Origin of the sequence: Pseudomonas sp. GCM10022186 (genome assembly GCF_042656385.1) — a bacterium.
In the GTDB taxonomy this organism is placed as follows: domain Bacteria; phylum Pseudomonadota; class Gammaproteobacteria; order Pseudomonadales; family Pseudomonadaceae; genus Metapseudomonas.
The window spans coordinates 1-57,671 of sequence record NZ_JBHSOU010000025.1 but is presented as its reverse complement, the minus strand read 5'-3'; the positions used below and the strand labels follow the sequence as shown (position 1 = coordinate 57,671).

The window sequence follows — 57,671 nt, the reverse complement described above, 5'->3', positions numbered from 1 at the left end:
TCACCCCTAGCACTGAGACATGCCCAGACATATTTAAAGCGCTACTTGATCACCGACTAAAATCTCATTTCTCTGGACGTATCTATGATGTCCAGAACACGGAAAGCATAACCCCACCTTGATGTGTGTGGATTTTTTATTGGCCCGAAACAGACTGCCACATGGCACATATTCGTTTCGGATGATTGCCAGGAAAATCCAAGCCGGTTAGAAGGAGTGGGGGAGGGCTTACTTGCAACATTGCTAGCAATTTCAGCCCTCATCCCTGCATCCAAGCGATCTTGATTATACGGCCTTGAGGGCGGATCGAGAGCGTGGCACGCAGCAGTCGACGCGTAGACAGCTATTCGCCATGCTGTCACGGTAACATCGCCGGGTGATAAGCACGATTTGACTATACCTGGCAGCAGGAGCGGCCCCGCACCGTAGTCGAGGATGCAAGGCGTCGGGGCAATAGAGATGGAACCGTGCGGCTTGACGTTATTGGTGTGCTTCGTCAGTCCTTCGGATCGGCTGGGAGTAGCCTACGTGAACGAATCACTATTCTTTGAGGCTGACCGCGGAAGATTTTTCCGGCCCCTGAACTCGTCGCGCCGCGAACTCTTCGCGACCTGCCTTCGGCTGCTCTATGACCGATTGCACGGTCCTGCGGCGGATTATGCGCACAACCTCGGACGGGACGATTTGACCGAACTGGTGCTGCCTGTGGTCAAGGAGCATCTGACTAGGCCCGTCGAGGCGGCGGACCAGGATGAGTTTTCTTCCGCCGATGCCGACGACCCCCTCCAGATGACAGGATTAGTCATCCGCGCTCTGCTGAAAGACGGCTGGCTCGAAAAGGGGATCGAGCGAGAAGGCCTGGTCACCACCTTCAGGTTCTCCCGGACGGGCAAGCTTTTTGCTGAAGCTTTCTGGTCATTGCAGCGGCCCAGCCGCAGCCGGCAGCGCAACATGCGGAGCTGCCGAAACGCGCTGGAAGCGGCGCTGACCAGGAATGATGCCCATGATCTGGTGGATGCTTACGAATTTGCCGAGAAGGTCATCGAGGACCTGACTGAGGGCATCGACCTCTTTAGGGATCTTGCGCGAAGCTTGATGCGCGAGGCATCGCTGGTAGTCCGCTGGGACGACTTCGTGGAGTTCTTGCAGCGTTTCCGCCGCGATTACTCCAAGCAGCTAACGGCGGACAGTGCCACGCTGAACCGTCAATCGATCCGGCAGAACCTGGAGAAACTGCGCACCCAAGTCACCGTCGCCCAGCAGCGGCGATTCGAGAGTGACCTTCGGGATATCGCCAGTTGGGCGGTGAGCGAGCACATGGGCGACTCAGTGTTCGACTGGATGCTCGAGCGTATTGAGGAAATGGTGGACGCTGCCTGCGACACGAAACAGCCCATGTTTGTGAAATCCATGGAGGCCTACGTCCGCCGCGTTACCGGATTGGTCCAGCAATCGATGATGCTGCGAACCGGACACAACCGCCACAGCTTTATGGCGGTGATCCAGCGCCTGGCAAATTCACCACAGGATATTCAGGACTCAATCCTGTCCAGCATCGCCGCCGACATGGCGGCAGTCGATATTCGGCTTCTCGATCCCTCTGCATTCAAGCTCCGCTCCGCGACCCAGCGGCGCAAATCTCTCACGGTGACCATCAGACCGCGCCCCACCCGGGAGGCCCGATTGGAGGCCGCGATGGTTCGAGCCGAAGCCGAAGCCTTCTCCATTCCCAACGAGGACGTTGCGGCCGTGCTCCGCCAAGAGCTCCGCCTAGTCGGCAGGGGAATACGGCTGTCCTCACTGCCCCGCGAAACCGCACGGCAAGCCATTCACTTGTTCCAGGCGGTCGAGGCAGTGCGGAGCGCGAAAGGCAATGACCTGGTTGCCTCCAAGCTTGAGTTCCGCTTCGACACCGACTTCTACAGCGGCTGCGACTACCTCATCGACTTCAGGGAGTGAAGGAATGAACCTGATTTCCACCGTCAACTCGCAATTGAATTTGCACAACCTGAGCCTCGATCGTTTTCGGCAGATCATCACTCGCCTGCTGGCCCATGGAGTGATCGTCCGCGATGACGATCGGAACGAGCAGTTTCTCTACGACGATGCCCGGAGAGTGGAGCCGCTGCTCCTCGACTATTTCGACATTGCGGGCCTCCGGCTCCACCATGACAGCAACGCCTGTTTCTTTCGGCTCTATGCGCCAGGTGCGCGCGTGGATGGGCTGCCGGATGACGACCTTGATCCTGTGCCCGCGTTGAGGGCGAAGCTATCACCCGACTTTGTCGCCGCGGCACTGGCGCTGCGGTTCATTTATCAGGAGCACCTCAATGCGGGGAGCATCGAGCTGAATGGCGAAGCGATGATCTCACTCGAGGACCTCGCTGCGACAATGCAGACGCAACTGCGCCGAAGCCTGCCGTCGACAGCAGGGGAGAAAATGGACCTGCTGGGGCAGCTGCGACGGCACAAGATCCTGCGATTCAACTCCAGCTTCGGCATCACTGACGAGGATGCATTCCTTGCGATCCGGCCGATGATCCTGGGGGTCGTCACGAATGACGCCCTCTTATCGGCATTGGATGCGGATGGGGTGATCGAAGTACAAGCCACCGCCGAGGAGCAGGACCGTGAAGATTGATCACCTGATTCTTGGCAACTGGGGGCAAATCGAGCCAGGGGACTACCAGCTCGGCGACATGAGCTTGCTGACTGGGGGGAGTGGCGCCGGCAAATCCACCTTCCTGGATGCGCTGCAGATGCTGATGACCGCGGGCTACAAGGGCATCCTTCACTTCAACCCGGCCCAGGGAGAAGTGACTCAGGACCAGCGGCAGAAGACCAAAAGGAACCTCGAGTCTTACGTGGTTGGAGCCGAGTACAGCAAGTTTTCGAGGCCGGACGGTGCCCAAACCTATGTGGGCGCAGTGTTCATGCCGGACAAGGGAGAAGAGGGGGCCAAACCCTTCACCGCGCTTGTCGCCGCCTCGGCACGAGTCGACACCGTTGGGAACAACCGGATACCCGTGCTGGAGCGGTCCGAGGTGCTGATAATTTTGGATGGCATCCGTCTCTCCGTGGCAGAGTTGTTCAAGGACGGCTCGCAGCAGGAGTGGGTGGCGGTCGAGGAGGTGGTCCGTATGCTCAAGGGGAAGGGCTACAACCCCATCCACTTCCCAGGAAAACGGGACTACCTCTGTGCTTTGTATGGCCGGTTCCGCGGAAAAAGCGGAGTCACTTGGGAGGACGCCAGAGCGGCTGCCAAGGCCTGGGTAGAATCCATCGCCTACAAGAAAATTGGCTCGGTGAATGACCTGGTCAAAGACGAAATCCTCGCCTTTGACGGTAAAGCTCTCCAGGAAGGCATCGAACGCATCAGCGGTTTGATGAAGCAGGTCACCAACCTGCGGAAGGAGAGCGAACGCTTGCAGGCGACGCATGACCGACTCGCCTCGCTGACCGGAAAAATTACCGACACGATCATCGGCCACGAGGCTGTCCTCAAGCATGAGGTAGCTCTCAGGCACTTGAAGGTATTGAGCGTCGACGCTGCCCTTGAGTCATACCGCAATCAGGTAAATGTCCAGCGCGCCGCTATTCTGGAGAACGAGACACAGCTTGCGGGCCTGAACGATCAGAAAATCGAACTCAATCGCCAAGTAAGTGCCCTAAACACCAAACTGATGGGGTTCCAAGTCCATCAGGAAAAGCAGAGCCTGGAGGCACAGGCCAAGCTGGCTACAACATCAGCAGCTCAGTGCGTTTCGACCTTACTGCACGGCCTTGACCAGGCTCGGAATCTATCGGCGGCGGCAGAAAATGTCCTCGGCCGGCACATCCCAGCTGAGATGGCGGGTATGTCCCAGGCCATGGAGGCAGTTACCGCTGCACACCGCAGATTAGAGCGTGTTCAATTGCAGGCCATGAACCACCAGTTGCTGAAGCTGGCCGCTCAGTCAGACCTCGATACCGGCATGCTCCGGGACGTGGCCACCCAATGCATCAGTATTCAAACCGGTTGGGGCCGGTTGCACTCAGCCCTGGTCGGGACAGATGAACCCAGCCTGCTTCTGCAGTGTTACGCCGCCCAGTCGCCGGTCTCCGAAGCTATCCGTCAATTCGGTGACGAGCTGAGAGACAAGGAAAGCGCCCGGGCGCGGATGGTGACTGGAGGGGGAAACTACCCCAAATGGGTCAGTTTTGCGCTGGACCGTATGCGGGAGGCACTGCCGAGCGCCAACGTGCAGGTGCTTTGCGACTTGATTGAGCCGGCCTCCGACCACTGGCAAGCGGCAATCGAGGGCTACCTGGCTGACGCCCGTTTCAACTTCGTGGTTCCCGCCGAGTTTGAACGGGATGCGATCGACATCGCCCAGCGGCTGGGGCTGAAATCCAAGGTCATCCAAGGCGAGTACTGCCAACAGCATGCTGACCCTTCGCGCGTGCCCGCGGAATCCATTATCCACGAGCTGACCACCGAGCATCGCATAGCCAAGGCCTATCTCATCGAACAATACGGTCGAGTCGTGAAAGTGGCGTCCAGCAAGGAGCTGAGGCATACGCCACGTGGCCTCACCATGGATGGGAAGGGCAGTGGATCCCGGACGATGTTCAGTGCGAAGGATGTGGAGTTGGTCTTTGGCAAGAAAGCCAGAGCAGTGGCTATCGAAAGGCTGTCAGCCGAGATTGCCGAACTCGAGCAGCAACTCAGCACAGTGCGAGGCCACCTAACTGACCTGCAGGAAATCATCACTGTGGTCCAGCGCCTGCAGAAACCCGTGTTGGAGTTCCAATCGCTTCAGGACGCTGCAACGGACCTTGAAAAGGTCCGTCAGGCGTTGGCCAGACTTGACCTCACTGAGATCGTGAGTCTTGAGGCCGAGATAGCGAAACTGAACACTGATTTGGAGGCGGTCGAAGCATCTAGCAATAAACTCGTCGGTGCGGTGGCAGTGTCAACGAAAAGCATCGAGGAGTGGAATGGCAAGATCACCTCCCTGGTGGAGCGCAGGCCTGCAGTTGTGCAATCGTTGACTATTGAAGTCGACCGGGTACGGAGCCTTTGCGATGTGAACCGGGCCCACGTGGTGAACCTGTTCCTGGAGTCTGCGTATGAGCTCGCTGCCGAATGGCAAGGGCGCGAGAACAACCTGGAATCTGATATCCCTGGAATGATTGCGAAGACATCCCTCAGGGCGGGCGATATCAGGCATGACCTCGCCGAGCACAATCGAGTAGCCCGGCAAGATGAACGATTTACCGGCGGCGTACCGGATGTTTTGGAACAGGATCGTTTCGACCCCGTATATGGCCATTTGGTCCTGTTGCGGAGCGAAGTCCTAGCCACGCTTGCGGACCTGAAAAACATCGGTCTCCTCAACAATGCCCAGGATCTTGCCGACGCTGAAGCTTCTTTCCGTGATGTGTTTACCAAGCAGTTTTGCGTCGAGATCCGCGGTAAGGTGGAGGAGGGCGTCCGCGAGTTGCGAATACTCAACAACGAACTGCGGAATCTGAAGTTTGGGTCTGATCGCTTCGAGATCGAGTGGTCAAAATGGGTGCCCGAGTTCTACGAGTACTACACCTTCTTCGGTGCCGTGGCCGAGATGGCCGCCTCCAACGAGGCCCATGACCTGTTTGGTTCCGCATCGCTCACCGACAACCAGATCGCAGTCCGGGACAGGCTGATCGGTTTGCTCCTGGATGACGACCATGAACGTGCAACCAAGGAACTGATGCGGATTGCGGATTATCGCAATTACCGCGTCTACGACATCGTGAATCACTCCGACAGTGGGGGAGCGATCAAGTTGTCGGAGTGGGGCACCGGGTCGGGTGGTCAGCTCGAAACGCCTGCGTACATCGTCAGGGCCGCAGTGGTAACCAACAAGCTGAAAGTTTTTGACAAAGGCCCCAGCCTCAAGCTGCTGGTGAACGATGAGTCCTTCGCGCGCATGGATGAAACTCGTGCGCGCGCGGTCCTAGGATTCTTACGGGACAACCTCAATCTGCAGGTCATCTGTGCTGTTCCGACCATGAAGGCGGGGGCCATTCGTGATGAGTTTACCCGCGAATTCACTTTTACCCGTCTGTCTCCAGTGGAGAATGGGGAGCTCGACTTCATTTCGGAATGCGATTCCCGCGAGTTGCGACCAGACAAGATGCGAGTAATGTGGGAACAGCAGCGCAGGGTGGCGAGGGAACAGGCCCGCATGAGATTCGAGGTGGAGAATCCTCTGGAGCCGGACGAGGAGCCAGCGCACGAGGCTGTCCCGTGAGCCTACCCATCTGGGCACAGCAACCGGCGATCCAAGAGATCTTGAACAGCTTGGTAAACAGGCTCGATGCGGCCGAAAAACGCGGAACCAAACCTAATGCGATGGCACTGACGGAGACCACCTGGCCGGCGCTCTACCGAGCTCTGTACGAATCGGAAAAGGAGCACTTGTGGTCCCAGATCCAGCAACTGCACCAGAGCGGTTGGATCGAGATAAAGCCGGGGAGGGCGGCGATATCCCGTGCAGGATATGCCCTGGCGCCCAAGGTTGAGATTCGGGACAGCGAATGGCTTCGGAGTGCTACGGGCAGGGCAGAACGACCGCATACGGCGAACGAGCGATGGCGGGCGGCAGTGGACTTGGGCCTACAGGCATCAGAGGCAGCCAAAGCGGTTGTGCGGAATTTCTGCATTGACCTTCCTGGGCGTGACATGGCAGCCGTCGTAGAGCAGCTCAATCGATTGGCTGGACTTGCGAAGGAGCCTTTGTTTCTACGTGAGGTCTCCGCCCAGTTGTTCTGGGGCATGTCCAAGGTCCTGGATAACCGCCAAACCATGGTGGCAGCGATCCTTGGCCTGTCTGAATGCCCCTTCGCGGAGGCGCCCATTCAGCTGCAGGTATTCCTGCCACACGGCGGCTGGGATGGCGTGCTGTTTATTGAGAACCAGGTGTCGTTCGAGCGTACGATTCGCTCGGTGAACGCTGAAGCCTACCGGTTGGCCATGGTGCACGCCTCTGGATTCAAAGGTTCGGCCGCTCGCTTGCGGCAGGTAGCAACGTCATCGCTGTTCTTTTCGAATCTGGGCAGCCAAGAGCCCCTTCATACTGAACGCTTCGGTCGCTGGCTCTATGGTCAAGAATCCGGGGAATCTCAATTCTGGGGAGACCTGGACTGGGCCGGCATGGCGATTCTAGTGGCGCTCCGATCAAGCTTTCCCGGGACCGTGGCCTGGCAGCTGGGCTACCAACCGATGTTGACCAGTCTGCGAGGTGGCAATGGCCATCGTCCGGAGGAGGCTGACAAGCGGGGTCAGATGCCGGTCAGTAGCACTGGGTGCGAGTACACAGACAACAGCTTGATCCCTGCGCTGCAGACCCTGAATGCCTTTGTCGACCAGGAAGCGTTCAGGATTTGAATACACAGCCCTGGGCAGGTCATTTCGCCGGTTACGGGCGCAGCGCGCTTGCGATCCCCTCGAGTCCGTGGGAGGCTCCATTCCATCTGTCTATTGGTTCGTTCACATGACACACAAAGCCGCAGCCCCCGAACCCACTGTTTTCGCCCAGTTTGAAGCGGAGGCACGTCGCTTGGCCGGGCAAGTATCTGAGAATCAACGCCGCTTCTTAAAGGTCGGCTTGAGCAAAGGCAAAACGCTTGAGCCGTTGGGGCGGCTCGCCGGCCCGAGTAACCCCTGACGCTTGGGGCAAGACGCGCCGCAGCGGGTCCTGCCACAGCATGGGAATTTCACTCCGACCACCATCGAACCCGCAGCCCGCAGGTACCATCCTGGCAAGGTGAGGATTGATTACTTACCCAACTGCCGCGGCATCCGCTATTGCCAGGTTTGGGAGGTGATATGAGCCAGATCACTGAACACGTCGGCATTCGATCTACCGTGACGGGAGACTTGAAAGCGGTATCGGCTCAACTGAGTGCCGAGAATGCTGAGCAAGTCGTCGCTATTACGGTGGACCATGCCTCGGGTGAGACATTAGCCACGCTAGGTGAAGCCCTAGAAGCTGCCGCGCGTTTCATGACCGAAACGATGCTCAACCCTCAACAGGCTACCGTTGAGCAGCTGGTTTCGCTGCTGCTGCCGAAGGTACCGATCCGACCGGGAGCACTCAAGGAGGCGCAGATGCTGGCTATGGCCAAAAAGGCCATCCTGGAAAGCGGCGACTGGCTGTCTGCGCGAGACATTGCGACTCTGGCCGGATTGACCTCGGAGAATCCAAGCTCTCGCCCCAACCGATGGAAACGAGAAGGACGGATCTTCGCTATCCGCCACAATGGCTACGACTACTTCCCCATCTACGCCTTGTCCAAGGCTTCGGGGTTTCGCCCGCTTCCAGCGATGGCCGAAGTACTGAAAGTGTTCGCAGGGCTGAAGGACGGCTGGGGCCTGGCCTACTGGTTCGCCTCAGTAAACAGCTTCCTTTCCGGCAATCGGCCTCAGGACCTGCTCATTACCGATGCGGACCGCGTCGTAGCGGCTGCAGCGGATGAGGTTGCGGGCATTGTCCACGGTTAATCAAGCGCGCCCGCCATGTCGAACGGTTGGCGACAGGGTGCCAGTGGGATTGCCGGCGCTAAGTTTTCAGAGCGATAGGTCAGATGCCGGCAGTTGGGCTTGAGCGATGAGGGGGAGGAGGGGAGTGCTGGGGGAAAATGGCTAGGTAAGCCCGCGCACGTTCAATCTTCTCGCACGTCAAATACGGGTAGTCCTCCTGTAATACGGCGAACGACTCGCCGGCGTCGAGCCGCTCCAGCGTGATATCGACCGGCAGGCGCGTGCCTCGGAAAACTGGCCGGCCGCCGTGGATCTCGGGATCGCGATGAACCGTCTCCTTGATAGCCGCGAGCTGGATCATTCGACTTACTACCCGCCCTAGCTCTTTCTCCAGGTTGACCACTTCGGTATCCAGCTCTATTCGCCCCATCGCCGACATTACCGGGGCCACCGGCATGCGAATCATCCGGGCGATTGTCGCCGGCGAGCGCAACGCTGCGACTCTGGCAACCCTGCGCGATACCCGCTGCAAGTCGAGCGTTGAGACCATCCAGAGTGCCCTGGTGGGCAATTACCAGCCCGAACATGTGTTTGCCCTGGCGCAGGCATTGGCCATGTACGACGCCTATCAGGCACAGCTTGAGGTCTGCGACCACCAGATAGCCCAGAGCCTGCAGCGGCTCTCCCGGCAGCGCCCCTCCCCCAGCGAACCGCTACCGAAGCCACGCCACCGCGCGCGACAGCCGAACGCGCTCAACTTCGATGTCCGTGCCTTGCTCTATCAACTGGTCGGCGTCGACCTCACCCAGATCCATGGCATCGGCCCCTACCTGGCACTGCGGTTAGTCGCCGAGTGCGGTACCGATCTGAGCCGCTGGCGTACCGCCCAGCATTTCACCTCCTGGCTGACCCTGGCTCCTGGTTGCCGGATCAGCGGCGGCAAAGTGCTCTCGGCACACACGCGCAAGACCAAGAATCGGGTAACAGCCCATCTCCGGTTGGCCGCCGTAACCATTGGCAGAACGAACACCGCATTGGGCGCTTTTTATCGACGCTTGTCGGCCCGTATCGGCAAGGCCAAGGCCGTGACCGCCACTGCGCGCAAAATCGCCATCCTGTTCTACAACGCGATGCGTTTCGGTATGGCCTATCAGGATCCCGGTGCCGATCACTATGAGCAGCGGTACCGCGAGCGCGTGGTCAAAGGCCTGCACCGTCGGGCAGCCGAATTCGGCTTCACACTACAGGCGGTCGAAGGTGTTTCTTAGGAAGGCTACCGCTCTCTTGATGTCAGACGCCCTCGATTAGTGCGCTTAGTCGAGTCATTGGGTGAGCACTATCCACGGGCAGAGCTGTGCCGGCTGTTCGGCATCAATCGCAGCAGTGTCTATGCCGCCGCCAAGTCAACGGCTCGCGGTAATCAGCCGCACGCCAGGTTGCGACAGCGCTTGGTGGAGCTGCATGTCCAGAGTCGGCGTTCGGCAGGCGCCCGGACGCTCGCGGCGGCTTTGCGCCAGGAAGGCTGGGCAGTGGGACGATTCCTGGCCAGCCGTCTGATGAAGGAGGCCCAGTTGTTCAGCTCGCAACGCCGTCGACACCGTTACCGCCCAGCTGAGGGCGAGAGTGCCAAGGCGTCGAACGAGCTGGACCGACAGTTCCGCACCCACGCTCCCAATCAGGTGTGGTGCGGTGACGTGACGTACATCTGGGCCGGCGGGCGCTGGATCTACTTGGCCGCGGTCATGGACCTGTATGCGCGACGGATTGTGGGTTGGGCAATGTCCGATCGTCCGGACTCGCAGCTCACCGGACGTGCTTTGCGCGTAGCCTATGAGGCTCGCGGTTGCCCCGGCGGCGTGCTGTTTCACTCCGACCAGGGCAGCCACTACAGCAGTCAGGAGTTTCGACAATTGCTCTGGCGGCATCGAATCCGCCAGAGCATGAGTCGTCGCGGCAATTGCTGGGACAACGCCCCGATGGAGCGTTTCTTCCGGAGCCTCAAATCCGAATGGATACCGGCTTCGGGTTACGCCAGCCAAGCCGAAGCAGAGGCTGACGTACTGCGCTACCTGACCGACTACTACAACCACCGACGGCCGCACAGCTACAACAGTTACCAGACACCGGTACAGCGCGAAGCGCTGGCCGGATAGACCTAAACCGGTGTCCAGTTTTACTTGACCACTTCAAAGCAGTCCTCCTGTCGCTATAGGCGGGGCGAAGATTGGTGCATAGCCAAGTATCTCGTCGGGAATGAACCTGTACGCAAAATGCTGGGATGCATCCTGAATTTCGCCGGCGGATGATTTAGAGCAGCAAGTCGCGCACGTAATGTCGCGGCCGCAGCCCTGGGCACGAGCTAGAGCCCCGCGCACAGCAATTTCGCGTGTCGGATTCATCAGCGCGTCACTTTCCAATTTCTCTTCACCAGGAATCTGGCTTGCAAGCCGACTAGCTTGTTGATCCAGCCCGGGCGTTCGGCCGGAGCTGAATGGCGCCCTGAACCCAGGGCGTGAAATTGCTGTGCATCCAAAGGCATAGCGGGTCAGCAAGTCGCCGAGCATCTTAGATTCAAGCTCGCGCACAGCCGGCATGAGTGGGGAAGTAAATCTGGGTGTTGTCGGCGGGCAGGGCTGTTTCCAGTTTTACTTGCTCGGTTTTTCCACTTTTAGTTCACCGGCTTACACACGAGAGATCGCTTCATTCGGCTCCTGATATTTGATTTAACATAATATACCTTATGCGAAGCCATGGATCTGGAGGCAGCACATTTCAATGCCTTTTCTCGGACGGCTTTTCTATCGATACGGGGACTCGGCAATGTTCCTCAGCTCCCGTCAGAATCATCGCTCTTGCGTTTTCGAGCTGCGAACTGCTTTCTGACTCGCTTGAGATCGATGGGTAAAGAATTTATTTCCCGTGCGCTCCATTGCTCGTACTCGTCTCCGCTTCATTGGCTGCGCGCGGAGTAATTTTCGTCGTGACATTTTGAATGTGAGGCCCGAGGGCCAGGTTTCTGCGATCTTGAGCTTGTGGACGTCGCCGCCAGTGATCGATGCCATTGCTGGCGAATACTGCCTGGCTGCATCTGAAATTTGGAAGCAATGGACTCTTGTGTAGGTCGGCGTGGCTTTCAAAGATTGAATGCAACTGCCCAAGACGCTGATGCAGAACACAAAACGCTGCGGCCGGGAAAGTCTCATCCTTGCCTCACGCCTGGAGTCCAGCCTTGAACTTCAGCATTGAGGCGTAAGCAGATGATTGAAAAGGGAAAAATTTGAGTTCCTGGAGTAGAGTTCGCTGTCATTCCCTCTGTGATCGAGCATTGACCGAGCCGCGGTCTGTAAGCCTCGAACATGCGACTGGAATCCAGCTGACCTCTTTTCAATCGAGGGTGGGAGTTTTTTCCATGCGATATCCGATAATCACCAGACCCGGATATTGCATTAGTCGCGCTGAAAGCCGCATTCTAGACGCCTTCAGCTGAACTTCTCCAAGGATCGTTTCCCAGCATGGCGCAATCTCCGCAGCCGCTTTTCGAGACCTTCGATCGCTTCCACGACCTCAATTTCCTGCATCTGAGCGGCGAGCTCCCCGTGGTTCGCGACTATCTCCAGGAATTTCCCGAAGAAAGCCAGGCTGTCGAGGGCTACCGTGCGGTCCGTTCCTTCCTCAAGTCTTACGCGGGCAACGAAGCGACCTTCAATTCCTATCGGACCCACGTCGAGCGCCTGCTGCTGTGGTCGCTTCTGGTTGCGCGCAAACCCCTCCTGGACCTGCGCCGCCGGGACGCCGAGACCTTCATGGAGTTCTGCCTCAACCCACCGGCCGACTGGATCGGCCCGGTGGTCAAGTCTCGCTTCCGGCGAACCGGTGGCAGGAAGAAGCTCGAATCCGATACCTACATAGTCAACGGCGAATGGCGTCCGTTCAGCACCACCATCGCCAAGCGCGAGCGCAAGATCGCCGCTGAATCTGTGACCGCCCTTCCCTCCCGTGCCTACCGGATGTCCCAGGGGTCGGTGGCCCAGGTTTTCGCCGTCTGCGGCAGCTTCTTCCAGCACGCCATCGATGAAGGGCTCACGGAGGTGAATCCGTTCCGCGCCGTGAAGCAGAAGTCCATCTACAAGCAGCGCAATACCCTGGATGTCGCCTCGCGCTCGCTGACCCAGTTGCAGTGGAGCTACGTCATCGAGACGGCCGAAATCATGGCCACCGAAGACCCTGTACATGAACGCACGCTGTTCATCGTCGCCACGCTGTTCGCCATGTACCTGCGGGTTTCCGACCTGGTCGGGCGGGAGAACTGGACCCCGACCATGGGCGACATCCGCCGCGATAGCATCGGCAACTGGTGGTTCCATGTGGTGGGCAAGGGCAACAAGGCGGCGAAGATCAGCATCCGCGACGATTACATCCAGACTTATCTGGTGCGCTATCGCCAGCACCTGCAGCTCCCTCCCCTGCCCTCCGCCCATGAAAAGACGCCGCTGATCAGCACCCTGAAGGGGCGCGCCGGACTGTCCGATCGGCATATCCGGCTGCTGTTGCAGGACCTGTTCGACCGTTCACTGGCGCGAATGGCCGAGCAAGGCTGGAGCGATGATGAGATCGACCAGCTGCGTTCGGCGTCCCTGCACTGGCTGCGACATACTTCCGCCACTTTCGATGCGCCGCACCGGGACATGAAGGACCTGCAGGCCGACCTTCGCCACAACAGCCTCAGCACCACCCAGAACACCTATTACAACTCCCTGGACGAGCAACGGGCATATTCGATCAAGGGGCTTAAACTCAAGCGCTGAGGTCGGCTTGGGCGAATTCGCGTTCGTTATCTGCTTGACCGGTCATGTCTGAACCCCGTGGTCCTGATTTTCCGTTATCTCGACCTGCCCTGCCCTGCCCTGCTGCCGGGTTCAGAATGGAATCCTCAGTTCCACCCATAGCGCATCCGGCCCATAGGCCAGGTCGACCGGATCGATCGGGGCGTTGCGGAAGGCTTTTTCTTCCTCCTCCGGATTGCCATCGCCCGCCAGGATCCGCTGCCTTGTGCGCTCCTGCAGGGCGCCCAGGAGATCGGGGTAGGGCATGTTCCATTCGTTGCTCCTGGCGACCTCGGCTACCACCGGGATCATGGCCACCAGTCGGGGGTCGGTCATCTTCTCCAGCCCCAAGCCACGCAATGTGGCGTTGTGACTGCAGTGATGGCCGACCTTGTATAGGGTGACCCGCGAGAGGATGTCATCCCGCGTCTGCGGGGCCGGCTGTCCTTGGACGGCCTCCCGCGGGTAGGTCTGGTCGCCCCAGGACAACCAGTTGCCGACCTGCGCATCGCCGGGGAACAGCAGGGTCTGGCCGTCAGGCAACTCGAAGGCCAGTACGAGGCTGGTGTTGTTGGTATCCGAGTCCATCTTCAACGCCAGGGTTTCCGCGCTGTCCAGCCACTCGTCCTCGATTCGCCGCCATTCCTCCTGGTCGTTGAAATAGCGCTCTTCGACGCCGACCGGAGAGCCCGGGTTGGCGAGAGAAGGTGACAAGTCCCGCTCGACGTCCGCCAGGCCCCGCTGTTTGGGAGGTGCGAACGGCAGGTCGGGGTCCTGGGGGCGCTCGTCCGCCAAGCGCCGCACCCGGTCCTCGAGCGCCAGCGCTTCATCCAGGCTGACCAGGTACACCTCCTTGCCCGCCCCCTTGGACGGCAGGTCCTTGCGCAAGCGCTGTTCGCTGCGCGGGGGGCCGAGCACCATCGCCTTGAGGGACTTGGCTGCGGCCGGTCGCACCACGTCCCCGGGCTCCAGGTAGCGTGTCGCCAGGGGGCCGGCCTTGCTCTTGAGGGATTCGATGACCGCACGCCCGTCTCTGGGCAGCACTTCCTTGTCATCGACGCGCAAGCCCATGAATGCGGCCAGGCTGTGCACCGTGCCGATGCGGGGGTCGTTGCTCAGCGCACTGGCCGTCTCCCTGATGGCCGCCACCCTGGCCAGGGCGCTCTTCGCCTTGTCGAAGCGAGCATGCAGCGCGATCGCCTGGGCATCGTTGGGGTCCTCGGTCCAGGCCAGCCAGAGTTCGTCGATGCGGAAATCCCCTTTGAAGAAGCGCTCGCGCTCATAGAGGAATCCGGACAGGTGGTCATGGTGTTCATGGGTCAGCACCACCAGGTCCAGAATGCCATTCGAGGTCTGGTGGATGTCTTCGACGATGAGCTTCATCCGCTCCCGGGCACCGGCCACTCCTTGCAGTACGCCGCAGTCGATCAGGATGTGCCGGATCTTGCCCTTCTGGGCATAGCGGAGCAGGAAGCAATCACCGAGGATCCCGCGGTACATGCGCACCGCGATCTCTCCCGAGGTGGTCGAAGGGTTCATGGCATCAGACTCCACGGTGGGTCATGGCGAACGGATTGTCCTGCTTGCGTGGCCCGCGGTAGGTCATGGCGAGACTGGTGCGGCCGGCCTGGAGGAACTGCCGCTGGCCGGCCAGGCGGACGTGGTCATCGATGCGCTTGCGGATCACGTAGCGCAACAGGCCATCGCGCAAGTCGATGATCAGTGTCGCGCCACCACGGAACATGAAATCCTCCGGGTGATTTCCGTCCCATTGCAATTGCTGCCCGTCCTGCTGGCGTTGCTGCTCTTCATCGAGATAGCCGCGACGGCGCTGGGTGATCTCGACCACCAGCTGTCTCAAATCCTGGCCATCCGGCCCGGCGCGCCGGCAGGTGCGCACCGAGTGAACTTCGACGGCCGGCTGCTTCGAATCGGAGCTGGGGAACAGCGAGCCCCACACGCCGTTCCTGGCATGTTCGGCCATGAAGAACACGCCAAGCGCCCTCTCCCATTCGGCGTCGGTCGGAGTGGGTTGCATCAACCACGACCACACGACCCGACGATTCTCCTCCGCCTGCAGGCAAGCCCTGCTGCGCTGGTACTCCGGCGTCAGGTCGAGGCGCCCGCCAACGCAATCACGGCTCGGCGAACGCTGGAAGCTGAGTAGATCGTGGGCATTGATATTTTCCAGCGGAGACTCCCAGAGCAGGCTGTCCGGCGCCAGCGACAGACACTTCTCGGGGAGGATGCCACGCCGCCTGAAGGCCTGGATCATGGCCAGCCGGTAATGCATGGGGTCGTCTGGCACCAGGTCGCTGTCGGCGGTGACGATGGCGCGGAGGAACTCGCCGAAGTGCACGTCCACCGGCGGCAGGTAGTCCAGGGCCCTGATGCACATGCGCAGTACGTGGTCCGCCGACTTCACCGCCTCGCGCGCCAGGCGGGCCACCAGCTCCGGCGGCAGCGCCGCGCGCGAGGTATCGCCATCGAATCCGGCCAGGCGGAACAGGTCGACCGTGCGTTGCTCGTAGATGGTGACGAAGGCATCGAAGACCGCCGCCACCAGGATGGCGCCACGCTCATGCGGCTCGCTCAGGCGGGCCAGGCGGGTTGGGTCGGGCAGGCCATCCGCGCCCTTGTCGTCGATCGCATCGCGCAACGCTGCGTAGCGTCCGGTGGCCTCGCCGAACTGGCGGGCGAGCCCACTCAGCCACGAGCGTTCCGACAGGCTGCCATGGCGGGCGGCCAGTTGACTGGACACGGCCTCGGGCAGGGTGAAATGCATCATCAGCGCGACGATATCGGCGAAGGCCTCGTGGAAGGCCAGGCTGTCGACACTGGTGGGTTCGATGTAGCGCCGGTGCAGCCCATCCAGGATCGCGTGGGTCGTTTCATGGGCAACGATGTCGTGGGACAGCGCGGTGAAGACCCAGCCACCCGGCAGGTTCACGCCGGGGTCGGTGAGCGAGGCCTTGAAGTAGCCGAACAGCAGCGCTTTCTTGGCGGGGCTGTAGTAGGCATTCGCCTCGCGCAAAGCATGTGGATAGATGCGCAGCTTGTGTACCGGCTTGTAGGTGGACCTCTCCAGATCCCAGATCGGCGACCAGAAAACCTTGCGGCCCAGGGCCCGCTCGAACAACTTGACGGTCTTCATCGCCACCGCGAACACCATCTGCTGATGGAAGTGCGGATCGCCTTCGGAGGGCGTCAGGCCATCCTGCGCCAGCAGGTGTGGATGGTTCAGGTCCACCGGCTCGTAGAACTGGCCACTGGCGGGGTCGACATCGATGACTTCCAGGTATTCGTTGACCGGCCCTGGAGAAATGGGCTCCTCCCAGCGTTCCTCCCAGGGCAGCGAGATGGTGGCGTGATTGATCCGCACGGTTTCCAGCTGCGTCGAAGCCTGCGGATCGAGTGCGTACACCCGCAGCTTGCGCATGGCCGGTTGCCGATAGCTGGGCCTGCTCATGTGATGCCTCCTTGCCCATGCGCCCAGCGAAAACTGCAACGCTTGCATGAAGCAGTGACGTTGACCCCGGACGGGTGAACGCTGATCGGCCACCGAAATCCGGGCGGACCTGAATACCAGTCAAGAGCGCGCCGCAATCGATTTCAAAGTGATCGCCTAGAAGATTTCGCTATGGCATTTATTGCACGGCACCAGCGGGCCGGGCCGCTCAACGACTAGCCTTGGCGAACAGGAATGTTCTGCTAGCCTCACCCTCATGCCCCATGGACGGCAGTTTCGCCCTCTGGCTGCAGCAGTAGATTTTTCATGATGCGGAGGGCGTGAACATGTCCGTCCAGGTCGGTGGTGTGGAAAAGCGCATTGGCCTTGCACTGTCCGGTGGCGGTTTCCGGGCGGCGGCCTTTCACCTGGGGGTGATGCGGCAACTCGAGTCCTGGGGTCTGCTGAACAAACTGGACCTGATCACCTGCGTGAGTGGTGGCAGCATTGCCGGCGCCACGGTCGTCCTGAACTGGACGGCATCCGACAAACTGGATCGCCTCGATCGCTTCCTGCGCACCCAGTCCATTGCCGTGTCTTCGGTAATCGGCGGTTCACTCGATCCGTTCAATACCCGGCTGGAGAAGCTGGCCGACTCGTACGACAAGCACCTGTTCCGCAACAGCAGGCTGTCCGCCTTGAGTAGCGGCCCGCGCCTCTACCTCAACTCGACCAACCTGGCGACGGGCAATCTGTTCGCCTTTGTCGCCGGTGGTGGCAAACCCTGCGAGATCGGCGAACACGAACTTGGTTTCGTGCTGGCGCCCGACTACCCCATCAGCCATGCGGTGGCTGCATCCTCGGCATTCCCGCCGGTGTTTCCGCCACTGCGCCTCGACCCTGATATCTACCCACCGGCGGCGGCCATGGAATACGTCACGCTGACCGATGGCGGGGTCTACGACAACATGGGCGTGAATCCGCTGCTGCGTGACCGCAACGAGCTGGACTATGTGATCGTCAGCGATGGCGGCAAGCCCTTCGCCAACGACGTCAGGCCCACCGAGTCGGGGGCCATGGTGCTCAAGGAAGGCCTCGACATCATGATGGAGCAGATCCGCGGCCTGGAATTCGATCGCTTGCAACACCGCCATCTGGCGGGCAAGGGGCCGAAGCCCCTGTGGTTCTCCATCGACAGCCGAAAAGGTGAATCCCAGCCGGGCGACGCGGCCTTCGCCTCGGCGATCGATACCAACCTGCGTCGCTTGTCCGAGGAGGAAATGGCGGTACTCGGTCGCCATGGCGCTTCGCTTGTGAAGGCGAGAGTCGACCAGTACGCCCCGGAGCTGAAGTCCTGAACGAGTCCGCCGGGCTCGTCGGATGCACGCAGATGAAGGAATACACCTCCGTTGCAGCAGCTGCCTCCACCCATCGCTCGATGCGTGTCAGCTGCAAGCTCCCCGTCCCGCCTGGACAGACATCGGGTTGCCAGAGGAGCACAGGGCATGCCCATTTCTCCGCCGGAACGGCCTCGCCCGAGTAGCCCGGAACTCCGTGCCCTGATAGCGCCGTATGCCATCGACCGGGACAGGTACCCACCGGTCGTCGTCGGTATCAGGGGTTACCACAAGAAAAGCGGCACCCGCACAGGAGGCTGAAATGAAGGTCGTGAGCTTTACCCTCGAGCAGGGCAACAAGTACTACGGAAGGATCGACGGCCAGCGCTTTTACATCGGCAGCCGGGTTTCCTACGAGGGCAACAAGGGCCTGATGAACGTCAGCGGAGCCCCCCAGCAGCGCTATGAGCGCTCGACGTACCGACCGCAGTTCGGATTCTGGGCGGACTTCATGCACCCCACGGCCATGGCCGAAGGTGCGCTGTTCCACACCCTGAACACCTATGACCGGGCGCAGTTCACCTTCTCCTTCCTGCAGTACGCGGCGCATGTTCCCAATGGCGACTTCGTGAACTATCTGCGCCGATTGCTCGGCCTTCCCCAGGCAAAGGATTACTTTCCGGACCTGACGCTGCAGAACGGCAGGGTCTGCCGGGTAACCGACAGCGGCATCGAAGCGCTCGAGTCCGATACCTCCACCGAGAAGCTCCTCGACTATCTGAATCCGTCCGCCAGGGAGGTCGAGGATACGGAAGTCATCCAGGCGGCGAAGTTCGTGCATTGGGCGCAGAACGATCCTGCCAACCGACAGGTCCAGGTGGAAATGGGCGTCAGCCACTTCAAGGAAAAGATGGCCGGTTACGCCAGGCAGTACGGACTGGATGGCGCTGATGATTCGGTCTGCATCCTCGTCGCCGACATTCGCCACCAGGGCCGGGCCAAGAGCCCGGTCATCGCCGCGGCGCTGCAGAGCGCCAGACCCCTGGATCAGCTCCTGAAGATCGGCGAGCCGAAGTATCGCGAGCGACTCGCCACCCTGCGGCGGGAGATCAAGGCACTGACCAACGAGGGAACCCTCGGCAAGCGCAAGTACGATCTGGACCAGGGCGACTTCGTCTGAGCAACTGCCCATCCCCTGCCCCGGGGACGGGTGCCCGAAGGGTGCAGCCCGATACCCGGGAGCGACTGCGAATGTGCCCTCCGCTACCGCCCGTCCGATAGATGATCGAAAAGGACGCAGCGGACCAGCGGTCATGTAAACGCGAACACCCTCGAATCACCAGGCCCGCCCCTGATCCGGCGGGCCTCGGACAGGGGCGAAAGAGCGAGTCGAGAAATACTGGCAAATGGCCGCAAAGCCCCGGATTAGCTGGGTCTGCGAGTTTTACGCGATTGACGCCAACCAGGCCCGCTCCTATACCCAAATCCATGCGGGAGGGAGGGATCAGGGATGTCCATGATCGCTGACGCTGTCGAGTTCATTCGCAAGGAAGTGCGCAGCCACCTCGGGGTCGCCGATGCGGAAGTCATCGCCAACTCGGCACGTAAGCTGGTCGAGGAGGCCAGCGCCCTCGGCGCCTACATCTCGCTGATCAACGTCGAAGAAGAATCCACGCTGCGCAACACGCCGCATACGGAACGGCGCCTGGGGCAATCCCGCTACGTCGAACCGCCGGTCTACCTGAACCTCTACCTGCTGTTCGCCTTCAACTTCCAGAACTACTCCACCAGCCTCGTCCACCTCTCCAGGACCATCGAGCTGTTCCAGCACAGGCGCTGGTTCGCCCAGTCCGGCCCGGGCGCCACGCCATTCCCGGCGACACTGGAGAAGCTGGTGTTCGAGATGGTCAACATGAACTTCGAGGAGTTGAACAATCTCTGGGGCGTACTCGGCGACGCCTACTTTCCCTCGGTCGTCTACAAGGTCCGTCTGGTCAAGGTACAGCTCGATCAAGCGGAACCGGCGCCGGAAATCACCACCATCGAACTGGACACGGTGATCAAGTGAGCATCATCGCCTTCCGCCCCTGCCTCGGGGTGACGGTCAAGGATGACCAGGGCAAGGAGCTGACCGCCCTCTCCTTCGAGCCCACGGCCGAAACGCGGCGCCGCCTGGACGACCAGCACCTGGTACTCCGCCCGCGCGCAGCCGGCTTCCAGCTCTACGCCCAATACAATCCGGAAGCAGGTAATGTGCGGCTCGCGCCGGTCACCCGACACACCTCGCTGGTCTTTGTCATTCGCCTCGATGAAGCGGACTTCCTCGAACGCTTCCACCCGGACCTCGACGCCAGCGCCAGCCCCAATCTCTACCTGGCCAATCTGGATGACGACGGCGCGGTGCGGGCATCGGGCTCGCTCAGCCGCGGCAACACGGTGGAGCGGGCCGACACCGCGCGAATCGTGGGCCGGCGCCTGAATGCACGCGCCGATCTCGGTGCCACGCCCAAGCCCGTCACCCTGAAGGTCAGTGACCGCTTCGATCCGACCCGCGTGGTGGCCAACCCGCCGGTGAACGCCATCGCCGGGGCCAGCAGTGCCAGCGTCGCCATCGACCTGTCGGAGGATGCGGCCAGCGCCTACACCCTCACCCCGCAACCCTCCGGCAGTCCCACGGTTCTGTTCGTCAGCGACGAACTGGCCGGGCGTGGCGCCTTCGGCGCGCTCGAACTGGTGCTCGCGCCTTTCCCCGGCCCCGATCCTGCCGCCGGACGCCAGTACACCGCCACGTTCCGCCGACGAAGTTGACCTTGCCCCGGAGCAGTCCACCCAGCCCGCCCACCGCCCGAACAAAGGGACACATCATGCCCAGCTACAGCACCCCAGGTGTCTACGTCGAGGAAATCCCCGTCTTTCCGCCCTCGGTCGCGCCGGTCGCCACGGCAATCCCCGCCTTCATCGGCTACACCGAAAAAGCCCTCGGCAAACAGGGGGAAGACCTGACGAAGACCGCCGTTCGCCTCAGTTCCCTGCTGGAATACGAAGCCTGTTTCGGCAAGCCGCCGGTCCAGGACATGGCGGTCACCGTCAACAAGCGCGTCACCGCAGGCGGCAAACTGCTGGGCGTCGCCGTGAGCTGGACCAGCAAGCCCTCGTTGCCGACGCAGTTCCTCCACTACGCCATGCAGCTGTATTTCGCCAATGGCGGCGGCCCTTGCTACGTCTACTCGGTGGGCGCCTACGGCACGGCCACCAAGGTCGCCTTCACCGATGCGATCACCGCCCTGGAAGCGGTGGACGAACCGACCCTGCTGGTGTTCCCCGACGCCGTGAAACTCAGTGACGCCGATTACGGGTCGGTGGTCGACGCCGCGCTGGCCAGCTGCAACAAGACCCAGGACCGCTTCGCCATCGTCGACGTGCGCAACGCCGTTCCGGGCGGCACCGACGACAACGCCAAGGTGACCAGCAACTTCCGCGCCCGGGTCACCAGCAACACCGTGGACTTCCTCAAGTACGGCGCGGCCTACTTCCCCTACCTGTCGACCAATGTGCCGTTCGCCAGCGCCGACGCCAACGTCACGCTCACCGCCTTCAACCTGATCACGGTGGCCGACAACGGCAGCGAGACCTCGGCGGCGGTGGCCAACGCCGCCGGCAAGAAGCTCAACGACGCCACGCTGGACATCAAGGGCAAGGAAACCGCGGTCTACGCGGCGATCCGCGCCTTCATCGACGAAGCCTGCGTGACAGTGCCACCCTCCGGCGCCATCGCCGGCGTGTACGCCAAGGTCGACCGTACCCGCGGCGTATGGAAGGCACCGGCCAACGTCGGCCTGGCCCTGGTGATCGGCCCCGCGGTCAACGCCACCAACGACCTGCAGGACGGGCTCAACATCGATGCCACCACCGGCAAGTCGGTGAACGCCGTCCGGGCGTTCTTCGGCAAGGGCAGCCTCGTCTGGGGTGGCCGCACGCTGGCGGGCAACGACAACGAGTGGCGCTACATCAACGTGCGCCGCTTCGCCAACTTCGTCGAGGAGTCGGTACGGAAAGCCGTCGGCGCCTTCGTGTTCGAACCCAATGACGCCAACACCTGGGTCAAGGTGCGGACCATGATCGAGAACTTCCTGATCAACCAGTGGCGCGACGGTGCCCTGATGGGCGCCAAGCCGGAGCAGGCGTTCCGTGTCGCGGTGGGGCTGGGCCAGACCATGAGCGCCGACGACATCCTCAATGGCTACATGATCGTCGAGGTTCACCTGGCCATCGTCCGCCCGGCCGAATTCATCGTCCTGCGCTTCATGCAGAAGATGCCCGAAGCCTAACCAGAGCGAGGCAACGAGATGAGTGACTATCCGCTTCCGAAATTCCACTTCCAGGTGCAGTGGGGTGGCGCGCGTATCGGCTTCACGGAGATCTCCGGGCTCGATGTCGAGACCGAGGTCATCGAATACCGCGACGGCGCCTTGCGGGAATTCTCCAAGATGAAGATTCCGGGCATGCAGAAGTATCCCAACGTCACCATGAAGCGCGGTGTGTTCAAGTCAGACAACGACTACTTCAACTGGTGGAACACGGTGTCGCTCAACACCGTCGAGCGGCGCGACATCATCGTCAGCCTGCTCAACGAGGCGCACGAACCGGTGATGGTGTGGAAGATCAAGAATGCCTGGCCCACCAAGATCGGCTCGACCGACCTCAAGGCCGACGGCAACGAGATCGCCATCGAGTCCATCGAACTGGCCCACGACGGGCTGTCGATCCAGAACGAGTAGACGCGCCGCCATGAGCCTCTACCTGCCGCCGGTGGGCTTCCACTTCAACGCCAAGTTCGACGTGCCCGGCGCGACGGAACGCGACGTGCGCTTCCGCGACGTGTCCGGGCTGACCATGGAACTGGAGGAGTTCGCCTACAACGAGGGCGGCGAGAACCGCTTCTCGCACAAGCTGCCGGTGCGCGGACGCTACCCCGACCTGGTGCTCAAACGCGGGCTGCTGGTGGATTCCGGGCTGCGCGAATGGGTGCTGGACGCCGTGCACAACCTGGTGATCCAGCCGGTGACCGTGTGGGTGACGCTGCTCGATGAGAGCCATGCGCCGCTGCAGACCTACACGGTGGTCGGCGCCTGGCCGAAGAAGTGGGTGATCTCCGACTTCAGCGCGGAGAACTCGGAGATCGTCGTCGAGACCCTCGAACTGGCCTACCAGTACTTCCGCGTCGACTGAGGAGCGAACGATGCCCGTCTTCATCAACGAAGTGGTGATCCGCAGTACCGTCGATCAGCCGCAGCCGGCGCCCGGCGCACAGCCCGCCCAGGCCAGCGACACGCCCGTCGACCGCGCGGCCCTGGTCGCCGAGGTGACCCGGGCGGTGATCGATTACCTGGAGCGGGAACTCGACCGGATCGGGGAGCGCTGATGCATGGACGGTGCCCTGCTCAAGCTGACCATCATCCCCTTCGAGGACTCCGAAGGCGCCATGGGGCCGCCCGCCGGGCCACCCTTCATCGTCCAGTTCAACCCCGAGACCTACACCGACACCACCGAATTCAAGTACGGCCCGGATGAACCGCCCCAGGGTTCGGCCGGTTCCGAGGCCAAGTTCGAGCGGGTCAACCCGAAGAAATACAGCTTCGAGCTGATGCTCGACGGCACGGGCGTCTCCCCTGCCCCGCCACCGGCCGGCGCGCTGGATGCCGTGGCGCCTTCGACCGGCCTGTCGGTGGTCGCGCAGATCGAACTGTTCAAGCTCACCGTCGGCTTCAGCGGCAACGTGCACCGCCCGCGCTTCCTCATGCTGGTGTGGGGGCGGCTGCTGGTGACCACCGTGCTGGAAAGCTACTCCATCGCCTACAAGCTGTTCTCCCCCGCCGGCCTGCCGTTGCGGGCCAGCATGTCGGCGACCTTTCGCGAGCACACACCCAAGGGCTTCGGCGAACTGCTGAAGAACCTCGCCTCGCCGGACATCAGCCACGCCCACCAGGTACTGGAAGGCGAGCACCTGTCCAAGCTGGTCTACGACGTCTACAAGGACCCGGCCCACTACATGAGCGTGGCCGAGGCGAACCAGCTCGACACCGTGCGCAGGCTCGCCCCGGGCAGCGCACTTTACCTGCCGCCGCTGAGGTGAAGGCATGCCCGGCCTACCCGAACTCGACAGCCGCCCGTCCCATCTCACCACCTTCACGGTGAAGGCGGGGGGCATGGCACTGGGGGCGGAATACGGCATCGTCTCCATCGAGATCCGCCGCGAGGTGAACCGCGTGCCGAAGGCGACCATCGTCCTGCTGGATGGCGACGCGGCCAGGCAGACCTTCGCCCGTTCCGAGGAGTCGACGCTGGTCCCCGGTGTCGAGGTGGAGATCCTCGGTGGTTACTCCTCCGAGGAGAGCACGCTGTTCAAGGGCATCATCACCCGCCAGCGCATCGAGGTGGGCCAACGCGGTGGCTCGTACCTGACCGTGGAGCTGCGTGACCCCGTGTTCCGCATGACCCTGGGCCGCCGCTCGCGCAACTTCAGCGATGTCACCGACTCCGATGTCATGGAGCAGGTCATCGGCCTGAACAAGGGCCTCAGCGCCGAGGTGACGGCGACCAGCCTCAAGCATCCCCAGGTGGTGCAGCACCAGGCCAGCGACTGGGACTTCCTGGTCATGCGGGCGGAGCTGGCGGGCTTCGCGGTGATCTGCATCGACGGCAAGGTGAGCGTGGCGCCACCCGCAGTGGCCGGTGCGGCGGAGGTGTCCGCGATCTTCGGCCAGGGCCTGTTCTCCGCCGAACTGGAACTGGACGCCGAAACCCAGCTCACCAGCGTCGAGACCGGGGCCTGGGACATGGCCAACCAGGAACTCGCCAGCAGCCAGTCCGACGACGTGACGACGCCCGGACCGGGCGACATTCCCGGCAGCGAACTCGCCAGTGCCGGCGGCGTCGACTCGGCCCTGCGCCACCCCGGCGCGCTGGACCAGGCCATGCTCGACCAGTGGGCCGCCGCCGGCATGGGCCGCGCGCGCCGTGCGGCGGTACGCGGACGCGTGCGCGTGCAGGGCAACGCCGCGCTGCTGCCCGGCGTGCTGATCGACCTGGGCGGCCTCGGCAGCCGCTTCAACGGCCTTGGCTTCGTCTCCGGCGTGCGTCACCGGCTCGGCCATGGCGACTGGGTGACCGAAGCGCTGATCGGCTCCGACCCCAAACCCCACGCCGAGCGCTATCCCGTCGCCGCGCCCGCCGCCGGCGGCATCGCCCCGCCCGTACCCGGACTGCAGATCGGCGTGGTGGCAGCCCTGGAAGGCGACCCGGGCGGCGAGGAACGCATCCAGGTACGCCTGGCCACCATCAGCGAGACCGATGGCCTGGTCTGGGCGCGCCAGGCCCTGCTCGATGCCGGCGACAAGCGCAGCACCGCGTTCCGCCCGGAGCTCGACGACGAGGTGGTGGTCGGCTTCCTCGACGGCGACCCGCACCACCCGGTGGTCCTCGGCGCGCTGCACTCCAGCGCCAGGCCCAACCCGCTGGCCGGCTCGAACGACAACCACCAGAAGGCCATCGTCACCCGCGCCGGCATGCGCATTCACTGGGACGACGACAAGGTCGTGGCGACCATCGATACCCCCGCCGGCAACAAGCTGGTGCTGTCCGAGGACGGCAAGTCGATCCTGCTGGAGGACCAGAACGGCAACAAGTTCGAGCTGAACGCCGACGGCATCGCCATGGAGAGCCCTGGCGACATCCGTCTCAAGGCCACGGGAGACGTGAAGATCGAAGGCACCAACATCGAACTGTCGGCCAGCGCCAGTCTCAAGGCCAAAGGCTCGGGTGGCGCGGAAATCAGCTCCAGCGCCAGCACCGTGGTCAAGGGCTCGCTGGTGCAGATCAACTGAAGGAGAACGCCATGCCACCCGCCGCCCGCATCAACGACCTGCACGTCTGCCCGATGGTCACCGGCACGGTGCCGCACGTGGGTGGGCCGGTACTCGGTCCCGGTGTGGCCAGCGTGCTGATCGGTGGCCTGCCCGCCGCGGTGGTCGGCGACAGCGCCAGTTGTTCCGGCCCGCCCGACAGCATCGTCGCCGGCTCCGCCACGGTGATGATCTGCGGCAAGCCGGCGGCGCGCATGGGCGACAGCACAGCCCACGGCGGCAGCATCGTGCTGGGCGACTTCACCGTGATGATCGGCTAGGGAGCAGGAGCATGGCACTGGAAGACCCCTTCATCGGCAGCGGCTGGAGCTTCCCGCCGGCCTTCGACAAGAAGTCCGCCAGCGTGACCATGAGCAGCGGCATCCGCGACATCGAGGAAAGCCTGCGGATCATCTTCAGCACCGCCCTCGGCGAACGGATCATGAACCCGCTGTTCGGGTGCGCGCTGGACGGCAACGTGTTCGAGGTCATGAACACATCACGCATTGCCTACCTGGAGAACCTGATCCGCACCGCGATCATCTACCACGAGGCACGCATCGACGCCGACCAGGTCAGCATCGAGCCGGAGCAGAGCGCCGGCCGCCTGCTGATCGCCATCGGCTACAAGGTGCGCGGTTCCAACTCACGCTTCAACTTCGTCTACCCCTACTACCTGAACGAGGGTTGAGATCGTGACCTGCGCGAAAGGGAATCCCCTGGTCCGCTCCGGGCTGACCCAGGACGGCCGTATCCGCGCCGAACTCGCCACCGGCCACTTCCTCCCCGACGAGCGCGACCTCGCCGACCTGATCCTGTTCGGCCAGCGCTACGCCAGGCATGTGCAGTTCTACGACGCCGGCAACGCCAAGGCCGAGGATTGGAGCGAGTTCTTCGAGGGTGACGTGACGGCGAGCCTGGCGGGGCTGGCGAAGTTGCCGGTGGACGCTTTCCGCGGCGCCCAGCTCGATCTGGAGAACTGGCTGAAGGCCGACCCGACGCGCGACCCGACGCAGCTCGCCGCCCACGCCCGGCTGGGCTTCCACCTGCCGCTGATCCTGCTGCAGATCGCCGGCCAGCATCATGCCCGCCTACCCAGCGACCACCCGTTCGGCGCCACCCTGGTCGAACTCGCCGCGCGCAATCTGGCCGCACCGCTGGGCGGGCTGATCGGCTGGTACAAGGGGGCCTTCGATGCCAGCCTCGGCGCCGGCAATGAGGTCTTCGCCGACGGTCCCCTGTTGCCGGCCGACTACAACATCGCCGGCGGACCGGGCGACACGCGCCTGCGCCTGTCCGCTACCCTGGCCGCCGCCATTGCCGGCCAGCCGGCATTCTCCGTGGCACCGGTGCCGGCGGCGATCCTCGCCAAGGCCGCTCCCGCCGGCTGGGCAGCGCTCTATGCCGCGACGGCCGCTGATCCATCGCCCTATGTGGATGCCATCGGCCAGGGCAACCAGCGCTACGAACAGATCTACGACGCCCTCAGCTACAACCTGCTGAGCACAGCGGTCGAACACATCTACCAGGGCCTGGAACGCATCCGCCGCGACGCCAGCACCCACCTGGAGGAATCCCTGGCCAGCTTCGCCGGACATGCGCCGAACTACGGCCTGTGGCTGGCCTTCCTCAAGCTGTTCGAGCATGCGCGCGGGGTACTCAACCGCTTCACCGAACGTCACCTGGACTTCTACTTCCGCGACGTGCTGCGCCTGGGCAATCGCGCGGCGCAGCCGGACCGGGTGCACCTGCTGTTCGAGCTGGCCAAGGGTGTGGATGCCCACCTGCTGCGCGCCGGCACGCTATTGCGTGGTGGCAAGGATGCCCTGGGCCGGCCGGTGTCCTATGCGCTGGACAACGACATCGTCGTCAACCGTGCCAGCGTCGCCGAGCTGCGTGGCTTGCAGTTGCTCGCCGGCGGCACCTCCTCCGCGCCCACACGGCTGCCACTGGCCGCGCTGGCGGTGCGCTCGCGCGACGGGCTTGGCGAAGTGGCGCTGGCGAAGGACGAGCCGAGCTGGGCGCCCTTCGGTCCGGCGGCGAGCCCGGCCGCGCGCATCGGCTTCGCCGTCGCCGACCGCAAGCTGTTCCTCCGCGAGGGCATTCGCACCATCAGCCTGCGAGCGGAACTGAAGAGCCCGCTGGCGACCACCGCCATCAGCCCGCGCTGGGTCGTGCGCCTGACTGGCGACAAGGGCTGGTTCGAACTGAGGGGCACGGCGCAGATAGCCACCGTGCTGGACAACAGCTTCAGCGAAACGGCCGAAGTGGCGGTAACGCGGCCAGCCAGCAAGGCCCGGTCGAAGGCTGCAGCCAGCAATGCGCGGAAGAAGAGCGGCGCCTTCACCGACAAGCCGGCCCGCGGCAAGGCGCTGCACATCCTGGAGATCACCCTGACCCTCGACCCCGAGGACCCACCGATCATCCCGCTCGACGCCAAGCTGCACGGTAGTGACTACCCACCGGGCGTGCCGCTGGCGGAAATCCTCTTCGACTTCGATGCCCCTGGCAGTGCCCGCGCCTTCGCCGTGCTCCGCGACATCCGCGCGAGCCGCCTGACCCTCGGCGCCGAGGCCGGTGGCCTGAAGAACCTGATGGTGATCGCCGGTGGCGGCGTGGTCGATGTGGCCAAGCCCTTCGCCCCGTTCGGCGCGCAGCCGGCGACCGGCGCCCAGTGGATCATCGGCTCGGCGGAAATCTTCTCCAAGCCCATCGACGAATGGGCGCTGCGCCTGGATTGGGCGAGCAGCTACAGCAGCACCGGTTACTTCCGGAGCTACTCGGCCGATAGCTTCAACCCGACCGAGGCGGTGCTCAGCGAAGGCCGCTGGAACCTCGTGAGCACCTCCAGCGGTCGCGCGGCGCGGCATTTCGCGCGCAAGCGCAAGGCCACCAGCCATACGGATATCGGCCTCGGCGAAAGCGATGTGGAAGTCGCCATGAAAGGGGCCGACGAGATCGATGGCCTGACCCCGCAGACCCTGGAGAATCCGCCGCTTGGCGCCACCTCGCTGAATGGCTTCGTGCGCCTGACCCTGCCCAGGGACTTCGGTCACGCCGCCTTCGTCCGTGAAAACACCCTCGCGCTGATCGGCCTGTCCGGTGGCACCCCTTACACCAAGGGCACGGGCGTCAACGTCACCAGCCAGAACCTCCCCCGCGAGCCCTATAACCCGATGGTCACTCGCCTGGAAGCCGCCTACATCACCACCCGCGACCCGGTGGAAGACTTCACCCTGCTGCACCCTTTCGGCCTGTCCGATGGCACCACCGATGGCCGCCTGTTCCCCGCCCTGCCCTTCGAGGGTGCGTTGCTGATCGGCGTGAAGGACTTCGTCACGCCCGCCCGCCTGTCCTTGCTGGTACAGGTGGCGGACGGTTCGGGTGACCCGCTGAAGCAGGCGCCGCCGCTGCAGTTCCACTACCTCGCAGGGGATGACTGGCAGGCGCTTGACGAGCAGGACATCGACGACAAGACCGGCAATTTCAGCAGCTCCGCCGTGCTCGGCCTCAACCTGCCGGAAGCCGCCGACACCACTCACCGCGTGCTGCCATCCGGCCTGCACTGGATACGCATCGCCGTCACCCGGGACGCGGCGGCGCTCAACCGCCTGCTTTCGGTGGACGCCCAGGCGGCCCGCGCCAGCTTCGTCGACGCCGGCAACGACCCGGCCTTCCTCGCCACGCCGCTGCCGGCCGGGACCATCGCGAAACTGGCGACACCGGAACTGGCGATCAAGAAGATCAGCCAGCCCTACAGTTCCTTCGACGGCCGCCCGGCGGAGGGCGCGCGGGCCTTCGCCACCCGCGTCAGCGAGCGGCTGCGGCACAAGGACCGCGCCGTGACCCTGTGGGACTACGAGGCGCTGGTGCTGGAAGCCTTCCCGCGTCTGTACCGGGTGAAATGCCTGGGCACCACCGAACTCCAGCGCAACGCGCAGAACGCCATCATCGCCGACAACGAGGCGATGCCCGGCGCCGTGACCGTGGTCACCGTGCCCTGGACCCACGGCCAGAACGCCCGCGACCCGCTGCGCCCCTATACCGACCAGGCGACCCTGGCGGCGGTGGATGCCTTCCTGCGCAAGCGCATCTCGCCCTTCGTGCGGCTGGAGGTGCAGAACCCGAAATTCGAGGAAGTGCAGGTGGAGTTCAAGGTGAAGTTCCTGCCCGGCATCGGCGATATCGCCTTCTACATAGACGAGCTGAACAAGGCCCTGGTCGGCTTCCTCACGCCCTGGTCGCGCCCCGGCGGCGGCGAGATCACCTTCGGCGGCCGCCTGTGGAAATCCACCATCATCGATTTCGTCGAGGAGCTGCCTCAGGTGGACTACGTCACCGACTTCCGCCTCTACCACAAGGTCGATATCACCGCTCCCACCGGCGCCTGGTCGCCGGTGGACGTGGAGCTGATCGCGGCCAGCACGGCGCGCTCGATCCTGGTGTCGGCCGCCCGCCACAGCATCAGCGAGGTGCCCGGCCATGCCTGAAACCTCCATCCCGCGCCAGCCCGACCTGGCGCCCCCATACGATTACGGCTTCCTGCGCGCCGAGGGGCTGCAGCACATCCAGCGCTTGTCCGGCCTGCTGTGGACCGATCACAACCTGCACGACCCCGGCATCACCACGCTGGAGATCCTCTGCTACGCGCTGACCGACCTGACCTACCGCGCGCGCTTTTCCACCGTCGACCTGATGACCGGGCCGGACGGCAAGATGGACCCGGCCAGCCTCTCCGGTCTCGTCCCCGCCCACGAGGTGCTGCCCACCGCGCCACGGACGATCCACGACTATCGGCGCCTGCTGCTGCGCATCGAAGGCCTGCGCAACGCCTGGCTCGATCCCATGCAGGACCCGGCCGAACCTGCCAACTACCGCCTCTCGGAAGTGCCGCTGTACGCCGATTGCCTGGCCGATGCCCTCGGCTTCGAGGCGAAGAACGCGGCGAACCAGGCCAACCACCCGGTCAAGCTCTCCGGTTTGTACAAGGTGCGGGTGGAACTGGAGATCGACGACCTGCTCGGCTCATTGAACGAGACGGCGCTGCTCTACCGGATCCGTCGCGGGCCGCTGAAGGGGGCGGTGCTTTCCTTCGACTGCGCCGACGCGGCGTTGCTCGCGGGCGCCATCGACTTCTCCAGCGACCTCAGCAGCCTCGACTCGCTGAGTGTGTCCTCCACCCCGGCCGGCTTCAACGCCACCCTCAACCTCAGCCTGCAGGGCGGCCAGCCCCTCACCCTGCAGCCCTGCCCCATCCGTGTGATCGAGGATCGCCCACGTCCCGACCGCCCGCCACTGAACATCACCGCCCAGGCCATCCGCGGCGTGCTGCTGGCCATTGCCGCCGACGACGACCTGCTGCCGCTGTTCTGGCGCAAGCAGCAGCGTCGCGCGCAGTCCCTCCAGGCGGTGCGCTGTGTACTGCACGCCCATCGCGGGTTGTGCGAGGACTTCCTCTCCATCGCCACGGTGATCCCCTGGCGCATCGGCATCTGCGCCGACATCGAAGTGACAGCGGACGCCGACCTGGAAGAAGTGCAGGCGCGGGTGTTCCACGGGATCGAGAAATACCTGTCGGCGCCGGTGCGCTACCGCAGCCTGGAAGAGATGCTCCGCGAAGGTCGACAGGCCGACGAAATCTTCAACGGTCCCTTCATCGACTTCGCCCTGACCTGCAACGGCAAGCCGGTGTTCACCAAACCCGGTTTCATCACTGACCAGGACCTCGCCAACAGCGAACAGCGGCGCAAGGTGCAGGCCTCGGACATCATCAACCTGGTGGTGGATATCGACGGCGTGGAGGCCATCAGCAGCCTGCAGCTGCGGGTCTACGGCAGCGACGGCCAGCCCGCCGGCAACGCAGTGAAATGGACGCTGGAGGTGCCCGCCGACCACCAGCCGGTGTTCTACATGGAGGGCTCCAAGCTGCTCTTCCACAAGGCCGGCATCCCCTACCGCGCCCAGGTCACCGAGTTCCAGCGCACCCTCGACCAACTGCGCGCCCTCGACCGGCGCGAGCTGTACGTGGCGCCGGACCAGATATTGCCGGTGCCACTCGGGCGCTGGCGCAACACCGACGCCTTCTACAGCGTGCAGCACGATTTCCCCGCGACCTACAAGATCGGCGCGGCGCGCATCTCCCCCACCGAAGACGCCGGACGCATCGCCCAGGCGCGCCAGCTCAAGGGTTACCTGACCTTCTTCGACCAGATGCTGGCCGACTACCTCGGCCAGCTGGCCAATCTGCGTAGGCTCTACTCCCTCGACAAGAGCCTCGACCGCACCTGGTTCAGCCCGCGCCTGAGCGGTATCGCCGGTTCCCTGGGCGACTTCGACAGCGAGTTCTTCATCGATGCCAGCCTGGCAGACGACATCAGCCGCGTGCGCCTGAACGAAAGCGAGGAAGCCTTCCTCGAACGGCGCAACCGCGTGCTCGACCATCTGATCGCCCGTTTCGCCGAGCGTTTCGCCGATTACGCGCTGCTGTCCTTCCGCCTCTCCGGCGACCGCCTGAAGACCTCGGACCAGCTGATCGACGACAAGATCGACTTCCTCGCCGAATACCCGCGCCAGTCCCGCGAGCGCGGCCAGGCCGCCAACCTGCGCCCGGAGGAGCCGGCGCGGGTGTGGGACAGCGACAACATCTCCGGCCTGGAACGCCGCGCCGGGCGCCTGCTCGGCATCGACGACCTGCGCCGCCGCGAGCTGCACTGCGCCGGGCATTTCGACAAGCTGTTCCGGCCCTTGAAGAGCGGCAGCGAATTCCAGGCGGTGATCCGCGACGCCGGCAACAAGCTCCTGTTCGCCTCTGCGGAAACCTTCGCCGACGCCGATGCCGCGCTGGCCGCCGCTGCTGCCGCCTATCCGGGCCTGCGCGAGGAGTCCGCCCTGGAGGTGGTCGAGACCCAGGGCGCCACCACCTTCACCCTGCGCATCGTCTCCGGGCCGACGCCCCTGACCCACAAGAATGCCTTCGACACCGAGGCCGGCGCCTACCAGGCGGCACGGGCGATCATCGACCGCTACGACGAAATCCTCGCTTCCGACCTGTGCAATTCCGAAGGCATGCACCTGATCGAGCATATCCTGCTGCGCCCGCAAGCCAAGGGCGACCGCCTGCTGCAGGTGTGCCTTGGCGACGACTGCGCCTTCTGCGGCGAGCAGGACCCCTACTCGTTCCGCGTCTCGGTGGTACTGCCCTACTGGCCGGAGCGATTTCGCGACCTCAACTTCCGCGCGCTGCTGGAACGCACATTGCGCGAGGAAGCCCCCGCCCACGTGCAGGTGAAGATCTGCTGGATCGGCCAGCGGCAGATGATCGACCTCGACCGGACCTATCGCGCCTGGCTCGAGGCCAGGGCCGCGCCCCGGCCCGATCCCTTGCAGATCGGCGACCGGACCCGGGCGCTGATCGACATCCTCGAATCGCTCACCTCCGTCTACCCCGCCGCATCGCTGCACGACTGCGACGCGGGCGAGGAACAACCCATAGTCCGGCTGGGCTCGACGGCCCTCGGCATCTTCTAGAACACTCTCTGGGAGCGCGGCAGATGGACATCCAGACGTTCTACCCGGTTTTCGAGACCGGTCAGGTGCTCACTTCCGAGCAGTTGAACGACATCATCGACTACCTCGAACCCCAGGACCGCACTACCCGCGCCAACCTGAGTGGCATCGGCATCCTCTGCGGCCTGCGTCCGGACTGGAACGCCACAGCGGCCACGCTGACGCTGTCGCGGGGCGTCGCCATCACCTCGGTGGGGCACCTGATCGTGGAAGATGCCACGGTGTTCGACCGGGTGCGCTCCTACGAGGTCCCCATCCCCTCCGCGCCCACGGCCACGGCGGACGACAAGGCCAAGGCGCGCTACCCCTTCCTGTTCGATGGCAACACCCAGCGCCAGGCCTTCGAATTGCTGCCCACGGACTTCCAGCCGGCGCCCGGCGAGGCCGCGCCAACACCGCTGAATGCCGCCTTCGTCGCCGACAAGACGCTGCTGCTGTTCCTCGAAACCAGCCTCGAATCGCTGAAGAACTGCGATATCAACGACTGCTCGGACAAGGGTGCGGAGATGAACCTGACCCTGCGCCGCCTGCTGGTTTCGCGAAGCGTCGCCGACACCATCCTCGCCCAGGAACAGGCCATCGCCGGCCGCCCGGTGGACCGCGCCCACCACCCGCGCCTCGGCCTTTCGCGCCTCGCCATGGACAAGGTGAATCCCGCCGGCGGCACCCTGGTATCCCTGGCCGACCTTTACGGCCGCTACCTCGCCTGCATCGCCCGGGCCGCGACGCAGCTCATGCCGGCGATGAACGCGGCGTGGAGCGCCTACCAGCCGTTGCTGCAGGACCTGTACCCGGCCGATCGCTTCCCCGAAGGGCCGATCCCGAAACATCACTTCCTCAACATGCTGGCGGCACTGGCGGAGACACCGGTGCTGGTGCAATACCTGTACGGCGGCTTGCACGACATCCTCTGCAGCTACAACGAATTCCTCGATTGCGCGGCGCTGTTCGACGCCGAATGCGCGCCCGACCCGGCGCGCTTCCCCCGCCATGTGCTGGCGGGGGACGTGGAACCCCGGCCGCTGGCCTTTGCCGGCGCGCCAAGGACCCTCGCCGAATTCGCCACCTACGATGCGCTGGCCGCCAAGGGCGGTGCCGCCCCGGAGGGCGCGCCGGCCCAGCGCCGTCACCACTTCGTGCCCTCCCCGGCACCGGACGCCGGCAACGAAAGGGCCGCAGAGCTGCGCGCGCTGTTCGCTCGCATGGTGCTGCTGGCGCAGACCTACGCCACGCGCACCCTGCTCGGGGCGGATGTCGAATTGACCCCGTCGCGGGACGGTACCGCACCGCTGGGAGAAAGGGCGATCCCCTTCTACTACCGCTTCGAGCCGGTCGGCGACCTGTTCGCCAACTGGTCGTGGCGCAAGGCGCGGGCCAACCGGTTCGACGCGATCTTCTCCTGGCAGCTCAGCGCCGCCGCCAATCCCCACCCCTTCCTGCTGCGCCAGGATGGCGAGGATTTCGTCCGCATCGAAGGCGTGCTCGGCAGGCCGCTCGGCTCGGTCATGGCGGAGCTGATCCGCGAGAAGCGCCGCCTCGGCCTGTCGTTCTCCATCCAGCCGGTGTGGCTGGCCCTCGGTGACAACGCCGACCAGAACAACGCAGCCCGGGATCGCGCCCAGGAGGCCATCCGCAAGCTGCTGATGTGTCAGATGCGCGACCTCGACGTGATCTTCCTGATGATCATGGCCGCGATCTTCGCCTTCATGGTCTGGCTGGTGCAGGTGCTCGGCCGCCTGGACGCGACCAAGGCTACCCGGCGCACGCCGGCGGTCACCGCGCCGCCGGCTGCCGGGGCTGCCGGCGGGCTGGTGTTGAGCGCCAACCTGGCCGTGCTCAACCTTGAGCCGAAGGAGCAACAGAAGACCCGTCTGATCAGCGAGCAACTGCTGAGCAGCGCGCGCAGCGAGAAAGTCCTTGCCGGGAACACCGTGAAGTTCATCGCCCAGAGCGCCGTCGCCGAACAGCCGCTGGCGACCGTGGCGGTCGCCAGCGTCTACGACAAGGTGCGCGACAAGGCCATCGGCGGCGAATTGCTCGAGCGCGTGCGTGCCGCCACCGAAACCCTCGGCGTACCCGGCGAGCGCGAGGAGCTGAGCAGGGCCATCTATCCCTCGGTGGCGCTGATGGCGCGCGCCGAGGAGATGATGAAGGTCGCCAGCGCCGACTCCCTGGCCGACTTCGATGGCGATGCCTTCGATACAGCCCTGCGCGGCTTCAGCGATGCCTACGCCAGTTACGTGGCGCAGGCGGAAACCGATTCCGCCAGGGCCGGCACGGAAATCGCCACCGCCAACCTGGCCATAGTCGGCAAGCGCGACATGGTCGCCGCGGCCGCTACCCAGGTGTCCAGCGCGACCATCACCCAGGAGCTGGCCAAGCGCCTCGGGGACATGTTCGAAGACATGACCTTTCCCGGTTTCGCGCGCAAGCACCCCGGCCTGGAACACAAGGCCGGTGTACCGCTGGGCGGTACCTTCGTGCTGCTCTACGCCGGACGCGAGGACCTGGATGCCGGCATGCGCATCGCCCTGGAAAAACTCAACGGCGGAATCGGCGACCTGTTCGCGAAACTGCTCAAGGCCCGCGTGCCCGACCTTTCCCCGGATGAATCGATCAAGCGGATCCTCGAGAGCAGCAGGCCGCGCAGCGAAGACGTGCTGGACAACTTCGTCGTCCTCGGCGATTTCTGCCTGCCCTACCTGTGCTGCGACAGCGACTGCACGGAGGTCGAGGTGAACCGGCGGATCAACCAGGGCATCGGCACCCTCAGGGCCAACGTGGCGAATCGCCCGGTTCCGGCGGACAGGGTCGTCACGCCCACCCCGCCCCCGGCTCCGACACGGGGCGGAACGGCCAGCGGCCCCACGCCGACACCCACTCCCACACCGGCACCGGCCAACGGCAAGGTGGTGGTCAGCCTGCTCAGCGGCGACCCGCGGCGGGTGCCGGTGCAGGGCGCCATCCTGCTGATCACCGATCTCGCCACCGGCAAGAGCAGCGAGCGCAGGATGCCGGAAGCGACCCTGACCCTGGACCTGCCCAGCAGCAAGTATGCCTTCGTCGCCACCAGCGGCACGGCGAAGTCGGCGCCGGTGGAGATCGCCCTGAAGGCCGGCGCCAGCGTCAACATCAGCCTGCAACTCGTGGCGGGCTAGGCCGATGACCGGCTCGGAGCACCGCATCGGCCGCCTGGTCTTCGACCTCGCCGCGCCGGACCCGGCTGCCCTGGGCGGCTTCGATGCCCTGCTGCGCAATCGCTTCGACGCTCTGATCCTGCCGGCGCTGCAGGCCGCCCTCGACCGTATTGACCGCCCCGGCGAGCTGATCCGCTTCGACCGGGTGGAAATCGACCTGGGCGCCTTCGACCCGGCGGCGCTGGATGGCGACGAGCTGGTCCGGCGCCTGGCACGACAGCTGGCCGCCGCGCTGGTCCCGCCGCCGCCCGATTCCGATGGACCGCCGGATACCGAAGAACTGCTGGCCTTCCTGCACAGCGGCGAATTGCCCTGGGTCGAGCCGGGCAAGGCGTTGGCGATCCTCGCCGCCAATCTGCTGGCCTTGGATGCCCGCGCCCTGCGCCACCTTGCCGAGCGCCTGCGTCCGCTGCTGATCCGCCGCAGCGCCAGTGAACGGCTGGCGCGCCAGTTGCCCGCGGCACTCCTGCGCCGCCTGCTGCGCGCCCTGCTGCCGGATGAACTGGCGCTACCTTTGGCAGCGGCCTTGGGGGAGGATGCGGCGATGCCGGGCGCCTCTTCGAGTCCGCTGGCGGAAACCCAGGTCGCCGCGCTGAGCGAGATGTTCCGCAGCCTTGCCGCCGGTATCCGGCAGCCCGAACTGGCGGACGTGATCGGCCTGTATATCGCGCTGGATGGCCGCCTGGCCGTGCCTCCACTGCCGCGGCCATCCACCAGGCTGGAACCGGCCGCTCCGCCAGTTTCGGCGGAAACCAACCCGACGGCGGCCGTGCAAGCCACCCCCCGTCCCGTGCATGCGGCCGGCGCGGTGCTGCTGCACCCGTTCCTCGCCACCTTCTTCGAGCGCCTCGACCTGCTCGCCGGCCCTGGCCGCTTCCGCGACTACTCCGCGCAATGCCGCGCGGTGCTGCTCGGCCACTACCTGGCCATCGGGACCGAGGACGTGCCGGAGCCGGAAACCGCGCTGTTCAAGCTGCTCTGCGGCCTGCCTTTCAATGAACCGCTGCCACGCCGTGTCGAACTCAGCGAACGGGAGCGCGAAGAAGCCGATGCCCTGCTGCGCAGTGTGATCCAGCACTGGGGTCGACTGGGCAACACCTCTCCCGCCGGTCTGCGCGAAGGTTTCCTCACCCGCGCGGGACGGCTGCAGCGCCAGGGTGAAAACTGGCTGCTCAGCGTCGAACCCAGTGGCGTCGACATACTGCTGTCGCACCTGCCATGGACGCTGTCGCGGGTGCGTACGCCGTTCATGCAATCCATTCTCAGCGTGGACTGGCGCCAGCCATGAAAACCGCCGCCGCGCCGCAACGCAAAGCCTCGACCAGCGAAGCCAAGGGTGGCGGCGCGGCCCGCAAGCCGTTTTTCAGCATGTCCCAGGCACAGGCGCGGGAGGATGAAACCCAGGCGCGGATGAAGGTTGGTCGGCCCGGCGACCGCTATGAGCTGGAGGCCGACCGGGTAGCCGACCAGGTGGTGGACGGCAAGGCTGCCGGCGTTGGCCTGGCGGCGGGCGTCACCCCGCTGGCCCAGCGCGTCGCCGAGCCGGAAGGGGAATTGCAGGCCAGGGCTGCCGAACCGGAGGAAGTCCAGGACCTGGCGCAGGAGGAGCAGGACGTCCAGGCGAAAGCCGAGGAGGCGCCTGACGAGGTCCAGGCCAAGGACCAGGAGAAGGAAGAGCTCCAGGCCAGGTCCGACGACAAGGAGCAGGATCTACAGGCCAAGGCAGCCCCGGAAGACCAGGACGAACTCCAGGCCAAGGGTGAGCGGTCGGAAGAGGAGCAGGCCCAGGCCAAGGAAGAAGACGAGGAGGTGCAGGCTCGCGCCGGCCAGGGCGGCACCTCTCCTTCCGCCGAGGTGGCCAGGCAGATCCGCGCCGCCCACGGTGGCGGCAATCCCCTGCCCGGCCCGGTACGCGAGAAGATGGAAGCGCAGTTCGGCGCCAGGCTGGATGGGGTACGCATCCACACTGACGCACCCGCCGTGCTGCTGTCCCAGGCGCTCAAGGCGCAGGCCTTCACCCACGGTAGCGACATCTTCTTCAACGAGGGCAAGTTCGCCCCGGACTCCCGCGCCGGCCAGCACCTGCTCGCCCACGAGCTGACCCACACCATCCAGCAGGGCGCAGTACAACCGGAACCCGCGACGGGCGACAGGGATGTGCTGAGCCTCTCTCCCAGTGAGAGCGCCGACAGCTACCAGGTCCGTCCCGAGATCGTCGCGGCGATCCGCCTGGCGCGCGGCGAGATCGGCAAGGTCAATGCCAAGAAGAGCGGCGCCGACGGCAAGCGCATCGGCTGGGAACGCCTGCGCGAATACTTCTCCACGGCCTTCGGCGGCCCCGTGGTCAGCGAGCAGGTGATCGACCGCATCACCACCATCGAAAAGACCGACAAGGACGGCAAGAAGACGCGGATGGACGCGCTGCCCAGCTGGTGCGGCATCTTCACCTGGTGGGCGATGAAGAAGGCCGGCCTGCCGATTCCCGACTGGAAACTCGGCGCCCCCGCCCTCGACGCGCTGAAGCTGCGCCCGGCCGGCGAGCTGCCGCGCAAGGGCGACATCGCCATCGACGTGTTGCCCAACAACCACTTCGCCATGGTCACCGGCCTGGAAAGTCGCAAGGATGCCGAAGGCAAGCCGCTCAAGCTGACCCGTGTCGCCACCATCAACGGCAACACCGCGGGCGAGGACAACCTCGGCGGCCAGGTGCAGGAACGCTGGCACGAGCTGGGGCACTGGGACCATTTCCTCGACCCGGTGGGCAAGCTGAGCCTGCCGGAAGCGCCGATGGTCACGGTCGGCCGCGAGCCGGAACCGGTACAAGCGGAAAGCGCCGCGCCCCCTCCTGCCGCACAAGCGAGCGCGCCAGCTGCGGCGGAGCGCGGGCCGACCCTGGACAGCGTCGACCTCGACAGCGAAGTGACTGCGCCGCCCGGCGATCTGCTGGGCGAGGCGCTTCCCGAACCGGACCTGAGCCTGCCGCCACCGGCAGACACCGGCCCTGCCGAGGTAGTGGCGGTGGTGGAAAAAGTCGAGCTGTCCGGTAGCTCCGACGAGGCCACCACCCGGTTTATCGACGCCAGCCCCTCGGCCATGGCCGTCACCCAGCCGGAGCTCGGGCCAACCATCGACGGCAAGATGAAGGCCGAGCAGCAGGATCTCGTGGACAACCCGCCGGTGCTGGAAGCCAAGACTTCCGGCAGCGTGGAGGTGCCGCTCTCAGGTGCCGAGGAGATCCCGATCCCCGCTGATGCCGAGCTTGGCGATGGCGTGAGTGGCCCCGATCCGGGCGACCTGCAGACGGTTACGCCAGGCACGCCGCAGCCGTTCCGCGGCAACGCCGAGCGCGAAAAGGAGCTGGAGGAGGAAGACTCCGGTTCGTTCTGGGACCGTTTCATGAACTTCCTCAAGAAGTTCGTCAAGGGCATCCGCACCACGGACGACAGTATCGACACCTCGGCCGGCGAGCGGCCGAACGTGGCGCTCTCCGGCGAGGCCGCCCCCGAACGCATGGATACCCCGCGCGAGGAAGGCACCACCGCGCTGAAGGAGCAGCGCGATGCCCAGGTCACCGCGTTCCGCAACAATCCGGGGCAGGCCAACATCCAACCGCGCAAGCTCGACGAGCAGCGTCCGGTCGCCGTCTCTGCCGAAGCCGCCGCGACCATCGATCCGCAGGCCGACGACAATGTCGCCGCCTACGCCGCCGCGCCGCTGCCCCAGGATGTGCGCGACAACGCCGACGCCCGCATTGCCAAGACCCTGACACCGAACCTCGCCGAAGCGCGCAGCCAGACGGTGGATGCGGCCACGACCCGCGACACCGACAAGGACCGCGAGATCGACACCGCCCAGCAGGCCGCCGCCCAGCTCAACGCCGATACCGACGCCGCCCAGCGCAAGCTGGTGATCGACAATCGCGGCAAGGTGGCCACGTTGCAAGGCGAAGGGATCGGCGAGGCCTACGACCAGGTCAACGCGTTCAGCACCGACGCCGCCACCGAACAGGGCAAGGCGCGCAAGGAGATCGGCGAGCACGTCAAGAGCGAGGAAGGCAAGGCCAGGACCGAACTGGACCAGGGCGAGAAGGACGCCGAGAAGGAGAAGACCGAAGGCGAGCGCAAGGCCGCCGAGAAGAAGGCCGAGCTGGAGAAGAAACAGGAAGAAGGTAGTTGGTGGGACCGCGCGAAGAATGTCATCAAGCGCGCGGTGAAGGTCATCACCGACGCCATCGACGCGGTCTTCACCGCCGTGCGCAACGCGGTGAAGACCATCATCGAGAAAGCCAAGAACGCCGCCATCGGCCTGATCAACGCCGCCCGCGACTGGGTAGTGGACAAGCTGGACAAGTTCCGTGACTGGGCCAAGGACAAGGTCAACACCTACCTGAAGGACAGCTTCCCGGGCCTGGCCAGGCGCATCAACGACGGCATAGACACCGTCACCGACGCCGCCATCGACGGCGTGAACACCGTGGCCGACGCGGCCATCGAGGGCATCACCAAGCTGGCCGACGCCCTCGCCGCCACCCTCGACAAGATTCTCTCGACCTTCCAGACCGCCCTGAAGACCGCCGTGCGGGTGGCCGGCGCGGTGCTCCAGGGCGACTTCGCCGAGGCCCTGCGGGCGGCCATCGAGGGGGCCTGCGAGATTGCCGGCGTCGACTCCAAGCCGGTGTTCGAGTTCTTCGACCGCGCCGGCAAGGCGGTGATGTCGATCCTCGAGGACCCGGTGGGCTTCATCAAGAAACTCTTCGGCGCGGTCGGCGACGGCATCGGCAACTTCTTCAAGAACATCAAGAAGCACCTCATCGACGGTGTGGTCGGCTGGCTCACCGGCGCGCTGGGCGAGGTCAATCTCACCGGCCCGTTCGAGTTCAGCCCGCGCGGCATCCTCAATATCGTGCTGCAGGTGCTGGGGTTGACCTACGCCAACATCAAGGCGCGGGTGATCAAGAAAGTGCCTGCCGTCGCGCCGGTGTTCGACCTGGTGGAAAAGGGCTACGAGCTGCTGCAGAAGGTGATCACCGAGGGTCCCGCCGCGCTCTGGGAAGAGATCAAGGGCCAGTTGTCCAACCTCAAGGAAACGGTGATGGCGGCCATCCGCAACTGGCTGATCGTCACCGCGATCAAGGAGGGCATCGTCTGGCTGCTGTCCCTGACCAACCCGGCGTCGGCCATCGTCAAGGCGATCAAGCTGGTGTACGACCTGGTGATGTTCCTGATCGAGCGTTACCAGCAGATCAAGGAGTTCATCCTCTCGGTCTACGAGGCCGTCGCCGAAGTCGCCGCGGGCAACTTCGCCAAGGTCACCCAGGCCGTGGAGAATGCCCTGGCCCGATCGGTGCCGGTGCTGATCTCCCTGTTCGCCTCGGTACTTGGCCTGGGCAACATCGCCAAGCAGGTGAAGAACATCATCGGCACCATTACCAAGCCGGTCAACAAGGCCATCGACTGGGTGGTGGACAAGGTGGTCGCCTTCGCCAGGAAGATCGTGGCCAAGGTCAAGAGCGGCGCGAAGAAGGTGAAGGAGAAGGCCAAGGAGACGGTGCAGAAACTCATCGACTGGTGGAAGACCCGCTCCGGCTTCAAGGACGATTCCGGCGAATCCCACACCCTGTCCTACAAGGGCCAGAAGAAGGCGGCCAAGCTCTACGTGGCCAGCTCGAACCCGACCCATATCGAACCTTTCCTGAAGCAGCGCCGCCGCGAAGCCAAGGCAGGCAGCCCGGAACTCAAGCTGGTGACCGATGCACAGAGCTACTACACCACCCATGTGGTGCCCGCGCAGAACGCCCTGGCCGCCGCCGACAGCGGCTCGTCCACGGCGAAGAAGACCAAGTCCGTCGAGGACAACAAGAAGCTGGTCAACGACCTGCAGCAGCATCTCGACCACATGGGCACCACCTACCTGCGGCACATGTTCGGTAGCGGTGCCAAGGACTTCCCACCGCCGAAGCTGCCGGTGATGGCCGACAACGTGAAGGCACGCAGCTTCACCGCCGACTACATCGTCAACGCCAAGGGCTACAAGTACCCGGTGCAGACCGGCACTTCATCCACCGCCCACAAGGGTAACCTGCACGGCTGGACGGCAATTCCCAAGCCGCTGCGCGAGAACCAGACCTACGTGCGCATGCACCTGCTGCCGCACAAGCTGGGTGGGGATGCGGTGGACTCGAACCTGACCCCGGCCAACGGGCCGAAGTACAACATCCCCTTTGGCAGTTCGGTGGAACACAGCGCCAAGCAGCAAGCGGTCGAGGGGCCTGAAGCCAAGCGCGAACCGATCTGGTACAGCTTCACCATCGGCTACCACCCGCTCGCCGGGGGCGGCGGCGAGTCGCCATGGCCCAGCCTGCTCAAGGCCGAATGGGGCACCTACGAGAAGCGCAACCCGACCGACAAGGAGTGGGTGCGCAAGAGCGCGCCGATCGACCAGCGAAGCGCGTCGCCACCCTACCCGACCTTCACCGCGGTCACCCCGGACATCAACGACCCGGACACCACCGCCGGAGAAATCGCCGACGCGGCCGACGTCGATCGCGGCTTCGCCGTGCTGATCCTCAATCTGCGCGACGACCTGGGCGGCAGCTTCGGTACCACCCAGGCCAACTTCACCCGCAAGATGAACGACCGGTACCTGAACCGTACCACCGGCGATACCCGGCGCGGCGTGGAGAACTACGAGGCCCGGCTGGACAAGGTCAAGGCGGCGATCAAGGGCGGAAAGCTGCTGCTGAAATAGGGGGATGAGCAGGCATGGACAAACCGATCAGCAACCTCTATCGCGGCCTGGATTTCCTTCGTGCGCTGATCCGTGCCCGCCTCGCCGGCGACCAGGCTGCGGACCTGGGCCTGGAGCTCTACGAGGACGGCTCGGAGCTGGCCAGGCTGATCGCCGAACGCACCCCGGTGTTCGCCGAGTACACGGTTCTCCTGCTAGCCCTCGCCCCCCATGTGCGACCGGCTCTGCTGGACGGCGAGATCCGCGCCGCGCTGGCCCGCGAGGGTGACTTTCCCGAAATCGGCGGCATCCGCGACCTCGACAGCCGCACCTTCCTGCCCACCGGTGAGACCGCTGCTTTCCTACTGGCGGGCGACGATCTCGATGTGCGCTTCCAGGTACAAGAACTGTTCTCCCCCGAGCACTGGTTCGCCCGGGAGGGCCTGCTACGCCTGGAGGAGCCCAAGGACGGCGCGCCGATCCTTTCCGGGCGCATCGTCATGGCACGCGACTGGGTAGAGCGCTTCACCCTCGGTTCGTCGCAGGCGCCCGCCTTCGGCGCCAGCTTCCCCGCACGGCGCATCACCACGGCGCTCGACTGGGATGACCTGGTCCTTGAACCCGCGGTGCACCAGCGCATCGCCGAGCTGGAAAACTGGGTCCGCCACGGTCGCACCCTGATGCAGGACTGGGGCATGGCAGGGCGTCTGCGCCGAGGCTATCGCGCGCTGTTCCATGGCCCGCCGGGCACCGGCAAGACCCTGACGGCCAGCCTGCTGGGCAAGGCAACCGGGCGGGACGTCTACCGCGTCGATCTGTCCGCGGTGGTCTCCAAATACATAGGCGAGACGGAAAAGAACCTGGCGACGCTATTCGACCAGGCATGCCACCGCGACTGGATCCTGTTCTTCGATGAGGCCGATGCCCTGTTCGGCAAGCGCACCAGCGTCAAGGATGCCCATGACCGCTACGCCAACCAGGAGATCAGCTACCTCCTGCAAAGGGTGGAGGATTTCGACGGCCTGGTGATCCTGGCGTCCAATTTCCACGCGAACATCGATGATGCGTTCCAGCGGCGCTTCAATGCCATCATCCGCTTCCCGTTCCCCAGCGAGGCGGAACGCCGGGAGATCTGGACTCGTACCCTCCCGGAGCAGGATGGCCGTGAACGCCTGGCGAGCCTCCTCGCCCGCTTCGAGTTGTCCGGCGGCAACATCGTCAATGTGGTCCAGTTCGCCGCTATCGAGGCGATCGCGGCAGGTCGCCTCTCTATCCAGCTGGGTGATGCGGTGACAGGTGTGCAGCGTGAGCTGGAGAAGGAAGGCAAGGTCTTTCGCAATCTCGTCGAGCAAACCTCGGAGTGACAGCGGCGATGAGTGCGGAGCGAGCCCTGGTCCTTACTCTTTCTTGAGTTCGACCTGCTCCCGATGCTCCGCCACCGATACCGACCAGCCCAGCTCTACGCTTATCCGCCGTCGCAAGACATCCGCCGCCATGGGTTCGCCGTGCACCACGTAGGTGTGCTTGGGCGGGACCTTGAAACCCCGTAGCCACTGCATGATTTCGTCCGCGTCAGCGTGGGCGGACAAGTTTTCCATCTGCGCGACCTCTGCGCGAATCGGCACTTCCTGGCCATGTATGCGCACGGTCTCGGCACCGCTGACGATCAGCGAGCCCCGCGTACCGCAGGCCTGGAAGCCGGAGAACAGCAGGGTATTACGAGGATTCGGCGCCAGGGTCTTGAGGTGGTGGAGCACCCGCCCGCCGGTCGCCATTCCGCTCGCGGCAATGATCACCGCGGGTTTGCGCAGGTCATCGAGTTCCTTCGATTCTTCCACCGACCGCACGATATGGGCCACGGTGCAGGTTCCCTCGCACTCTGCCGCCGTCAACCGATGCTCGCTCCGGAATCGGTGGTAAAGGGAGGTGGCATCGGTCGCCATGGGGCTGTTGAGAAAGATCGGCAGATCGGGGATGAGCTTCTGCTCCTTGAGACGGTACAGGTAATACATCAGCAGCTGCGCACGCCCCACCGCAAAGGCAGGCACCAGCGTGATGCCCTGGCGCAGGGCGGTTCGGTTGATCACCTCCGCCAGTTGCGTCTCGACGGACTCCGGCGGGTGCTTGCGGTCGCCATAGGTCGACTCGACGAGCAGGTAATCGGCCTGGTCGATGGCTTCAGGTGCCGGCATGATCGGGTCCTGCAACCGTCCCAGATCACCGGAACACACCAGCTTGACGCCGCCGACCTCCAGCTCGACGGTCGCCGCCCCCAGGATGTGTCCGGCAGAGCGCAGCAAGAGGCGCATTCCGGGCATGATGTCCTGCGGGTGGTGCAGTTCTACTGGATGAAACAGCTTGAGTGCATTCTCGGCATCGGCCTCGGTATAGAGCGGCTTCGCTGGATGGTGTTTGGAATAGCCCCGCCGGTTGGCGTAATCGGCTTCCTCCTCCTGGAGCCTGCCGCTGTCCAGCAGCAGGATACGAGCCAGCTCGCAGGTTGCCGGCGTGGCATAGACGGGACCTCGATAACCTTCCCGCACCAGCACTGGCAGGTAGCCGCTGTGGTCGAGGTGGGCATGGGTCAGTACCACGGCGTCCAGGTCTTCGATCGGCACTGGAAAATGGTCCCAGTTGCGCAGGCGCAATTGCTTGTAGCCCTGGAACAACCCGCAATCGATCAGCACACGTCTATGCTCGTCTTCGACGAGGTATTTGCTGCCAGTCACTGTGCCGGCAGCACCCAGGAATGTCAGTCGCATCGAGATTTCTCCAGCCGGGCCACGGCCCCAAAATCGTTTGATCCTGATCAATGGGTTTAGCAGCCCTGCGGACTAACGTGGTGTTATCGACACCAGATCTCCGATATCAGCCGGGGCTCCAATGAACGAACATGACCAACAGCTGTTGGTAAAGGCATTGGAAGCCGCGGCGAACGCCGTACTGATCACCGACCGCACCGGCCGCATCGTCTGGGCCAATGCGGCCCTCTGCCGCTTGAGTGGCTACATGCGCCACGAACTTTTAGGGCAGACACCCCACCTTCTCCATTCTGGCCACCAGAACCTGGCCTTTTACCAGGACCTCTGGCAAACCATCCTTGCCGGCCAGGTCTGGCAGGGCCAGTTGATCGAGCGGAACAAGGACGGCAGCTGCTACACGGTCAGCCAGGTCATCACGCCGCTGTTCGATGACACCGGTTGCATCAGTCACTTTGTCGCTATCCAGCACAGCCTGACCATGGCGGATCAGGAGCGTGCCCAGATGCGCAAGCTGGCCTACCACGACGGGCTGACAGGGCTGGCCAACCGTGTGCTGTTCCTCGATCTGGTTCGCCAGGCCATTAACCATGCCGAGAGGCAAGGCTCGATCCTGGGCCTGATGTTCCTCGACCTCGACCAGTTCAAGCGGGTCAATGACCGGTTCAGCCATGCGATTGGCGACCAGCTGCTGGTGGCCGTGGCCGAACGCCTGGGGCGCTCCGTGCGCAAGACCGATGTCGTGGCGCGACTCAGTGGCGATGAGTTCGCGATTCTCGTCACCAACCTCGAGCGGGCCGAGGTGCTCGAGTCGATGGCGCATCTGCTGATTGCCAGTGTCGAACAGCCCTTCATGCTGGACGAGCAACTGGTGCAAACCCATATCAGCATCGGCATCAGCCTCTATCCGCGAAACGGGCACACGGCGGAGGCGCTGCTCGATCGGGCGGATGCCGCCATGTACAGGGCCAAGGCTGCTGGGGGCAGCGCTTACAGGTTCAGCGCACAGGAATGATCCCGGCTCTGGCGGGGACATTACCGCTGCGTTGACTCGACAATCATCAGGCCCCGCAACCCCGACCTCAGGGCAGGAAGTTGTTGTGCTTCTCCTTATGGCGCCTCAAGAGTTGCCGGCAACCCGGGCCACTCACGCCCCTGCCCTTGTGATGTACGGAGGGGGAGTCCGAACCGCCGCGAGCCTGGAACCAGGGAGTAAACATCCACGTTCCTAGAACTCGGTGCAGGCTGGAAAATCGTAGCCCGGATGAAATCCGGGAGCAGCGGTGGGATTTTTCCCGGATTTCATCCGGGATACTGACTGGACTGTAGGGTGCGCTGCGCGCACCGATTCCGGGATCGGCTTCGGCACCATGTCAAACCGCCGGTGCGCACGGCGCACCCTACCCCATCGTAGCCTGGGTATTCGAATCGTCGCAGGCAGAGCCGCTGACTCATGACCACGTCCTCAGGGCGTGGTTTCCCAAGTTCAAATGAAATGGCAGCTACCGTTAACGGTGATACGTGATCCGACGGAACACACGCTCCGTTGTCATCGATGCGACCTAGACTTGAATTTCAAACTGACCAGAGGTGACCTCGCTCATGGCTGCAAACGAGCGTGGCAAGCGCCCTCCCTCCTCCTTGAAAACTCACATTCAGTGCCGCGACTGTACCTTGAGTCGTTTCTGTCTGCCCGACAGTATGAACGATGAGGAAATCTCGCAACTGGAAAACATAATCAGGCGCAATCGCCCACTGCAGAAGCATGATTATCTGTTCAGGGCGGGCGAGCCAATGCAGTACGTGTATGCGCTGCGTTCAGGGGCGATGAAGGGTTACCTGCTGGACAATGACGGTACCGAGCGGATTATCGGATTCCACCTGCCAGGTGAGCTGATCGGCCTGGATGGCGTCGGCTACGAGCAGTATCCGAGCTATGCCGAAGCGCTGGAGACCTCCATGGTCTGCGCGATCCCGATCCATCAGCTGGAGGAACTGGCCGGAATGATACCGAGCCTCAGGAAGCAGCTCCTCCGGATCATGAGCCAGGAAATCCAGGCGGACCAACAGCAACTCAGTCACAGGCGTGAAAGTGCGGAGCAACTCCTGGCATCGTTCCTGCTCAATCTGTCCCAGCGATACGGCAGGCGCGGCCTTTCCCCGGTCAATTTCCTTCTGCCAATGAGCCGCAGTGAAATTGGAAACTACCTGGGCTTGACCACCGAGACCGTCAGCCGGCTGTTCACTCGCTATCGCGATCAGAACCTGATCGACAGTTCCGGCCGGGAACTTCGCATACTCGACCCGCAAGCCTTGTGTCGCCTGGGCGGTATGTCCGCCTGAATGGCGGCTGCACTCTGCTCCCACCCGCCTTTGGCCATGGGAGATCGTGACATCGGCATTTCCCCAAGGCTGCTGTTCGCCCCTTTCAACAGAGCTCGCCACTGAAGGTCGGCGGATGCGCGTTACCGATGCCTAGCAGTTGCCGGTAACGGTCGTAGCGGTAGGTCGGTCCCTCGGTGCAGACGTAGCTGGACCCCAGGTAACAGTGCCCGCACAGGCCAACGCCGCACGCCATGTTGCGCTCGACGGACAGCCAGATGCGGCTGGGCAGCACGCCGTGTTTCAGGCACAGGTCGGCCACGGCTTGCATGAAGGCTTCTGGTCCGCAGCAGAACACCGCGTCCGGGCGCTGCGCTTCCAGTCGAACCTTGAGATGCTGCAAGAGATTGCCGTGACACTGGGCGGGAGATTCGTCATCGCAGGTTTCAAGGACGTCCATGCTGTCTTTCCAGCGGTCGCACTCCTTGTCGAGGATCCGGCTCTGGCGATGGCGGTATCCGTAAAGCACTGATACGTAGCTGCCAAGGCGCGCCGGGCTCGCCTCCTCCAGTACTCCGGCCAGAGCTGCCAACCCGCACCCACCTGCCACCACCAGCAGGCGTTGGTGGCTGAGCAGCAACGGCCACCCCCTGCCGAAGGGGCCGCGGTAGCCCAGGCGTGCCCCCACGCTCTGCTCGAACAAGGCAGCGGACAGGCTGCCCACCCGGCGAATCAGGGCGTCGAAGTGCCCGTCCTGGTCGGGCAGGCTCACGTAGCTGAAAGGAGCCTCACCGTATCCCGGCACACTGAGCATGAAGAACTGGCCAGGAATGACCTCGAGGTCTTGCCGGAGCGGTCGTTCGATGAGGAAACTGAAATGCCGCGCGTTCTCGCCGTCTTCGTAATGGCTGAGCAGCTGCATCGGTCGTGGCGTGAGGATATTCATGGCTGCCCCAACCTGCGCATGACACCCATCAGCCCCATGCCGTCGGGACATTGGCGATCGCAGCGGCCACAACCGACGCAACCATAGCCGCCCATGCGGGCGCGAAAGGATTCGCCCAGCTTGTGGGTCCAGAAGCGCTGCACGCGCTGCCCCGGGCTCACCTGGAAATTGCGCCCGCCAGCCTCGTGCTGGAAATCTTCGACGAGGCATGAATCCCACACACGCATGCGCTGCATGGAGGCGTCCGCTGCAGGCACGTCGAGCCCGGAGAAGCACGAACAGGTCGGGCAGACACTGGTGCATCCGGTGCAGCCTAGACAGCGCTGGCCCAGCTCTTCCCAGGTGCCCCGCTCGACCCAGCCCGCGTTGATGGCCGCGATGCCTTCGATGATGGCGTCGGTTTCGCCCTGCTCGTGCATCACCTGATCACAGCGGACTTGCCGTTCGAGGGGCCAATGGCTGTCCACGGGTTCCAGTTCAAGACCGGACAGCGCACCCTCGCCAGCGGCCGAAGTGACCAACAGATAGCGAGCGGTACAGCCAGGCCGGGATACCAGGACCAGATCGGCGGTATCAGACTGCGCCCGGGGGCCGCATCCGAACAGGCTGCAAGCGCCATGGCGGCAACTGTGCATGCATTCGAACCCCACCAGCAGCGTCGCCACGCGACGCGCCTGGTAGTGAGGGTCGGCAGAGAAGAAACGGTCCTGGTAGGCCACAGCCTGGAGATCGCAGGCCGGCAGGCCGAACAGCACCTGGGGTGTGACCGCCGGGAGCTCCGAATAGAAGCATCCACCTTCGAAGCGGAACAACAGCTCCCGTAGGGGGAAGAAGAAGGCCTTGGCCGAACAGGCGGGCGGGTCGGCCGGGGGCGCGAAAGGTCGGGGATCGTACGCGCCGACCTGTTGCCAGGCATAGTTGCCGTTGGTGTCCGGCCGCAGTTCGAAGACCCGGCGCTGCCTGGCCAGGTGGTCGCGTAGCAATTCGGGCCGTTCGAGGCTATAGGCACGCATGGGAACCTGCCCGGTAGCCGGAGTGACCTTCCACTCGCATTGTGCCTGCCGAGTGCCGACCAGAGGTGTTCGCGTCGTTGCGCATGACCTGCCCTCGACCAACCCCATTGGCCTCAGGCTAGGCGGCCGGCCTCCGGCCCGGTTTGATCAACATCAAGAAAATCGGAAGAAGGCCACGAGCAGGTCCGGCCGTTCATGCGCGGCAGGCACCACAGGCGATTCGGCCTATATTCCAGACAGATGACGAGGCCCCTGCCTCGCCTGCAGCAGGCCAGGAGATGCCATGCCGTCGGATTCTCAAGTCACCCGAGAGCGCATCAGCTTCGAAACCGCGGCACAACATGCCACAGGCCGCGTTCCGGTATTCCCGCCCGAACGACAGGTCGGTGAAGCCCGAGCGACCCTGATGCGCCAGCATTACGAATGCGCGAGCCACATCGTGGTCTGCAGCGATCAGCGCTTCCTCGGTATGGTCAGGATCGAGGACCTCTTTGGCGCACCATCGGACATCACCCTGGATGCCCTGATGGATCGCGACGCCCCCATAGTGGCGCCGGGGGCAGATCAGGAGATTGCCGCCTGGCGTGCCGTTCGCCATCGGGAAGCGGCGCTCGCCGTCGTTGACGGCGACGGGCGATTGATCGGCGTGATCCCACCGCATCGCCTGCTGGCGGTGCTGCTCAGCGAACACGAGGAGGATCTCACCCGCCTTGGTGGGTTCATCAAGGGTACCGAGGCTGCACGCGCGTCCAGCGAGGAGCCGGTCAAGCGACGTTTTCGTCATCGCATCCCGTGGTTGCTGGTGGGGCTCGCGGGATCCCTGCTGGCAGCGAACTTCGTTGGCCGTTTCGAGGCACAGTTGCAGGAGCGGGTCATGCTGGCGTTCTTCCTTCCGGGGATCGTCTATCTGGCGGATGCTGTCGGCACCCAGACCGAAACCGTCGTGGTCCGTGGCCTCTCCGTGGGCATCGGCATGCGCACTATGCTCGGCCGCGAGCTGATGGTGGGCCTGGCCATCGGGCTCGCTCTGGCGCTGGTTGCCGGCCCGGCGGTATGGCTGCTTTGGAGCGAGGCGGACATGGCCCTCTGCGTCGGCCTCGCGGTATTCGCCGCCTGCGGAACCGCCACCCTGGCGGCCATGGCGCTGCCCTGGCTGCTCAGCACCCTGTCAATGGATCCGGCGTTCGGCAGCGGCCCGCTGGCGACCGTTGTCCAGGACCTGCTGTCGATCCTGATCTACCTCGGCATCGCGACCGTCCTGATATGAATTCGTCACCTTGCTCCCTGCCTTGCCGCAAGAGCATTGCGCCACCGGAACTCAACTCGTTCCATGCTGCCCAGCGCCCCAGGCACGCTGCAGCAGGTCTATCACCTCCTGATCCGTGGTCTGGAAGAAATCCACGTACCAGCGGCCAATCGCGACGAACCAATCAGGGACGAAGGGACAGACCACTTCATCCACCTCTCTGCGCAGCTCGGCCACCGTGTCGTCCGGTGCGACAGGTACGGCAACGACAATGCGCGCCGCCCCCTGGCTTCTCGCCGCCCGCACCGCCGCCCGCATGGTGGCGCCGGTAGCCAGTCCGTCATCCACCAGAATCACCTGCTGTCCACGCAAGTCCGGCAAGGGGTGCTTTGCGCGATAGACCCGCTCTCGACGTTGCAGCTCCAGTAGCTCTCGCTGCGCCACCGCATTCAGCGTGGCCTCATCGATGCCATGCATCTTCACCACGTCACGATTGACAACCAGTACACCACCACTGGCGATGGCCCCCATGGCGAGCTCCTCGTGGGATGGAAGGCCCAGCTTGCGAACCAGCATCAGGTCCAGCCGTATCTCGAGGGCCATGGCGATCTCGTAGGCCACCGGAACGCCACCTCGCGGCAAGGCCAGAACGATGGCCTCAGGGCGTTGACGGTAGGCAAGCAGCATCGGTACCAGGGCCCGACCTGCGGCGGCGCGGTCGGGTATCGGGATTTGTATTGCATCGGTGTGCGTCATCAGGGAGTCCTCGCATCCCCCGCGATCAGCTTGGCAGGGCCGGCCTGAACCCAATCGCAGCCCGGCTTGCCCTGGCACGGGCGGCGGTCAAGGCTCCAGGCACCATCGCCGGCCGCGACCAGGTACCGAAATATGAAACAGAACCAAGTGTAGTCGCCCAGGGAAGGCAACCGCGCTCGGAATGCCTCCATGTTAGGCGCCGCCTGAGGGGCCGTACACAGGGATACACAACGGGCATAGGTAGACACATCCGGGACAAGCTGCCTCGTCAGCATGGGCACATGAGCCGCGGCGGCATCCCGCCAGCCGCGCCAGGTCAAAGGAGCCCGCCCCATGAGCCGCCCTGCCGTCGCCGTCTTGCAAAACGCCTTTGCCCAACTCGACCGCCTGGGCGCCTGGAGTGCCGATGTTCCCCTGCGGCTATTCCTCGCCTGGGAGTTCTACGAGTCGGGGCTGGAAAAATGGAACGGCCAGAACTGGTTCGTCGATATACAGTCCGCCTTTCCCTTCCCCTTCGACCTGCTCCCGCCTGAGCTGAGCTGGCAGCTGTCGATGTGGGTCGAGCTGATCGCACCGTTGCTCCTGCTGCTGGGGCTCGGCACCCGCTTCGCCACCCTGGCGCTGATGGTGCTGACAGTCGTCGCCATCGCCGCCGTGCACTGGCCGGCGCACTGGTCGAGCCTGTCGGAACTGGCCATGGGCTACTCCATCAGCGACAAGGGCTACGGCAACTACAAGCTGCCGCTGATCTACCTTGTGGCCGCCCTGCCCCTGCTGTTCAAGGGTGCCGGACGCCTCAGCCTCGATGCCTTGTTGTTGCGTAACAGGGTGCACCTCAAAGGCTGAAAGACTTGGCGACGTAAAACCATTGCGACGGTCTGCCTGGCCCTCGCAGGAACAAGGCCCGGTTCCTCATCAGGCGCTGGTCGTCCCGATGCTTCAGCGCTGCCGGGTTGTCCTGCGCGCCTACGATAGTTGCACGACGCATAAGATTGAGACCGTCGAAGATCTTCTGGTGCTCCTCAGGCTATGGCGTTGTGAGGGGCACTGTTTGAACCCGAACGGAGACAGCCATGTCACAACTATTCAGCTTCAGCCGGCGCCGATTTCTGGCCGCTTCACTTGAGCTGGAAAAGCGGCTGGCAGCGATCCCCGTGATCGCCGTGCCGACTATTACCCTTCAGGGCGACGCCGACGGTGCACCGCGACCGGACCCCAGCGTCTATGCGAGGAAGTTCCCGGGAAAATATTCGCACCGGTCTGTCGAGGGCGGCATCGGACACAATCTGCCGCAGGAGGCTCCACAAGCATTTGCGCAGGCCGTACTGGACGTCGACAAGTTCTGATCCGAGCCCGATAAGGGGGGCATGGCGAGTCCTCGAATCAGGCTGACAATTCGTAGCCCGGATGCAATCCGGGAGCGGCGCTCGGACTTTCCACGGATTTCATCCGGGCGACTGACTGCACTTGCCCCACCGTAGGGTGCGCCATGCGCACCGATCGCGGGATCAGCCCCTGCGCCGCGCTCGACCCTTGGTGCGCGCGGCGCACCCTACCTGGTCAGCTCCGGTCCTGCCGGGCTACGACGTAGGGTGGAAATCGCTTTTCATTTCCACCATTCGGGTCCCGGCCAGGCACCGATGGTGGACCGGTGAAGCGTGGTCCACCCTACATCGCTCCGTGCCCGGCCCGACGATCACTCGGAGGGAATGTCGAAAGCCACCTCGATATTGCCCCGCGTGGCCTTGGAGTACGGGCAGAGCTGGTGCGCCTCCTCGACCAGGCGGACCTTATCGTCGGCGGCAACTCCCGGCAATTCGACGGTCAGCCTGGCTGCCAGGGCGAAGCCACCGTCAGCGGTGTTACCCAGGGAGATCTCGGCAGCCACCGCCAGATCCTCCGGCACGCGGATCGACAGGGCTTGGCCGGCGCGCCGCAGGGCACCGATGAAGCAGGCCGACCAGCCCACACCCAGCAGCTGTTCCGGGTTTGTCCCGGGCCGCCCCGAGCCAGGCGGGCTCAGGCGCACATTCAGTCCGCCGTCGGCGGATTTGCCCTGGCCATCACGGCCGCCGGTGGTCCGTGTCTGGGCGGTATAGAGTTTTTTTTCCAGTACTGCGGTCATCAGTGAGTCTCCTCAGGGAGGGGAAATGCGCCGGCGCAAGCCGGCATTGGGGGCGAGCGTCAAACGCGGGTGCCGAGCACCACGCCCTGCGCGCGCAGGTTTTCCAGCAGGGCCAGGCCTTGCGGCAGGATGGCCGCGCCATCCACACCGATTGCCTCGGCAAGTCCTTCCAGGTGCTGCCGGCCGGAACAACGCCGCTCCTGGATCGAAACGAGCAGCGCATGGGCCAGGGGGGCCAGGCGCGAGAAATGCACATTCTTGTCCGCACCACGCCGGGCCAGCACCAGGGTCGGCTGCTCGGGGGCTTGGCGCGGCAGGTAGTCGGGGCCGATTTCACTCACTGGCCACTGGTAGGCCAACGGCCAGGCCAGATCTGACAGCACGGGAACTCCGTCCAGCAGATCGCCCTTGGGCTCATGGGCCGGCTCGCGCTCCTCGCTCAGCAGCAGCGCCGCCTCCACCCACTCGTAATGGGCCAGCTCCGCCAGCCAGGGCGGCAGGTCCGGGCCAGCGCCCCCACCCGCTTCGAGAAAGGCGACGAATTCCCCGGAAATCTCGGTGAACAGGGGCGTCTGGCAGCGGTAGTCGGCGTAGAAGGACTGGATCAGGGCCTGCCAGTTCTTCGGCCCGAGGCTGGCACGGATCACCGGGAAGCCACCCGAAAGCAACGACTCCAGATTGCCGAAGAACAGCTGCCGGTACACCGCCAGGCGCCGCGCCTCGATACCGGGTGGCGGCGCGTTGTGCTGCGGGTCCCGCACATAGCGGGCCATGCTCATCAACTGGTCATGCAGTACGTCATGCACGGCGCACCTCCGGCCAGTGCAGGGCCGCCTGCTGCCGCACACGAATCTGCTCGACCTCGGCCAGCAATTCCGCCAGGGGCGGGAAGTTGAAGTCGCGCTCCAGCAGGGTCGGCAGCGCACCGAAGCGCTGGTAGGCCTGTTCCAGCAAGGACCAGACATCACGCTTCACTCTTGCGCCGTGGGTATCGATCTTCAGGTCCGGCGCTTCGTCGTAATGGCCGGCCACATGCATATAGGCAACCCGCTCCAGCGGAAGCGCGGCCAGGTATTCGGCGGCGTCGTAACCGTGGTTGATCGAGTTGACGTAGAGGTTGTTGACGTCCAGCAGCAGGTCGCAGTCGGCCTCGTCCAGTACCGCGCGGAGAAAATCGATCTCCTGCAATGCCTGGTAGGGCGCGGCGTAGTAGGAAATGTTCTCCACGGCGATGCGACACTCCAGGGCGTCCTGGGTCTGGCGAATGCGCGCGGCGACATGGCGTACCGCTTCATCGGTGAAGGGCAGCGGCAGCAGGTCGTAGAGCTGGCCATCGTCCGAGCAATAGCTCAGGTGCTCGCTGAAGAACGCCACATTGTGACTGTCGAGGAATTCGCGGGTGCGTTGCAGCAGCTCGCGATCCAGCGGTGCCGGGCCGCCAAGGGACAGCGACAGGCCGTGACAGGCCAGCGGGAAGCGCTCGGCGAGACTGGCCAGGCCGTCGCCATGGCGGCCACCGACGTTGATCCAGTTGTCCGGCGTGCACTCCAGGAAATCCACGGCACCGGCATCCATCGCCAGCAACTCGGGCAGTAACGCACGACGCAAGCCCAGGCCTGCACCATGGGGGAAGGAATCGGTGGTCATCGGCATTCTCCAGGGGGGAACGGAGCCCTCCCCGACAGATTCACGGGGAGGGTGGAACAAGGGGCCGGATCAGCTCTTGGCCTTGCTCATCCTGGTGAACAGCTCGGTGGGTACTTTCTTGCCGTTGGACAGGTACTGGTTGCTACGGAACTTGTAGACCTCGCCCTCGGACAGGAAACCGTCCTTGTCGGTGTCCATGGCAATGAACTCCGCTTCGCCTTTCGGCGCCACGGTCAGCAGTTCCTTGCGGGAAACCAGGCCATCGTCATCGGTGTCGGTGCGGGCGAAGGACGCATCGCCACACTTGCCTTCACCGCACTTGCCTTCGGCCTGGGTGGCCTTGTCGCTGGCTTCGGCGGCACCGCACTTGCCTTCGCCACATTTGCCTTCACCCGCCTTGTCGGCCGCGGCGAGCAGGTAGCCCTGGGGCAGCGCCTCCACGGCGAAGGCGGCGGACGAAGCGAGGTTCATGCCGCCAGCCAGGGCGGCAGCGATCAGGCCGATACGAGTCTTGTTCGAGATCTGCTTACGGGACATGGTGTTTCTCCGGATGCTGTGCGCGGCCGGGCCACGCGGGTCATGCCACAAGGGCGTTGGAACCCTGGAGCGAGGCGCCAGGGCCAACCTCGTTCGGGTTTGGCCATTTGGCCCTGACCATGTGTCCTGGACGTATCGGATAGCAGGCGTCTTTGTATGCCAGTTCCCCAACATGAGTTCCGGATACATCGAGATACTTCGGACCTCTGTGTCCGGCTGCAGAGGGAAAGGTCCTGGTCGGCCCCGGCTATGGGTACTGGCGGCAGAAGTACGGTGCGGTGAACAAGCCGACCTTGCATATCGAATGGCATTTCCGGGCGCTACCGGGAACGTCCGGACCCTTGCCGGAGTTTCGAATCGCCTGCAAAAACAAGAACGCCGGCCCTTGGGCCGGCGTTTTCATATCCCTTCGGGGAATCAGCGCTCGATGGCCAGGGCCACGCCCATGCCACCGCCGATGCACAGGGTCGCCAGACCCTTCTTCGCGTCGCGCTTGATCATTTCGTGCAACAGGGTCACCAGCACGCGGCAGCCGGAGGCGCCGATGGGGTGGCCGAGGGCGATGGCGCCGCCGTTGACGTTGACCTTGGCCATGTCCCAGCCCAGCTCCTTGCCCACCGACAGGGACTGGGCGGCGAAGGCTTCGTTGGCCTCGATCAGGTCCAGTTCGTCCAGGCTCCAGCCGGCCTTCTCCAGGCAGCGGCGGGTAGCGCTCACCGGGCCGATGCCCATGATCGCCGGGTCGACGCCGGCATTGGCGTAGCCCTTGATCCGCGCCAGCACCGGCAGGCCCAGGGCCTCGGCCTTGGCGGC

Annotated in this window: 42 protein-coding genes and 2 pseudogenes (1 of these 44 running past the window's edge); 32 read left to right on the top strand and 12 right to left on the bottom strand. The window is 64.1% G+C overall.

What is annotated here, in order from left to right; translation table 11 throughout:
- The 6 genes from ACFPU0_RS11595 to ACFPU0_RS11570 all read left to right on the top strand — a co-directional run.
- On the top strand, positions 1-122 hold the 3' portion of the coding sequence (locus ACFPU0_RS11595; protein ID WP_280353269.1) for a Kiwa anti-phage protein KwaB-like domain-containing protein. Its footprint begins 808 nt before the window's first position; the window shows 122 of its 930 coding nt (coding positions 809-930); its start codon lies beyond the left edge, outside the window; it ends in the stop codon at positions 120-122.
- 406 nt (positions 123-528) lie between these two features.
- Complete coding sequence (locus ACFPU0_RS11590) at positions 529-1,959, top strand: Wadjet anti-phage system protein JetA family protein (protein ID WP_377693139.1); 1,431 nt, start codon at positions 529-531, stop codon at positions 1,957-1,959.
- A gap of 4 nt (positions 1,960-1,963) precedes the next feature.
- A complete protein-coding gene (locus ACFPU0_RS11585) occupies positions 1,964-2,641 on the top strand; it encodes a DUF4194 domain-containing protein (protein ID WP_377693138.1) in 678 nt (225 codons plus the stop codon).
- Positions 2,631-6,278, top strand: a complete 3,648-nt coding sequence (locus ACFPU0_RS11580) for an SbcC/MukB-like Walker B domain-containing protein (RefSeq protein ID WP_377693136.1) — start codon at positions 2,631-2,633, stop codon at positions 6,276-6,278. The genes ACFPU0_RS11585 and ACFPU0_RS11580 overlap by 11 nt, the downstream gene beginning before the upstream one ends.
- Positions 6,275-7,414: a hypothetical protein gene (locus tag ACFPU0_RS11575; protein ID WP_377693135.1), complete on the top strand. Its 1,140-nt coding sequence runs from the start codon at positions 6,275-6,277 to the stop codon at positions 7,412-7,414. Before ACFPU0_RS11580 ends, ACFPU0_RS11575 begins: the two co-directional genes overlap by 4 nt.
- A 441-nt stretch (positions 7,415-7,855) precedes the next feature.
- Positions 7,856-8,530 carry a hypothetical protein gene (locus ACFPU0_RS11570; protein ID WP_377693134.1) on the top strand — a complete coding sequence of 225 codons (675 nt, stop codon included), beginning with the start codon at positions 7,856-7,858 and terminating at the stop codon, positions 8,528-8,530.
- 79 nt (positions 8,531-8,609) lie between these two features.
- Here ACFPU0_RS11570 and ACFPU0_RS11565 read toward each other — a convergent pair whose 3' ends face one another.
- Positions 8,610-8,966, bottom strand: coding sequence for a DUF433 domain-containing protein (locus ACFPU0_RS11565; protein WP_377693133.1), 357 nt, complete (start codon positions 8,964-8,966; stop codon positions 8,610-8,612).
- Between ACFPU0_RS11565 and ACFPU0_RS11560 the strand changes: the two genes are divergently transcribed.
- From ACFPU0_RS11560 to ACFPU0_RS11550, 3 genes are all read left to right on the top strand, one after another.
- On the top strand, positions 8,965-9,777 hold the full coding sequence (locus ACFPU0_RS11560) for a transposase (protein WP_377693132.1): 813 nt from the start codon (positions 8,965-8,967) through the stop codon (positions 9,775-9,777). The two genes, ACFPU0_RS11565 and ACFPU0_RS11560, sit on opposite strands and share 2 nt — an antisense overlap.
- A gap of 39 nt (positions 9,778-9,816) precedes the next feature.
- A complete protein-coding gene (locus ACFPU0_RS11555; RefSeq protein ID WP_377693130.1) occupies positions 9,817-10,662 on the top strand; it encodes an IS3 family transposase in 846 nt (281 codons plus the stop codon).
- Positions 10,663-12,021: 1,359 nt separating this feature from the next.
- On the top strand, positions 12,022-13,314 hold the full coding sequence (locus ACFPU0_RS11550) for a tyrosine-type recombinase/integrase (protein WP_377693129.1): 1,293 nt from the start codon (positions 12,022-12,024) through the stop codon (positions 13,312-13,314).
- Between the two features lie 111 nt (positions 13,315-13,425).
- On the opposite strand, the gene ACFPU0_RS11545 is transcribed toward ACFPU0_RS11550, so the two are convergent.
- Positions 13,426-14,871: an MBL fold metallo-hydrolase gene (locus ACFPU0_RS11545; RefSeq protein WP_377693128.1), complete on the bottom strand. Its 1,446-nt coding sequence runs from the start codon at positions 14,869-14,871 to the stop codon at positions 13,426-13,428.
- A gap of 4 nt (positions 14,872-14,875) precedes the next feature.
- Positions 14,876-16,801 carry a hypothetical protein gene (locus ACFPU0_RS11540; protein WP_377693127.1) on the bottom strand — a complete coding sequence of 642 codons (1,926 nt, stop codon included), beginning with the start codon at positions 16,799-16,801 and terminating at the stop codon, positions 14,876-14,878.
- A gap of 326 nt (positions 16,802-17,127) precedes the next feature.
- On the opposite strand from ACFPU0_RS11540, the gene ACFPU0_RS11535 reads away from it, so the two are divergent.
- The 18 genes from ACFPU0_RS11535 to ACFPU0_RS11450 all read left to right on the top strand — a co-directional run bounded on the left by ACFPU0_RS11535 (position 17,128) and on the right by ACFPU0_RS11450 (position 44,871).
- Positions 17,128-18,138: a patatin-like phospholipase family protein gene (locus ACFPU0_RS11535; RefSeq protein ID WP_377693125.1), complete on the top strand. Its 1,011-nt coding sequence runs from the start codon at positions 17,128-17,130 to the stop codon at positions 18,136-18,138.
- Positions 18,139-18,439: 301 nt separating this feature from the next.
- A complete protein-coding gene (locus ACFPU0_RS11530) occupies positions 18,440-19,297 on the top strand; it encodes a hypothetical protein (protein ID WP_377693124.1) in 858 nt (285 codons plus the stop codon).
- A gap of 330 nt (positions 19,298-19,627) precedes the next feature.
- A complete protein-coding gene (locus tag ACFPU0_RS11525) occupies positions 19,628-20,185 on the top strand; it encodes a DUF4255 domain-containing protein (RefSeq protein ID WP_377693123.1) in 558 nt (185 codons plus the stop codon).
- Positions 20,182-20,925, top strand: a complete 744-nt coding sequence (locus tag ACFPU0_RS11520) for a hypothetical protein (RefSeq protein WP_377693122.1) — start codon at positions 20,182-20,184, stop codon at positions 20,923-20,925. The genes ACFPU0_RS11525 and ACFPU0_RS11520 overlap by 4 nt, the downstream gene beginning before the upstream one ends.
- A 56-nt stretch (positions 20,926-20,981) precedes the next feature.
- Positions 20,982-22,445, top strand: coding sequence for a phage tail sheath family protein (locus ACFPU0_RS11515; protein WP_377693121.1), 1,464 nt, complete (start codon positions 20,982-20,984; stop codon positions 22,443-22,445).
- 18 nt (positions 22,446-22,463) lie between these two features.
- Positions 22,464-22,895, top strand: a complete 432-nt coding sequence (locus ACFPU0_RS11510; RefSeq protein WP_377693120.1) for a phage tail protein — start codon at positions 22,464-22,466, stop codon at positions 22,893-22,895.
- Between the two features lie 10 nt (positions 22,896-22,905).
- Positions 22,906-23,346: a phage tail protein gene (locus ACFPU0_RS11505; RefSeq protein WP_377693118.1), complete on the top strand. Its 441-nt coding sequence runs from the start codon at positions 22,906-22,908 to the stop codon at positions 23,344-23,346.
- Between the two features lie 10 nt (positions 23,347-23,356).
- Entirely contained in the window at positions 23,357-23,539 is a 183-nt protein-coding gene (locus tag ACFPU0_RS11500; protein WP_377693117.1) for a DUF5908 family protein, read from the top strand.
- A 3-nt stretch (positions 23,540-23,542) separates the two neighbouring features.
- Positions 23,543-24,250 (top strand): hypothetical protein, encoded by a 708-nt coding sequence (locus ACFPU0_RS11495; protein WP_377693116.1) that lies wholly within the window; start codon positions 23,543-23,545, stop codon positions 24,248-24,250.
- A gap of 4 nt (positions 24,251-24,254) precedes the next feature.
- Positions 24,255-26,000: a type VI secretion system tip protein VgrG gene (gene vgrG, locus ACFPU0_RS11490; protein WP_377693115.1), complete on the top strand. Its 1,746-nt coding sequence runs from the start codon at positions 24,255-24,257 to the stop codon at positions 25,998-26,000.
- 11 nt (positions 26,001-26,011) lie between these two features.
- Positions 26,012-26,299, top strand: coding sequence for a PAAR domain-containing protein (locus ACFPU0_RS11485; RefSeq protein ID WP_377693114.1), 288 nt, complete (start codon positions 26,012-26,014; stop codon positions 26,297-26,299).
- 11 nt (positions 26,300-26,310) lie between these two features.
- On the top strand, positions 26,311-26,709 hold the full coding sequence (locus tag ACFPU0_RS11480; protein WP_377693113.1) for a GPW/gp25 family protein: 399 nt from the start codon (positions 26,311-26,313) through the stop codon (positions 26,707-26,709).
- Between the two features lie 4 nt (positions 26,710-26,713).
- The gene (locus ACFPU0_RS11475) at positions 26,714-30,508 is read left to right on the top strand and encodes a hypothetical protein (RefSeq protein WP_377693112.1); all 3,795 of its coding nucleotides are present in this window, start codon (positions 26,714-26,716) and stop codon (positions 30,506-30,508) included.
- Positions 30,501-33,545 carry a hypothetical protein gene (locus ACFPU0_RS11470; protein ID WP_377693111.1) on the top strand — a complete coding sequence of 1,015 codons (3,045 nt, stop codon included), beginning with the start codon at positions 30,501-30,503 and terminating at the stop codon, positions 33,543-33,545. The genes ACFPU0_RS11475 and ACFPU0_RS11470 overlap by 8 nt, the downstream gene beginning before the upstream one ends.
- 23 nt (positions 33,546-33,568) lie before the next feature.
- On the top strand, positions 33,569-36,742 hold the full coding sequence (locus ACFPU0_RS11465) for a hypothetical protein (RefSeq protein WP_377693110.1): 3,174 nt from the start codon (positions 33,569-33,571) through the stop codon (positions 36,740-36,742).
- A gap of 4 nt (positions 36,743-36,746) precedes the next feature.
- Positions 36,747-38,069, top strand: coding sequence for a contractile injection system tape measure protein (locus ACFPU0_RS11460; RefSeq protein WP_377693108.1), 1,323 nt, complete (start codon positions 36,747-36,749; stop codon positions 38,067-38,069).
- Complete coding sequence (locus ACFPU0_RS11455) at positions 38,066-43,528, top strand: eCIS core domain-containing protein (protein ID WP_377693107.1); 5,463 nt, start codon at positions 38,066-38,068, stop codon at positions 43,526-43,528. Before ACFPU0_RS11460 ends, ACFPU0_RS11455 begins: the two co-directional genes overlap by 4 nt.
- A 14-nt stretch (positions 43,529-43,542) precedes the next feature.
- On the top strand, positions 43,543-44,871 hold the full coding sequence (locus ACFPU0_RS11450) for an ATP-binding protein (RefSeq protein ID WP_377693106.1): 1,329 nt from the start codon (positions 43,543-43,545) through the stop codon (positions 44,869-44,871).
- A 33-nt stretch (positions 44,872-44,904) separates the two neighbouring features.
- Here ACFPU0_RS11450 and ACFPU0_RS11445 read toward each other — a convergent pair whose 3' ends face one another.
- On the bottom strand, positions 44,905-46,269 hold the full coding sequence (locus ACFPU0_RS11445; protein ID WP_377693105.1) for an MBL fold metallo-hydrolase RNA specificity domain-containing protein: 1,365 nt from the start codon (positions 46,267-46,269) through the stop codon (positions 44,905-44,907).
- Between the two features lie 121 nt (positions 46,270-46,390).
- On the opposite strand from ACFPU0_RS11445, the gene ACFPU0_RS11440 reads away from it, so the two are divergent.
- Both ACFPU0_RS11440 and fnr read left to right on the top strand, forming a co-directional pair.
- Positions 46,391-47,281: a diguanylate cyclase domain-containing protein gene (locus ACFPU0_RS11440; protein ID WP_377693104.1), complete on the top strand. Its 891-nt coding sequence runs from the start codon at positions 46,391-46,393 to the stop codon at positions 47,279-47,281.
- Positions 47,282-47,868: 587 nt separating this feature from the next.
- Positions 47,869-48,609, top strand: coding sequence for a fumarate/nitrate reduction transcriptional regulator Fnr (fnr, locus tag ACFPU0_RS11435; protein WP_377693103.1), 741 nt, complete (start codon positions 47,869-47,871; stop codon positions 48,607-48,609).
- A gap of 85 nt (positions 48,610-48,694) precedes the next feature.
- Here the strand turns inward: fnr and ACFPU0_RS11430 are convergent, their stop codons facing one another.
- Positions 48,695-49,534 (bottom strand): FAD/NAD(P)-binding protein, encoded by an 840-nt coding sequence (locus tag ACFPU0_RS11430; RefSeq protein ID WP_377693102.1) that lies wholly within the window; start codon positions 49,532-49,534, stop codon positions 48,695-48,697.
- On the bottom strand, positions 49,531-50,547 hold the full coding sequence (locus ACFPU0_RS11425) for a 4Fe-4S dicluster domain-containing protein (RefSeq protein WP_377693100.1): 1,017 nt from the start codon (positions 50,545-50,547) through the stop codon (positions 49,531-49,533). Before ACFPU0_RS11425 ends, ACFPU0_RS11430 begins: the two co-directional genes overlap by 4 nt.
- 283 nt (positions 50,548-50,830) lie before the next feature.
- Between ACFPU0_RS11425 and ACFPU0_RS11420 the strand changes: the two genes are divergently transcribed.
- Positions 50,831-51,814 carry a magnesium transporter gene (locus ACFPU0_RS11420; protein WP_377693099.1) on the top strand — a complete coding sequence of 328 codons (984 nt, stop codon included), beginning with the start codon at positions 50,831-50,833 and terminating at the stop codon, positions 51,812-51,814.
- A gap of 51 nt (positions 51,815-51,865) precedes the next feature.
- Here the strand turns inward: ACFPU0_RS11420 and ACFPU0_RS11415 are convergent, their stop codons facing one another.
- Positions 51,866-52,549, bottom strand: a complete 684-nt coding sequence (locus ACFPU0_RS11415) for a phosphoribosyltransferase (protein ID WP_377693098.1) — start codon at positions 52,547-52,549, stop codon at positions 51,866-51,868.
- A gap of 333 nt (positions 52,550-52,882) precedes the next feature.
- Between ACFPU0_RS11415 and ACFPU0_RS11410 the strand changes: the two genes are divergently transcribed.
- Both ACFPU0_RS11410 and ACFPU0_RS11405 read left to right on the top strand, forming a co-directional pair.
- Complete coding sequence (locus ACFPU0_RS11410; protein WP_377693097.1) at positions 52,883-53,395, top strand: DoxX family protein; 513 nt, start codon at positions 52,883-52,885, stop codon at positions 53,393-53,395.
- A 281-nt stretch (positions 53,396-53,676) separates the two neighbouring features.
- Positions 53,677-53,895 (top strand): annotated as a pseudogene (locus ACFPU0_RS11405) (alpha/beta fold hydrolase); the annotation flags it as partial.
- Between the two features lie 350 nt (positions 53,896-54,245).
- On the opposite strand, the gene ACFPU0_RS11400 reads toward ACFPU0_RS11405, so the two are convergent.
- The 5 genes and pseudogenes from ACFPU0_RS11400 to ACFPU0_RS11380 all read right to left on the bottom strand — a co-directional run.
- Complete coding sequence (locus ACFPU0_RS11400; protein WP_377693096.1) at positions 54,246-54,674, bottom strand: organic hydroperoxide resistance protein; 429 nt, start codon at positions 54,672-54,674, stop codon at positions 54,246-54,248.
- Positions 54,675-54,733: 59 nt separating this feature from the next.
- On the bottom strand, positions 54,734-55,480 hold the full coding sequence (locus tag ACFPU0_RS11395; protein WP_377693095.1) for a DNA-binding domain-containing protein: 747 nt from the start codon (positions 55,478-55,480) through the stop codon (positions 54,734-54,736).
- Positions 55,473-56,321: a DUF692 domain-containing protein gene (locus ACFPU0_RS11390; protein WP_377693093.1), complete on the bottom strand. Its 849-nt coding sequence runs from the start codon at positions 56,319-56,321 to the stop codon at positions 55,473-55,475. Before ACFPU0_RS11390 ends, ACFPU0_RS11395 begins: the two co-directional genes overlap by 8 nt.
- A gap of 69 nt (positions 56,322-56,390) precedes the next feature.
- A complete protein-coding gene (locus ACFPU0_RS11385; protein ID WP_377693091.1) occupies positions 56,391-56,858 on the bottom strand; it encodes a hypothetical protein in 468 nt (155 codons plus the stop codon).
- Positions 56,859-57,275: 417 nt separating this feature from the next.
- Positions 57,276-57,671: pseudogene (locus ACFPU0_RS11380) on the bottom strand (acetyl-CoA C-acetyltransferase); the annotation flags it as partial.

Coding starts and splice junctions, on each gene's coding strand:
- ACFPU0_RS11585 (WP_377693138.1), top strand. CDS start 1,964: ATGAACCTGATTTCCACCGTCAACTCGCAATTGAATTTGCACAACCTG.
- ACFPU0_RS11570 (WP_377693134.1), top strand. CDS start 7,856: ATGAGCCAGATCACTGAACACGTCGGCATTCGATCTACCGTGACGGGA.
- ACFPU0_RS11560 (WP_377693132.1), top strand. CDS start 8,965: ATGCGAATCATCCGGGCGATTGTCGCCGGCGAGCGCAACGCTGCGACT.
- ACFPU0_RS11565 (WP_377693133.1), bottom strand. CDS start 8,966: ATGCCGGTGGCCCCGGTAATGTCGGCGATGGGGCGAATAGAGCTGGAT.
- ACFPU0_RS11550 (WP_377693129.1), top strand. CDS start 12,022: ATGGCGCAATCTCCGCAGCCGCTTTTCGAGACCTTCGATCGCTTCCAC.
- ACFPU0_RS11545 (WP_377693128.1), bottom strand. CDS start 14,871: ATGAACCCTTCGACCACCTCGGGAGAGATCGCGGTGCGCATGTACCGC.
- ACFPU0_RS11540 (WP_377693127.1), bottom strand. CDS start 16,801: ATGAGCAGGCCCAGCTATCGGCAACCGGCCATGCGCAAGCTGCGGGTG.
- ACFPU0_RS11535 (WP_377693125.1), top strand. CDS start 17,128: ATGTCCGTCCAGGTCGGTGGTGTGGAAAAGCGCATTGGCCTTGCACTG.
- ACFPU0_RS11530 (WP_377693124.1), top strand. CDS start 18,440: ATGAAGGTCGTGAGCTTTACCCTCGAGCAGGGCAACAAGTACTACGGA.
- ACFPU0_RS11525 (WP_377693123.1), top strand. CDS start 19,628: ATGTCCATGATCGCTGACGCTGTCGAGTTCATTCGCAAGGAAGTGCGC.
- ACFPU0_RS11515 (WP_377693121.1), top strand. CDS start 20,982: ATGCCCAGCTACAGCACCCCAGGTGTCTACGTCGAGGAAATCCCCGTC.
- ACFPU0_RS11510 (WP_377693120.1), top strand. CDS start 22,464: ATGAGTGACTATCCGCTTCCGAAATTCCACTTCCAGGTGCAGTGGGGT.
- ACFPU0_RS11505 (WP_377693118.1), top strand. CDS start 22,906: ATGAGCCTCTACCTGCCGCCGGTGGGCTTCCACTTCAACGCCAAGTTC.
- ACFPU0_RS11500 (WP_377693117.1), top strand. CDS start 23,357: ATGCCCGTCTTCATCAACGAAGTGGTGATCCGCAGTACCGTCGATCAG.
- ACFPU0_RS11495 (WP_377693116.1), top strand. CDS start 23,543: ATGGACGGTGCCCTGCTCAAGCTGACCATCATCCCCTTCGAGGACTCC.
- vgrG (WP_377693115.1), top strand. CDS start 24,255: ATGCCCGGCCTACCCGAACTCGACAGCCGCCCGTCCCATCTCACCACC.
- ACFPU0_RS11485 (WP_377693114.1), top strand. CDS start 26,012: ATGCCACCCGCCGCCCGCATCAACGACCTGCACGTCTGCCCGATGGTC.
- ACFPU0_RS11480 (WP_377693113.1), top strand. CDS start 26,311: ATGGCACTGGAAGACCCCTTCATCGGCAGCGGCTGGAGCTTCCCGCCG.
- ACFPU0_RS11470 (WP_377693111.1), top strand. CDS start 30,501: ATGCCTGAAACCTCCATCCCGCGCCAGCCCGACCTGGCGCCCCCATAC.
- ACFPU0_RS11465 (WP_377693110.1), top strand. CDS start 33,569: ATGGACATCCAGACGTTCTACCCGGTTTTCGAGACCGGTCAGGTGCTC.
- ACFPU0_RS11460 (WP_377693108.1), top strand. CDS start 36,747: ATGACCGGCTCGGAGCACCGCATCGGCCGCCTGGTCTTCGACCTCGCC.
- ACFPU0_RS11455 (WP_377693107.1), top strand. CDS start 38,066: ATGAAAACCGCCGCCGCGCCGCAACGCAAAGCCTCGACCAGCGAAGCC.
- ACFPU0_RS11450 (WP_377693106.1), top strand. CDS start 43,543: ATGGACAAACCGATCAGCAACCTCTATCGCGGCCTGGATTTCCTTCGT.
- ACFPU0_RS11445 (WP_377693105.1), bottom strand. CDS start 46,269: ATGCGACTGACATTCCTGGGTGCTGCCGGCACAGTGACTGGCAGCAAA.
- ACFPU0_RS11440 (WP_377693104.1), top strand. CDS start 46,391: ATGAACGAACATGACCAACAGCTGTTGGTAAAGGCATTGGAAGCCGCG.
- fnr (WP_377693103.1), top strand. CDS start 47,869: ATGGCTGCAAACGAGCGTGGCAAGCGCCCTCCCTCCTCCTTGAAAACT.
- ACFPU0_RS11430 (WP_377693102.1), bottom strand. CDS start 49,534: ATGAATATCCTCACGCCACGACCGATGCAGCTGCTCAGCCATTACGAA.
- ACFPU0_RS11425 (WP_377693100.1), bottom strand. CDS start 50,547: ATGCGTGCCTATAGCCTCGAACGGCCCGAATTGCTACGCGACCACCTG.
- ACFPU0_RS11420 (WP_377693099.1), top strand. CDS start 50,831: ATGCCGTCGGATTCTCAAGTCACCCGAGAGCGCATCAGCTTCGAAACC.
- ACFPU0_RS11415 (WP_377693098.1), bottom strand. CDS start 52,549: ATGACGCACACCGATGCAATACAAATCCCGATACCCGACCGCGCCGCC.
- ACFPU0_RS11410 (WP_377693097.1), top strand. CDS start 52,883: ATGAGCCGCCCTGCCGTCGCCGTCTTGCAAAACGCCTTTGCCCAACTC.
- ACFPU0_RS11400 (WP_377693096.1), bottom strand. CDS start 54,674: ATGACCGCAGTACTGGAAAAAAAACTCTATACCGCCCAGACACGGACC.
- ACFPU0_RS11390 (WP_377693093.1), bottom strand. CDS start 56,321: ATGACCACCGATTCCTTCCCCCATGGTGCAGGCCTGGGCTTGCGTCGT.
- ACFPU0_RS11385 (WP_377693091.1), bottom strand. CDS start 56,858: ATGTCCCGTAAGCAGATCTCGAACAAGACTCGTATCGGCCTGATCGCT.